This is a genomic window from Plantactinospora sp. BC1, from assembly GCF_003030345.1.
Lineage (GTDB): Bacteria > Actinomycetota > Actinomycetes > Mycobacteriales > Micromonosporaceae > Plantactinospora.
The window spans coordinates 5,571,489-5,627,942 of sequence record NZ_CP028158.1; the positions used below are offsets into that span (position 1 = coordinate 5,571,489).

The 56,454-nt window shown below is 71.6% G+C and carries 47 protein-coding genes, 17 tRNA genes and 3 pseudogenes (2 of these 67 running past the window's edge); 30 read left to right on the plus strand and 37 right to left on the minus strand.

The window, feature by feature from the left end:
• A protein-coding gene (typA, locus tag C6361_RS24300; RefSeq protein WP_107264569.1) for a translational GTPase TypA crosses the window boundary here: on the minus strand, positions 1-1,357 show its 5' portion. It extends 512 nt beyond the left edge of the window; only the first 1,357 of its 1,869 coding nucleotides appear in the window; the start codon lies at positions 1,355-1,357; its stop codon lies off the left edge, out of view.
• Between the two features lie 134 nt (positions 1,358-1,491).
• Between typA and C6361_RS24305 the strand changes: the two are divergent.
• From C6361_RS24305 to C6361_RS24315, 3 genes and pseudogenes are all read left to right on the plus strand, one after another.
• Positions 1,492-2,877, plus strand: a pseudogene (locus tag C6361_RS24305) (DedA family protein); the annotation flags it as partial.
• 285 nt (positions 2,878-3,162) lie between these two features.
• Positions 3,163-4,026 carry a lytic transglycosylase domain-containing protein gene (locus C6361_RS24310; protein ID WP_107269126.1) on the plus strand — a complete coding sequence of 288 codons (864 nt, stop codon included), beginning with the start codon at positions 3,163-3,165 and terminating at the stop codon, positions 4,024-4,026.
• 150 nt (positions 4,027-4,176) lie between these two features.
• Positions 4,177-5,049 carry an N-acetylmuramoyl-L-alanine amidase gene (locus C6361_RS24315; RefSeq protein ID WP_107263464.1) on the plus strand — a complete coding sequence of 291 codons (873 nt, stop codon included), beginning with the start codon at positions 4,177-4,179 and terminating at the stop codon, positions 5,047-5,049.
• Between the two features lie 114 nt (positions 5,050-5,163).
• Here C6361_RS24315 and C6361_RS24320 read toward each other — a convergent pair whose 3' ends face one another.
• Positions 5,164-6,219 carry an NAD(P)-dependent oxidoreductase gene (locus C6361_RS24320; RefSeq protein WP_199853068.1) on the minus strand — a complete coding sequence of 352 codons (1,056 nt, stop codon included), beginning with the start codon at positions 6,217-6,219 and terminating at the stop codon, positions 5,164-5,166.
• A 100-nt stretch (positions 6,220-6,319) separates the two neighbouring features.
• The gene (locus C6361_RS24325; protein ID WP_199853069.1) at positions 6,320-7,096 is read right to left on the minus strand and encodes a GntR family transcriptional regulator; all 777 of its coding nucleotides are present in this window, start codon (positions 7,094-7,096) and stop codon (positions 6,320-6,322) included.
• A 74-nt stretch (positions 7,097-7,170) separates the two neighbouring features.
• Here C6361_RS24325 and C6361_RS24330 point away from each other — a divergent pair, with 74 nt between their 5' ends.
• From C6361_RS24330 to C6361_RS24350, 5 genes are read left to right on the plus strand one after another with little or no spacing between them, the layout of a single operon-like run.
• On the plus strand, positions 7,171-8,055 hold the full coding sequence (locus C6361_RS24330; RefSeq protein WP_107269127.1) for a deoxyribose-phosphate aldolase: 885 nt from the start codon (positions 7,171-7,173) through the stop codon (positions 8,053-8,055).
• On the plus strand, positions 8,055-8,981 hold the full coding sequence (gene iolB / locus C6361_RS24335) for a 5-deoxy-glucuronate isomerase (RefSeq protein WP_107269128.1): 927 nt from the start codon (positions 8,055-8,057) through the stop codon (positions 8,979-8,981). Before C6361_RS24330 ends, iolB begins: the two co-directional genes overlap by 1 nt.
• Before the next feature lie 34 nt (positions 8,982-9,015).
• Complete coding sequence (gene iolD / locus C6361_RS24340) at positions 9,016-10,902, plus strand: 3D-(3,5/4)-trihydroxycyclohexane-1,2-dione acylhydrolase (decyclizing) (RefSeq protein WP_107269129.1); 1,887 nt, start codon at positions 9,016-9,018, stop codon at positions 10,900-10,902.
• A gap of 50 nt (positions 10,903-10,952) precedes the next feature.
• Positions 10,953-11,525, plus strand: coding sequence for a helix-turn-helix transcriptional regulator (locus tag C6361_RS24345; protein WP_107263468.1), 573 nt, complete (start codon positions 10,953-10,955; stop codon positions 11,523-11,525).
• A gap of 38 nt (positions 11,526-11,563) precedes the next feature.
• Positions 11,564-12,874 carry an MFS transporter gene (locus C6361_RS24350; protein ID WP_107269130.1) on the plus strand — a complete coding sequence of 437 codons (1,311 nt, stop codon included), beginning with the start codon at positions 11,564-11,566 and terminating at the stop codon, positions 12,872-12,874.
• On the opposite strand, the gene C6361_RS24355 is transcribed toward C6361_RS24350, so the two are convergent.
• Complete coding sequence (locus tag C6361_RS24355; protein ID WP_101367032.1) at positions 12,855-13,058, minus strand: cold-shock protein; 204 nt, start codon at positions 13,056-13,058, stop codon at positions 12,855-12,857. The genes C6361_RS24350 and C6361_RS24355 overlap by 20 nt on opposite strands.
• A 220-nt stretch (positions 13,059-13,278) precedes the next feature.
• Between C6361_RS24355 and C6361_RS24360 the strand changes: the two genes are divergently transcribed.
• Together C6361_RS24360 and C6361_RS38310 are read left to right on the plus strand one after the other, a co-directional pair.
• Entirely contained in the window at positions 13,279-13,887 is a 609-nt protein-coding gene (locus C6361_RS24360) for a DedA family protein (RefSeq protein WP_107263470.1), read from the plus strand.
• A gap of 273 nt (positions 13,888-14,160) precedes the next feature.
• The gene (locus C6361_RS38310) at positions 14,161-14,328 is read left to right on the plus strand and encodes an SCO4848 family membrane protein (RefSeq protein WP_234358975.1); all 168 of its coding nucleotides are present in this window, start codon (positions 14,161-14,163) and stop codon (positions 14,326-14,328) included.
• A gap of 262 nt (positions 14,329-14,590) precedes the next feature.
• Here C6361_RS38310 and C6361_RS37150 read toward each other — a convergent pair.
• The 20 genes from C6361_RS37150 to C6361_RS24470 form a co-directional block, all read right to left on the minus strand.
• Positions 14,591-14,663 (minus strand) — tRNA-Cys (locus tag C6361_RS37150).
• A gap of 28 nt (positions 14,664-14,691) precedes the next feature.
• Positions 14,692-14,774 (minus strand) — tRNA-Tyr (locus tag C6361_RS24375).
• 3 nt (positions 14,775-14,777) lie between these two features.
• Positions 14,778-14,851 (minus strand) — tRNA-His (locus C6361_RS24380).
• 20 nt (positions 14,852-14,871) lie between these two features.
• Positions 14,872-14,944 (minus strand) — tRNA-Val (locus C6361_RS24385).
• Between the two features lie 25 nt (positions 14,945-14,969).
• Positions 14,970-15,043: transfer RNA gene (locus tag C6361_RS24390), tRNA-Glu, on the minus strand.
• Between the two features lie 7 nt (positions 15,044-15,050).
• Positions 15,051-15,123 (minus strand) — tRNA-Val (locus C6361_RS24395).
• A 76-nt stretch (positions 15,124-15,199) separates the two neighbouring features.
• Positions 15,200-15,273 (minus strand) — tRNA-Lys (locus C6361_RS24400).
• 1,036 nt (positions 15,274-16,309) lie between these two features.
• Positions 16,310-17,056 carry a hypothetical protein gene (locus tag C6361_RS24410; protein ID WP_107263472.1) on the minus strand — a complete coding sequence of 249 codons (747 nt, stop codon included), beginning with the start codon at positions 17,054-17,056 and terminating at the stop codon, positions 16,310-16,312.
• Positions 17,057-17,120: 64 nt separating this feature from the next.
• Positions 17,121-17,194 (minus strand) — tRNA-Pro (locus C6361_RS24415).
• A 6-nt stretch (positions 17,195-17,200) separates the two neighbouring features.
• Positions 17,201-17,273, minus strand: a tRNA-Arg gene (locus tag C6361_RS24420).
• A 6-nt stretch (positions 17,274-17,279) separates the two neighbouring features.
• A tRNA-Ser gene (locus C6361_RS24425) sits at positions 17,280-17,365 on the minus strand.
• Positions 17,366-17,388: 23 nt separating this feature from the next.
• Positions 17,389-17,461: transfer RNA gene (locus tag C6361_RS24430), tRNA-Leu, on the minus strand.
• 78 nt (positions 17,462-17,539) lie between these two features.
• Positions 17,540-17,615, minus strand: a tRNA-Leu gene (locus tag C6361_RS24435).
• A gap of 339 nt (positions 17,616-17,954) precedes the next feature.
• A tRNA-Gln gene (locus tag C6361_RS24440) sits at positions 17,955-18,026 on the minus strand.
• A 36-nt stretch (positions 18,027-18,062) separates the two neighbouring features.
• Positions 18,063-18,503 carry an HNH endonuclease gene (locus C6361_RS24445; protein WP_107263473.1) on the minus strand — a complete coding sequence of 147 codons (441 nt, stop codon included), beginning with the start codon at positions 18,501-18,503 and terminating at the stop codon, positions 18,063-18,065.
• Positions 18,504-18,579: 76 nt separating this feature from the next.
• Positions 18,580-18,652, minus strand: a tRNA-Gly gene (locus C6361_RS24450).
• 9 nt (positions 18,653-18,661) lie between these two features.
• A tRNA-Leu gene (locus C6361_RS24455) sits at positions 18,662-18,735 on the minus strand.
• A 45-nt stretch (positions 18,736-18,780) separates the two neighbouring features.
• Positions 18,781-18,853, minus strand: a tRNA-Glu gene (locus tag C6361_RS24460).
• Between the two features lie 220 nt (positions 18,854-19,073).
• Positions 19,074-19,146: transfer RNA gene (locus tag C6361_RS24465), tRNA-Trp, on the minus strand.
• Positions 19,147-19,545: 399 nt separating this feature from the next.
• The gene (locus tag C6361_RS24470) at positions 19,546-20,349 is read right to left on the minus strand and encodes an alpha/beta fold hydrolase (RefSeq protein WP_107269131.1); all 804 of its coding nucleotides are present in this window, start codon (positions 20,347-20,349) and stop codon (positions 19,546-19,548) included.
• A gap of 422 nt (positions 20,350-20,771) precedes the next feature.
• Here C6361_RS24470 and C6361_RS24475 point away from each other — a divergent pair, with 422 nt between their 5' ends.
• Both C6361_RS24475 and C6361_RS24480 read left to right on the plus strand, forming a co-directional pair.
• Entirely contained in the window at positions 20,772-21,203 is a 432-nt protein-coding gene (locus C6361_RS24475) for a phage holin family protein (RefSeq protein ID WP_107269132.1), read from the plus strand.
• Positions 21,200-21,754 (plus strand): DUF3618 domain-containing protein, encoded by a 555-nt coding sequence (locus tag C6361_RS24480; protein WP_107269133.1) that lies wholly within the window; start codon positions 21,200-21,202, stop codon positions 21,752-21,754. The genes C6361_RS24475 and C6361_RS24480 overlap by 4 nt, the downstream gene beginning before the upstream one ends.
• A gap of 41 nt (positions 21,755-21,795) precedes the next feature.
• Here C6361_RS24480 and C6361_RS24485 read toward each other — a convergent pair whose 3' ends face one another.
• On the minus strand, positions 21,796-22,446 hold the full coding sequence (locus tag C6361_RS24485; RefSeq protein WP_107263477.1) for an MBL fold metallo-hydrolase: 651 nt from the start codon (positions 22,444-22,446) through the stop codon (positions 21,796-21,798).
• A 31-nt stretch (positions 22,447-22,477) separates the two neighbouring features.
• Positions 22,478-23,233 carry a maleylpyruvate isomerase family mycothiol-dependent enzyme gene (locus C6361_RS24490; RefSeq protein WP_107269134.1) on the minus strand — a complete coding sequence of 252 codons (756 nt, stop codon included), beginning with the start codon at positions 23,231-23,233 and terminating at the stop codon, positions 22,478-22,480.
• A gap of 224 nt (positions 23,234-23,457) precedes the next feature.
• On the opposite strand from C6361_RS24490, the gene rsgA reads away from it, so the two are divergent.
• The 4 genes and pseudogenes from rsgA (at position 23,458) to uvrC (ending at position 30,416) form a co-directional block, all read left to right on the plus strand.
• Positions 23,458-24,528, plus strand: coding sequence for a ribosome small subunit-dependent GTPase A (gene rsgA / locus C6361_RS24495; RefSeq protein ID WP_107269135.1), 1,071 nt, complete (start codon positions 23,458-23,460; stop codon positions 24,526-24,528).
• 167 nt (positions 24,529-24,695) lie between these two features.
• Positions 24,696-27,653: pseudogene (uvrA, locus tag C6361_RS24500) on the plus strand (excinuclease ABC subunit UvrA); the annotation flags it as partial.
• A 244-nt stretch (positions 27,654-27,897) separates the two neighbouring features.
• On the plus strand, positions 27,898-28,386 hold the full coding sequence (locus tag C6361_RS24505) for a Rieske (2Fe-2S) protein (RefSeq protein ID WP_107269137.1): 489 nt from the start codon (positions 27,898-27,900) through the stop codon (positions 28,384-28,386).
• Between the two features lie 77 nt (positions 28,387-28,463).
• Positions 28,464-30,416 carry an excinuclease ABC subunit UvrC gene (uvrC, locus tag C6361_RS24510; RefSeq protein ID WP_107263482.1) on the plus strand — a complete coding sequence of 651 codons (1,953 nt, stop codon included), beginning with the start codon at positions 28,464-28,466 and terminating at the stop codon, positions 30,414-30,416.
• Between the two features lie 52 nt (positions 30,417-30,468).
• Here uvrC and C6361_RS24515 read toward each other — a convergent pair whose 3' ends face one another.
• On the minus strand, positions 30,469-30,678 hold the full coding sequence (locus C6361_RS24515) for a hypothetical protein (RefSeq protein WP_107263483.1): 210 nt from the start codon (positions 30,676-30,678) through the stop codon (positions 30,469-30,471).
• 466 nt (positions 30,679-31,144) lie between these two features.
• Between C6361_RS24515 and C6361_RS24520 the strand changes: the two genes are divergently transcribed.
• Complete coding sequence (locus C6361_RS24520) at positions 31,145-31,861, plus strand: hypothetical protein (RefSeq protein ID WP_107269138.1); 717 nt, start codon at positions 31,145-31,147, stop codon at positions 31,859-31,861.
• Positions 31,862-31,896: 35 nt separating this feature from the next.
• Here C6361_RS24520 and C6361_RS24525 read toward each other — a convergent pair whose 3' ends face one another.
• The 3 genes from C6361_RS24525 to C6361_RS24535 are packed head-to-tail and all read right to left on the minus strand — an operon-like array spanning position 31,897 to position 34,670.
• Complete coding sequence (locus C6361_RS24525; RefSeq protein WP_107269139.1) at positions 31,897-32,649, minus strand: hypothetical protein; 753 nt, start codon at positions 32,647-32,649, stop codon at positions 31,897-31,899.
• A 60-nt stretch (positions 32,650-32,709) separates the two neighbouring features.
• Positions 32,710-34,005, minus strand: a complete 1,296-nt coding sequence (locus tag C6361_RS24530; protein WP_107263071.1) for an MFS transporter — start codon at positions 34,003-34,005, stop codon at positions 32,710-32,712.
• Positions 34,002-34,670, minus strand: a complete 669-nt coding sequence (locus tag C6361_RS24535) for a helix-turn-helix domain-containing protein (protein ID WP_234358976.1) — start codon at positions 34,668-34,670, stop codon at positions 34,002-34,004. Before C6361_RS24535 ends, C6361_RS24530 begins: the two co-directional genes overlap by 4 nt.
• Before the next feature lie 292 nt (positions 34,671-34,962).
• Between C6361_RS24535 and rapZ the strand changes: the two genes are divergently transcribed.
• The 8 genes and pseudogenes from rapZ to C6361_RS24575 all read left to right on the plus strand — a co-directional run.
• Positions 34,963-35,862, plus strand: a complete 900-nt coding sequence (rapZ, locus tag C6361_RS24540; protein WP_107264500.1) for an RNase adapter RapZ — start codon at positions 34,963-34,965, stop codon at positions 35,860-35,862.
• Between the two features lie 74 nt (positions 35,863-35,936).
• A complete protein-coding gene (gene yvcK / locus C6361_RS24545) occupies positions 35,937-36,917 on the plus strand; it encodes a uridine diphosphate-N-acetylglucosamine-binding protein YvcK (protein ID WP_107269140.1) in 981 nt (326 codons plus the stop codon).
• A 75-nt stretch (positions 36,918-36,992) separates the two neighbouring features.
• The gene (whiA, locus tag C6361_RS24550; protein ID WP_107263068.1) at positions 36,993-37,973 is read left to right on the plus strand and encodes a DNA-binding protein WhiA; all 981 of its coding nucleotides are present in this window, start codon (positions 36,993-36,995) and stop codon (positions 37,971-37,973) included.
• Positions 37,974-38,219: 246 nt separating this feature from the next.
• Positions 38,220-39,224, plus strand: a complete 1,005-nt coding sequence (gene gap / locus C6361_RS24555) for a type I glyceraldehyde-3-phosphate dehydrogenase (protein ID WP_107263067.1) — start codon at positions 38,220-38,222, stop codon at positions 39,222-39,224.
• A 99-nt stretch (positions 39,225-39,323) separates the two neighbouring features.
• On the plus strand, positions 39,324-40,523 hold the full coding sequence (gene pgk / locus C6361_RS24560) for a phosphoglycerate kinase (protein WP_107269141.1): 1,200 nt from the start codon (positions 39,324-39,326) through the stop codon (positions 40,521-40,523).
• A gap of 32 nt (positions 40,524-40,555) precedes the next feature.
• Positions 40,556-41,320, plus strand: a complete 765-nt coding sequence (tpiA, locus tag C6361_RS24565) for a triose-phosphate isomerase (RefSeq protein ID WP_107264499.1) — start codon at positions 40,556-40,558, stop codon at positions 41,318-41,320.
• 51 nt (positions 41,321-41,371) lie between these two features.
• Entirely contained in the window at positions 41,372-41,626 is a 255-nt protein-coding gene (secG, locus tag C6361_RS24570) for a preprotein translocase subunit SecG (RefSeq protein WP_101367013.1), read from the plus strand.
• Positions 41,627-41,725: 99 nt separating this feature from the next.
• Positions 41,726-42,049: pseudogene (locus tag C6361_RS24575) on the plus strand (RNA polymerase-binding protein RbpA); the annotation flags it as partial.
• Positions 42,050-42,200: 151 nt separating this feature from the next.
• Here the strand turns inward: C6361_RS24575 and pgl are convergent.
• The 6 genes from pgl to tkt are packed head-to-tail and all read right to left on the minus strand — an operon-like array spanning position 42,201 to position 50,566.
• The gene (pgl, locus tag C6361_RS24580; protein WP_107269143.1) at positions 42,201-42,965 is read right to left on the minus strand and encodes a 6-phosphogluconolactonase; all 765 of its coding nucleotides are present in this window, start codon (positions 42,963-42,965) and stop codon (positions 42,201-42,203) included.
• Positions 42,962-43,945 carry a glucose-6-phosphate dehydrogenase assembly protein OpcA gene (locus C6361_RS24585; RefSeq protein WP_101367010.1) on the minus strand — a complete coding sequence of 328 codons (984 nt, stop codon included), beginning with the start codon at positions 43,943-43,945 and terminating at the stop codon, positions 42,962-42,964. The genes pgl and C6361_RS24585 overlap by 4 nt, the downstream gene beginning before the upstream one ends.
• 39 nt (positions 43,946-43,984) lie before the next feature.
• Positions 43,985-45,499 carry a glucose-6-phosphate dehydrogenase gene (gene zwf, locus C6361_RS24590; protein WP_107263063.1) on the minus strand — a complete coding sequence of 505 codons (1,515 nt, stop codon included), beginning with the start codon at positions 45,497-45,499 and terminating at the stop codon, positions 43,985-43,987.
• A gap of 49 nt (positions 45,500-45,548) precedes the next feature.
• Positions 45,549-47,225, minus strand: a complete 1,677-nt coding sequence (locus tag C6361_RS24595) for a glucose-6-phosphate isomerase (protein ID WP_234358977.1) — start codon at positions 47,223-47,225, stop codon at positions 45,549-45,551.
• Positions 47,222-48,412, minus strand: a complete 1,191-nt coding sequence (gene tal, locus C6361_RS24600; protein WP_107263062.1) for a transaldolase — start codon at positions 48,410-48,412, stop codon at positions 47,222-47,224. Before tal ends, C6361_RS24595 begins: the two co-directional genes overlap by 4 nt.
• 15 nt (positions 48,413-48,427) lie before the next feature.
• Positions 48,428-50,566, minus strand: coding sequence for a transketolase (gene tkt, locus C6361_RS24605; RefSeq protein WP_107269144.1), 2,139 nt, complete (start codon positions 50,564-50,566; stop codon positions 48,428-48,430).
• Between the two features lie 263 nt (positions 50,567-50,829).
• Between tkt and C6361_RS24610 the strand changes: the two genes are divergently transcribed.
• The 3 genes from C6361_RS24610 (at position 50,830) to C6361_RS24620 (ending at position 53,227) form a co-directional block, all read left to right on the plus strand.
• Positions 50,830-51,777 carry a heme o synthase gene (locus C6361_RS24610; protein WP_107269145.1) on the plus strand — a complete coding sequence of 316 codons (948 nt, stop codon included), beginning with the start codon at positions 50,830-50,832 and terminating at the stop codon, positions 51,775-51,777.
• Between the two features lie 194 nt (positions 51,778-51,971).
• Positions 51,972-52,307, plus strand: a complete 336-nt coding sequence (locus tag C6361_RS24615) for a hypothetical protein (protein WP_107263058.1) — start codon at positions 51,972-51,974, stop codon at positions 52,305-52,307.
• A 5-nt stretch (positions 52,308-52,312) separates the two neighbouring features.
• Complete coding sequence (locus tag C6361_RS24620; protein ID WP_107269146.1) at positions 52,313-53,227, plus strand: RimK family alpha-L-glutamate ligase; 915 nt, start codon at positions 52,313-52,315, stop codon at positions 53,225-53,227.
• Between the two features lie 99 nt (positions 53,228-53,326).
• Here C6361_RS24620 and C6361_RS24625 read toward each other — a convergent pair whose 3' ends face one another.
• A complete protein-coding gene (locus C6361_RS24625) occupies positions 53,327-54,280 on the minus strand; it encodes a heme A synthase (protein WP_107269147.1) in 954 nt (317 codons plus the stop codon).
• Positions 54,281-54,465: 185 nt separating this feature from the next.
• Here C6361_RS24625 and C6361_RS24630 point away from each other — a divergent pair, with 185 nt between their 5' ends.
• Entirely contained in the window at positions 54,466-55,167 is a 702-nt protein-coding gene (locus C6361_RS24630) for a metalloregulator ArsR/SmtB family transcription factor (protein ID WP_107264497.1), read from the plus strand.
• Positions 55,164-56,454, plus strand: partial view of a Fe-S cluster assembly protein SufB gene (gene sufB / locus C6361_RS24635; RefSeq protein ID WP_107263055.1) — the 5' portion only. It continues 140 nt past the right edge of the window; 1,291 of the gene's 1,431 nt are visible here — the first part of the coding sequence; it begins with the start codon at positions 55,164-55,166; its stop codon lies off the right edge, out of view. The genes C6361_RS24630 and sufB overlap by 4 nt, the downstream gene beginning before the upstream one ends.

The following is a 56,454-nucleotide window of genomic DNA, read 5'->3' on the forward strand; positions in this document are numbered from 1 at the left end:
GGATCCAGCCGGTGCCGTGGTTGACGAGCTGCTCCATCCGGCCCTTCCGGGTGGCCAGCAGCTGGGTGATGGCGCCGAGGTATTCCTCCGGGGCGTCGATGGTGAGCCGCTCGACCGGCTCGCAGATCTTGCCGTCGATCTCCCGGGTCACCACCTGCGGCTTGCCGACGGTCAGCTCGTACGACTCGCGGCGCATCTGCTCGACCAGGATGGCCAGCGCCAGCTCGCCGCGGCCCTGCACCTCCCAGGCGTCCGGCCGGTCGGTGGGGATCACCCGGAGCGAGACGTTGCCGATCAGTTCCCGGTCCAGCCGGTCCTTGACCATCCGGGCGGTGACCTTGGCGCCCTTGACCCGGCCGACCAGCGGCGAGGTGTTGGTGCCGATGGTCATCGAGATCGCCGGCTCGTCGACGGTGATCAGTGGCAGCGGCCGGGGGTCCTCCAGGTCGGCCAGGGTCTCGCCGATCATGATCTCGGGGATGCCGGCGACCGCGATGATGTCGCCCGGCCCGGCCGAGGTGGCCGACTTGCGCTCCAGCCCCTCGGTGATCAGCAGTTCGGAGACCCGGACCCGCTCGACGGTGCCGTTGGTGCGGCACCAGGCCACGGTCTCACCCTTGGTGATGGTGCCCTGGCGGACCCGGCACAGCGCCAGCCGGCCGAGGAACGGCGAGGCGTCCAGGTTGGTGACGTGCGCCTGCAACGGCGCGTTCTCGTCGTAGGCGGGCGGCGGGATGGTCTCCAGCAGGCTGCGGAAGAGCGGCTCCAGCGAGCTGCTGTCGCTCGGCACGGTGCCGTCGGCGGGCTGGGTCAGCGAGGCGATGCCGTCCCGGGCGCAGGCGTAGATGATCGGGAAGTCGATCTGCTCGGCGTCCGCGTCCAGGTCCAGGAAGAGTTCGTACGTGTCATCGACCACCTCCTTGATCCGGGCGTCCGGCCGGTCCACCTTGTTGATCACGAGGATGATCGGCATCCGGGCCTGGAGCGCCTTGCGGAGCACGAACCGGGTCTGCGGCAGCGGGCCCTCGCTGGCGTCCACCAGCAGCAGCACGCCGTCGACCATGGTCAGCCCGCGTTCCACCTCGCCGCCGAAGTCGGCGTGCCCGGGAGTGTCGATGATGTTGATGGTGACCGGGTCCGAACCGTCCGCCGGCAGGTAGCGCACGGCGGTGTTCTTGGCCAGGATGGTGATGCCCTTCTCCCGCTCCAGGTCCATGGAGTCCATCACCCGGTCGGCCGGCTCGGCCCGGGCCGAGAACGCGCCGGACTGCCGCAGCATGGCGTCGACCAGGGTGGTCTTGCCGTGGTCGACGTGGGCGATGATTGCGACATTACGAAGGTCCCCGCGGGTCTGCATGCTCTCCATCCTCCCGCCTGCGCGATCCGGGCCGGCGTCCGGGTTCCCCCTGAGGTAACCCCGCTCTCGGCGGGAATCGCTGTGCCATCACACCACGCGGCTGGCATGCTGGCCGGGGTGTTCGGGGGGTCGCCGTGCAGGATGTGTTGACGGTGGTGCGGGAGTTGCCGCCGGTGCTTGTCTATCTGGCCGCAGCGCTGCTGGTGGCCACCGAGACGGCGGTGATCATCGGGCTGGTGATGCCGGCCGAGGCGACCCTGCTGGCGGTCGGCTTCCTCGCCTACACCGGGATGCTGCGGCTCGGGCCCGCGCTGGTGGTGATGATTGTCGCAGCGGTGCTCGGCGACGCGCTGGCGTTCCGCAGCGGCCGGCGGCACGGACCCCGGATGCGGGCCGGCCGGTGGGGGAGCCGGGTCGGCGAGCAACGCTGGGCGAAGGCCGACGCGATGCTGGTCCGGCTGGGCGGGCGCGGGGTGTTCGCGGCCCGCTGGGTGGCGTTCGCCCGGACCCTGGTGCCCCGGCTGGCCGGCAGCGCCGGGATGCCGTACCGGCGGTTCGCGCCGTGGAACCTCGCCGGGGTGGTGACCTGGGTCGGCGGCTCGGTGCTGGCCGGCTATCTGGCCGGGGAGTCCTACGAGACGGTCTCCCACTATCTCGGCAAGGCGACCGGGGCGGTACTACTGCTGATCGTCTTCATCGTGGCGATCGTCCTGGTCGGCCGCTGGCTCGGCCGGAATCCCGATCCGGTCCGGTCGCTGCTGTCCCGGGCCGTCGCCCGGCCGCCGCTGCGCTGGCTCGCCCGGCGGTACGGGGTGCTCTTCTTCCTGCTGTCGATGCACATCGGGCCGGGCTGGACGCTGCTGGCGAACCTGGTCGCCGGGCTGGCGCTGCTCTTCGTCTCCGGGCTCGCCCTGGCCTGGCTGCTCGACCTGGTGATCACCCAGAGCGGGCTGTCGGTGGTCGACAGCGCGATCGCGGAGTGGTTCGCGTCCCGGCGTACCGACGGGGTGGCCGAGCTGGCGCACGGGGCGATCGGCGCGCTGCGCGGGCCGGTGCTGATCCTGGTGGTGGCGCTGGTCGCCGCGGTGGTCGGCTGGCGTACCCGGCCGTGGCGGGCCGACCTGCTCAGCGTGCTCGGTACGGTCGGTGCCTTCGTACCGCTGCTGGTGCTGGTCCTGGTGACCGACGTCACCGGGCCGACCAGCGGGGCGCCGGTGCGGCTGCTGCCGGCCCAGAACGCGGTGGTCGCGGCCAGCCTCTGCACGCTGGCCTGGTTGCTGGCCCGGCAGAGCCGCTGGCCGATGGCGGTGGCGGCCTGGACGGTGGCGGCGGTCGGGGTGGTGACCATCGGCGCCGCCCGGCTCTACGTCGGCTGGAGTTCGGCGAGCGAGACCGTCACCTCGATGCTGCTCGGGGTGCTCTGGACGGCGGTCTTCATGGTCGCCTGGGCGACCCGGGACCGGCTGGTACGCGCCGGCCGGACCTCGACCGGGCCGTCGACCCCGAACCGGCCCGAGCCCTCGCCGGACGAGCCCCTGCCCTCGCCGGACGAGCCCCTGCCCTCGCCGGACGAGACCCTGCCCTCGCCGGACGAGCCCCTGCCCTCGCCGGACGAGGCCCGGCCCTCGGCCGGCGAGGCTCAGCCCCCGGTGGACGAGGCACTGGCGGCCGGGAGTGCGGCCCGGTCGCCGACGGAACGGGGCGGTACGCCGGCCGCCGGAGCCGCCCAGGCCGGCCGGACGGTCGAGGCCCCCTGAGCCGCCGGTGTGCCTGTTATGGTGCGCCGGGAGATTCGGGGGACTCGCATGACGCAGTGGCTACGCAGCACCGGCCTGGTGTCGGGGGCGCTGGTCCTGGCGCTGGGCACCGTGGTCGGCTGCGCCAACGGCGAGCAGGGCGGCGACGGCGGCACGACCACGGTCGCGGCGCAGGCCGACCCGACCGCCGCCGCGGAGCCGAGCGCGGCCGGCGAGTCGACGACCGACCCGGAGCCGCCCGCCGTGGTGGGGCTCGGCGCCCGGCCGACCCCGTCGGCGACCCCCCGCCGCACCGCCAGCAAGAAGCCGGGGCCGCGCAAGGTCCCGAAGCCGCCGACCGAGACGAAGCTGCCGCCGCCGCCACCGAAGCCGGAGACCGGCTGCACCAAGCCGCGCTACGAGGGCAGCCAGGCCAGCCGGGCCCAGGTCAAGCAGGCGCTGACCGAGGCGGCCGGCCGGACCTACTGGCCGAACTCGGCGCCGGGCATCCGGGTGCCGGTCGACCTGGTCAAGGCGACCGCCTGGCAGGAGAGCGGCTGGCAGTCGAACATCATCGCCTGCGACGGCGGGGTGGGGCTGATGCAGGTCATGCCGGACACCGCCGCCTTCGTCAACCAGCGCTTCGACCAGTCGTACGACATCGACGCCTACCGGGACAACGCCACGCTCGGCGCGAACTACCTCGCCTGGCTGATCAAGTACATCGGTGACGCCTTCTTCGAGAGCGACTACGGGGTCTCCGCCGACGACTGCACCACCGCACTCGACTCCTGCCTGCTGAACGCGGTGATCTCGGCGTACAACTTCGGTCCGGGGGCGGTGGTGACCGACGACGGGTTGAAGATCCCCAATCCGCAGTACGTCCGCAACGTCCGGGCGCTGATGACGGAGTGTGAATGCCTGGCCTTCTGATTTCGCGGGTCGGCTGACCGTCCCCACCCGACCTCGGATGGGTTGACCACTGCTTTTGGTCATATTGGCAGCTTGGACGACTGGACTCCGGTCGATGTCGCGGATACGGTCAGTAGTGAACACCTGCCTCCGAGTCAGGAGGAACGACCGATGCGACTGCTCTGGCTAGCCGACGTGCTCCGGTCCGCCGGTCTCACCGTGCACGAGGTCGGCGGCTGGCGAAGTCGAGGGTCCACGTCCTTCGATCCACACGGGATCATGTGCCACGAGACCCGCGGCTCGCTCCGCTCCACCGACGCCGGTGAGATCCACGTCCTGCTCAACGGCTCCGCGACGGCGCCGCCACCGATCGCCCAGCTCTACCTCTCCCGCACCGGGCACTGGCACGTGATCGCCTCCGGCCGGTGCAACCACGTCCGGGTCGGTTGGGCCGGGCCGTTCAAGGGGGTCGGCAACTCCGGCCTGGTCGGGATCGAGGCGCAGCACGCCCTCGGCGAGCCGTGGACCGAGCGGCAGTACGAGTCCTATGTGCGGGGTGTCCGGGCGCTGCGGGACCGTACCGGTTGGGGGATCGCCGGCCACAAGGAGCACCAGCCGGCCGGCTACGGACACCCGAGCGTCAAGACGGACCCGAGCTTCAACATGAACCAGTTCCGGCGCGACGTCGCGGCGGCATCGTCCGGAGGGGAGAACATCATGCCCGCACTGTCCGATCAGGAGCAGGAACAGCTGCTCAAGTACGCCAAGGACGTCAACTACATCCTCTGGCAGGGTGCGCAGAAGCCGGACGGCAGCGGCCGTACCGACATCCGGCAGCACTTCTACAACATCGAGGGGATGCTGACCGAGGTCAAGGCGAACCAGATGACCATGCTCGGCAAGGACTGGGTCAACGAGCAGGAGATCATCGACGGCGTGCTCAGTGGGCTCGGCTCGAAGGACCTCGACGACGCGGCGACCGCGCTGCGCGCGGCGTTCGGCGACCGGATCGCGGAGCTGGCCGCCAAACTCGCCGCGCCCTGAGCGTCCCGCCGCGCCGTCGCGGCCCCGCCAGCCGGGTCACGCCCTCGGCAGGGTGGTGCCGGTCACGGCCCCGCCAGCCGGGTCACGCCCTCGGCCGGGTGGCCCGGCGTCCGGTCAGCCGGGCGTGCGGCGGCGCAGCCAGGCGTCCTCGGCGAGGTAGTCGAAGTAGTCGGTCCGGTAGTTCTGCGCGAGATCCGGGAAGACGGTCCGCCAGTCCCGGCCGTGCGCCGCGTCCACCAGCCACCGTACGGTCGCCGGCAGCGAGTCGAGGTAGCTGGTCACCGGCCGGTAGCCGAGCTGACGTTCCGCCACACTCATGTCCAGCACCACCGGGTACGGCGTCGACCACGGCGTCTCACCGACCGGTGGTGCCGGCGACGGACCCTCGATCAGCACGTCCTCCGCGTCGTGGTCCAGCACCGCGTGCACGGCGGCGCCGATCTCGCGTACGGTCGGCGGCTCCGGGTCACCGGCGTTGAGCACCCGGGCTCCGGGCTCGGCGGCGGAGAGCCGGATCAGCTCGGCGAGGTTGGCGGTGCAGATCGGGTGGAAGCGGCTCTCCCCGGCGTACGCCAGCACCCGTACCGGCCGGTTGTCCAGGGCGCGCTTGACGAAGTGCCACTCGCGCGGGTGCACGGTGTGCGGCCCGTGGATCGCACCGGCCCGCAGCAGGGTGGTCGGCAGGACCGCTCCGGCGGCGAGCAGTTCACGCTCCATCGCCGCCTTCCCGGCCGCGTAGGTCTGCGCGCTCGCCGTCGCGTCCGGGTCCAGGGGTGCGACGGTCGGCTGGGTCTCGGCGATCGGCACCGGGAACCGGACTCCCTCGGTGCCGAACCCCCGGCCCGCGTCGTCCAGGTAGACCCCGGCGGTGGAGACGACGACGGCCGAGCCGATCCGGTCGGCGAGCCGGAGCAGTTGGCGGGCGTGCCGGGCGTCGTACGCGACGGTGTCGACCAGCACGTCGCAGCCGTCACCGACCGCGGCGGCCAGCCCGGCGTCGTCCTCGCGGTCCAGCGGGACCAGTTCGACGTTCCAGTCCAGGGGCCAGGGCGCACCGGCCCGCAGGCCCCGGGCGGCGGCCCGGACGTGCCAGCCGTCGGCGACCAGGGCCCGGACCGCGGCCCGACCGACCTGCCCGGTGGCACCGACGACCAGGGCGAGCTTCTCCATACCGTCACGCTAGATCCGCGTCGCCGAGGTTGCGAGCGCTTCCGCTGTCAGCCGAACCTGCCGCCCGTCGATCTTGGCCAACCGGCCGGGGCGGGTCGGGTCAGCGGGTGACCAGGGTCATCTCCACCGAATAGCGGGCCGCCAGATAGGCGTGCGCGCCGTACTCGACGGCGCGGCCGGCGGAGTCGTAGGTGGTGCGCCGGATGGTCAGCACGGTGCTGCCCCGGGCAACCCCGAGCAGCCGGGCCTCGCCGGCCAGCGCGGGCCGGGCCGACACCTGCTGGTTGGCCAGTTGCAGTGTCACGCCCTGGCGGCGGAGCAACTGGTAGAGGCCGTGCTCGCCGAGCCCGGCCCGATCCACGCTGACCAGTGCCGGCGGCAGGTAGTTGCGCATCACCGCGAGCGGTTGGCCGTCGGCCGAGCGGAGCCGTTCCACGGCGATCACCTCGGCGCCCTCGGGCACGTCGAGCGCCGCCGCCTCGTCGGGGCCGGCCGGCACCCGGTCGAGCCGGAGCACCTCGGTCGAGGGGCGGCGGCCGGCGCTGGCGAGGTCGTCGAAGAGGCTGGTCAGGGCGAGTGGCCGGCGCACCGGCCGGGCCATCACCACCGTGCCGAGGCCGCGTCGGCGGACCAGCAGCCCCTGCCGGACCAGGGTCTCGATCGCCTTGCGCAGGGTCGGCCGGCTGACCGCGAGCTGGTCGGCGAGTTCGATCTCGTTGTCGAGCCGGCCGCCCGGTGGCAGCGTGCCGGCGGTGATCGCCTGCTCCAGTTGCTGGGCGATCTGGAAATAGAGCGGCATCGGGCTGTCCCGGTCGATGACGACACCGTCCAGGGAGACCTTCGCACCGCGCTCACCGGCGAGGACCACGACCGTCATCGTACGGCATCGTGCTGAGGTGAGGTTGTCACTATGTATTGACAAAGGTCGACTTCGGCGGGGAAGGTGGAGAGATGTCCGACCGGTACGACCAACTCCGGGAGGTCCGTGCCCGCCAGCCGGAGGCGATCCGGGCGGCGGCGGCCCGGCGGCGACGTCGCCCCCTGCTGGGCGAGACCGGCCGGCTGCTGCTGATCGCCGCCGACCACCCGGCCCGGGGCGTGCTCGGGGTCGGGCAGGCGACCGGGGTGATGGCCGACCGCTACCGGCTGCTCGACCGGCTCTGCACCGCCCTCGCCCGGCCCGGCGTCGACGGCGTGCTCGGCACCCCGGACATCCTGGAGGACCTGCTGCTGCTCGACTGCCTGGACGACAGGGTGGTGGTCGGTTCGATGAACCGGGGCGGGCTGCACGGCGCGGTCTTCGAGGCCGACGACCGGTTCACCGCCTACGACGCGCCGACGATCGCCGAGATGGGTTTCGACGGCGGCAAGATGCTCTGCCGGGTGGACCTGGCCGATCCGGCCACCGCCGGAACGCTGGCGGCCTGCGGCCGGGCGGTGGGGGAGTTGGCCCGCTACCGGCTGATGGCGCTGGTCGAGCCCTTCCTGGCCAGCCGGACGGGTGGGCGGCTGCGCAACGACCTCGACGTCGAGGCGGTAGTCCGGTCGGTGGCGATCGCCTCCGGCCTCGCCCCGACCTCGGCGTACACCTGGCTGAAGCTGCCGGTGGTCACCGGGATGGCCCGGGTGATGACCGCGACGACGCTGCCGACGCTGCTGCTCGGCGGGGATCCGGCCGGCGACCCGGCGCGGACCTTCGCGGCCTGGGCCGAGGCGCTGGCCCTGCCCGGCGTACGCGGCCTGGTGGTCGGCCGGAGCCTGCTCTTCCCGCCCGACGACGACGTGGCCGGCGCGGTCGACCGGGCCGCCGCGCTGGTGCACGGGACGGGATCCTGATGTCCGGTCCGGGGTCGGGTCGTCGGCACTGGCCGGCCGGGAGCGCCGCCGCCGGCCCGTGGTCGGTGTCGCTGGACCCGGAGCGGGCCGGCTGGGCCTACACCGGGCTGCGGGTGGTCGCGCTGCCGCCCGGCGGGCGGATCGGCTTCGACACCGGGCCGGACGAGGTGATCGTGCTGCCGCTGGCCGGCTCGGCGGTGCTGCGCTGCGCCGACGCGTCCGATGTGGACCGGACGATGGAGCTGGTCGGCCGCCCCGGCGTCTTCGCCGGGACCACCGACTTCGGCTACCTGCCGCCCGGGACCCGGGCCGAGCTGTCCAGCCCCGGCGGCGGCCGGTACGCGCTGCCGTCGGCCCGGGCCCGGCGCCGGTTCCCGGCCCGCTATGCACCGGCCGGCGGGGTACGGGTCGAACTGCGCGGCGCCGGCACGTGCAGCCGGCAGGTGCACAACTTCGCCACCCCGGAGACCTTCCGGACCGACCGGTTGATCGCCTGCGAGGTGCTGACCCCGGACGGCAACTGGTCGTCGTACCCACCGCACAAGCACGACGAGGAGCGGGCCGGGGCGGAGGCGGTGCTGGAGGAGATCTACTACTTCGAGGTCGGCGCCGGCCCGACCGGTACCCCCGGCCACGGCTACCAGCGGGTCTACGGCACCGCGGCCCGGCCGATCGAGGTACTGGCCGAGGTCCGCTCCGGCGACACGGTCCTGGTCCCGTACGGCTGGCACGGCCCGTCGATCGCCGCACCGGGCCACCCGCTCTACTACCTGAACGCGATGGCCGGGCCGGCCGAGGAACCGGCCTGGTTGATCACCGACGATCCGGCGCACGCCTGGGTGCGCGCCTCCTGGGCCGGCCAGCCGGTCGACCCGAGGCTCCCGTTCGGCCGCGACCTCCGGCCGCCCCCTGCCGACCTGCGCTGACCGCCGGCGGCGCACCCACCGACCGGAGGCTCCGATGACGACGACGACCAGACTCACCGTCGGGCAGGCGCTGCTCCGGTTCCTCGCCGCGCAGTGGACCGAACGCGACGGCGTACGGCACCGGCTCTTCGCCGGCTGTTTCGGCATCTTCGGGCACGGCAACGTCGCCGGGCTCGGTCAGGCACTTGCCGAGCACGAGATCGCCGGTGCCCCCGGGCTGCGCTACCTGCCGGCCCGCAACGAGCAGGCGATGGTGCACGCCGCGGTCGGCTACGCCCGGATGCGCAACCGGCTGAGCACCTGGGCCTGCACCAGTTCGATCGGCCCGGGTGCCACCAACATGGTCACCGGGGCGGCGCTGGCCACCATCAACCGGCTGCCGGTACTGCTGCTGCCCGGCGACGCGTTCGCCACCCGGGTGGCGACGCCGGTGCTCCAGGAGCTGGAGGATCCGCGCGCGCCCGACGTCTCGGTCAACGACTGCTTCCGGCCGGTCTCCCGGTTCTTCGACCGGATCCACCGGCCGGAGCAGTTGCCCGGGGCCCTGCTCGGTGCGGTGCGGGTGCTCACCGATCCGGCCGAGACCGGGGCGGTGACCCTGGCGCTGCCGCAGGACGTGCAGGCCGAGGCGTACGACTGGCCGGTCGAACTCTTCGCCGAGCGGACCTGGCACGTACCCCGGCCGGTGCCGGAGCCGGCGGCGCTGGCCCGGGCGGCGGAGCTGCTGCGGACGGCCCGCCGCCCGCTGCTGGTGGCCGGCGGCGGCGTGCTCTACGCCGAGGCGACCGCCGCGCTGCGCGAGTTCGCCGAGGTGACCGGCGTGCCGGTGGCGGTGACCCAGGCCGGCAAGGGTGCGCTGCCGTCGGACCATCCGCTGGCGGTCGGCGCGCTGGGGGTGACCGGCGGGCACGCCGCCAACGAGTTGGCCGCCGACGCCGACGTGGTGCTCGGGGTCGGCACCCGGTACACCGACTTCACCACCGCCTCCCGGACGCTCTTCGCCGATCCGGGGGTGCGGTTCGTCAACCTGAACGTGGCCGCCTTCGACGCGGCGAAGCTCTCGGCGGTGCCGGTGCGGGCCGACGCCCGGGCCGGGCTGGAGGCGCTGACCGGGGCGCTTGCCGGCTGGTCCGCCCCGGCCGGGCACCGGCGGCGGGCCGAGCGGCTCGCCGCCGGCTGGGCGGCGACGGTCCGGGCGGTCTACGCGCGTCGGCACACGCCGCTGCCGGCCCAGACCGAGGTGCTGGGGGTACTCGACGAGGTGGTCGGCCCCCGGGACGTGCTGGTCTGCGCGGCCGGCTCGCTGCCCGGGGAGCTGCACCGGCTCTGGCGGGTACGCGACCCGCTCGGCTACCACGTGGAGTACGGCTACTCCTGCATGGGCTACGAGATCGCCGGCGGTCTCGGGGTGAAGCTGGCCGCGCCGGACCGGGAGGTCTTCGTCCTGGTGGGGGACGGCTCCTACCTGATGATGGCCCAGGAGCTGGTGACCTCGGTAGCCGAGGGGATCAAGCTGGTCGTGGTCCTGGTGCAGAACCACGGGTACGCCTCGATCGGCGCGCTCTCGGAGTCGGTCGGCGGGCAGCGGTTCGGCACCTCCCACCGCTACCGCGACCCGGAGAGCGGGCGGCTGGCCGGGCCGGTGTTGCCGGTGGATCTGGCCGCGAACGCGGCGAGCCTGGGTGCCGAGGTGTTCCGGGCCCGGGGTGTCGACGAGTTGCGGGTGGCGCTGGGCAGGGCGCGGGAGTCCGGGCGTACCGCGGTGGTGCACGTCGAGACCGATCCGCTGGCGCCGGGGCCGGCCGGCGGTGCCTGGTGGGACGTGCCGGTGGCCGAGGTGTCGGCGCTGGAGAGCGCGGTCGAGGCGCGGGTGGCGTACGAGCGGGGCAGAGCCGCCCGGCGCAACTATTTGCAACCGTAGTTGTGCAATAGCTCTTGCGCAATTGCTCTTGCCTGTGTCAGCGTAGGCACATGAAGAGAGAGGTCCGCCAGGTCACCGACTCCCGGGTGCTGGCCGCGATGTCCCACCCACTGCGCCGCCGGCTGATGGACGTGCTCAAGGTCTACGGCCCGGCCACCGTCAGCGCGCTGGCCGAGCGCACCGGCCAGGCGGTGGCGAACGTCAGCCACCACCTGAAGGTGCTCGCCGCCGCCGACCTGGTCCAGGAGGCCCCCGAACTGGCCCGGGACCGCCGGGAGCGGTGGTGGCGGCTGGTCTCGGCCGGGCTGCGCTGGTCCAGCGCCGACTTCGCCGACGACCCGTCCCGGGAGGCGGTGCAGCAGGCCGCCGTCTCACTCAACCTCGACCGCCAGGTCGGGCTGGTCCGGGACTGGCACGCCACCGGTCCCGACGAGCGGGCCGCCTGGGGTGAGGCGCCCTTCTCCACCGACCGCTGGCTGCGGTTCACCCCGGCCGAACTGGCCGAGTTCGAGGCCGAACTGCTCGCCCTGCTCGCCCGGTGGGGCGACCGCGAGCTGCCCGAGGACGGGCAGCGCCGCGAGCCGGTCTTCTTCTTCGCCTACGGCATCCCGGCCCAGCCCTGAACCGGCCGGCGGGCGAGCGAGCGAGACGAGGAGAAGAGATGAGCCTGCTCCGGCATCGGGACTTCCGGCTGCTCTGGATCGGCCAGGCCGGCAGCACCTTCGGCGCCAGCGTCACCAGCGTGGCGCTGCCGCTGGTCGCGGTCGCCACCCTCGACGCCAGCACCTTCCAGGTGGCGCTGCTGACCGCCGCCGCGTGGCTGCCCTGGCTGCTGGTCGGGCTGCCGGCCGGCGCCCTGGTGGACCGGCTGCGCTGCCGGCCGGTGATGGTGACCTGCGACCTGGTCGCCGCGCTGCTCTTCGCCAGCGTGCCGGTCGCCGGCTGGCTCGGGGCACTCAGCATCGGGCACCTGCTGGCCGTCGCGCTGGCCGGCGGCACGGTGAGCGTCTTCTTCAAGACCGCGTACCAGGTCTACCTGCCCACCCTGCTCGACCGGGCCGACCTGGCCGAGGGGAACGCGAAGCTCCAGGGCACCGAGGCGGTCGCCCAGGTGGCCGGTCCGGGCGCCGCCGGCCTGCTGGCCAGCCTGGTCGGCGCGGCCACCGCGCTGCTGGCGGACGTGCTCGGCTTCCTCTGCTCGGCCGCCTGCCTGCTGTCGATCCGCAGCAGGGAGCCACGCCGGGCCGCCGATCCGGCGGCGGGTCTCGGCCGGCAGATCGCCGAGGGGGTACGCTTCACCGCCCGCGATCCCTACCTGCGGGTACTCACCGTCTGGGGTGGGGTCAGCAACCTCGGCCTGATCGGCTACCAGGCGATCCTGGTCGTCTTCCTGGTCCGCGAGGTCGGGCTCGGCCCGGGTGCCGTCGGCGGCCTGGTCGCCGTGATGAGCCTCGGCGGGGTCATCGGCGCCGCGATCGCCACCACGCTCTCCCGGCGACTCGGCAGTGCCCGCGCGCTGCTGCTCTGCGCCCTCGGCGCCGAACCCTTCGGACTGCTGATCCCGATGACCGCACCCGGTGCCCGGCTCGCCCTGCCGGTGCTCGCCGGAGTGGTGATCGGCGCCGGAGTGGTCGCCGGCAACGTGGTCAAGGCCGGCTTCCGCCAGGCGTACGTGCCACACCGGCTGCTCGGCCGGGTCAGCGTGACCATGCAGGTGGTCAACCTCGGCACCATCCCGCTCGGTGCCGTACTCGGCGGTGCCCTCGGTACGGCACTCGGGCTCCGCCCGGCGATGTGGGTGATCACCACCGGGCTGGCGCTGAGCGGGCTGATCCTGCTGGTCGGCCCGCTGCGCAAGCGCCGCGACCTGCCCGAACCGGAGCACGACGCCGAACCGCCGGAGCCCGACGCGGAACTCCCCGCGCCGGCCCGGTCAGTGCGTCGCGAACTGCTCAGCGCGGCTGAACGTTAGCCGCCTGCGGGCCCTTGTCGCCCTGGGTGACGTCGAACTCGACCTTCTGCCCCTCGTTGAGCTCGCGGTAGCCGGACGTCGCGATCGCGGAGTAGTGGACGAAGACGTCCGGCCCCCCGCCGTCCTGCTCGATGAAGCCGAAGCCCTTTTCCGAGTTGAACCACTTGACGGTTCCGCTTGCCATGGGTGTCTCCTTTGCGGCGCGCCCGGTGCGTGGCGTGCCTCGTACGCCACCGACAGTAGCCTCCCCGGGTCGCCGGTGCGGGCGGAAGTCGGGAGTCGTACAAACCTCCGGCCTACGCCGGACGGCGGAGTCACCCCTAGGCGGAGTCAGGGTTGCCCACGCCGCTTACCAGGGCTCGACCCGGATGTCCAGGTGGCGTTCCGCCCGTAACGTTCCTGACGTGGCGGACTGGCTGGTTCAGGTGGGGGAACTGCCGTCGGGAGTCTTTCTGGCGGTGCTCGGCGGTGTCATGATGCTGGACGCGATTCCGCTGCTCGGCGTACTCGTACCGGGCGACGTCGCGGTACTGGCCGCGGTGGGGGTCGGCCGGCCGGCGAGTCTGGGGGCGTTCCTGGCGGTGATCGGCGGCTGCCTCGGCGGCTGGTCGCTGACCTTCTTCGCCGGTCGACGGTTCGGTGCCCGGCTGCGGCGCAGCCGTACCGGGGCGTGGATCGGGGAGGCGCGCTGGTCGGCCGCCGAGCGGATCCTCGGCAGTGGCGGGGGCCGGATGGTGATGGTCGCGCCGTTCCTGCCGGTGCTGAACGCGCTGCTGCCGCTCGCCGCGGGCGGGCTGCGGATGTCGTACCGGAGGTTCCTGGGTTTCGCGGCCGTCGGCGCGGTGCTCTGGGCCGGGCTCTACATGGTGCTCGGGATCCTGGCCCGGTCGGTCGGCGGGCTGCTGCCCGGCGAGTCGTTCGCGCTGCTCGGCACGGTGGGCTTCGGGATGGTCTTCGGCGGCCTCGTCCTGCTGGGCGTACGCCGCCGGCTCGCCGCGACGGTCCAGGGCTGACGGCGGCTGTCGGTGGTCGGGGGGTGATGGGTGGCGTCGGCCGGCTGGGGCCGCCGGCCGGTGCCACCCGGGGGGACGCGGTACGCGGTCACGGGGTGCCGGGACGGGTCGGGGCAACGGCCGGTCGGGGGACGTGGTCGCGCAGCCGCTGCGGACCGGCGGCCGGTCAGGGGGTGACCGGCCGCCGGTGCCGGGCGATGTCGCCGGGCGGGGCGGGTCGCTGCCCGACCGGCATACTGGGCTGCCATGGTGTGACTGGCATACTGGGCTGCCATGGTGTTGTCGCGGCGCTGGGCCGGTTTCCTGATCCTGGTCGGTGTGTGGACCTGGGTGATCTGGCCCCGGTTCGCCGTCGCGATCTGGAACGACGCCCGAGCCTGGTCGACCGGGGAGATCGGGCAGGGCAGCCCGACCGGTTTCCTCTGGTGCACGCGCTGCTGATCGGGGCGTCCCTGGCGATCGGCAGCACGGTCGGCATCCTCGGCGTACGCGGCTGGCGGGCCGGGCGGCCTCCGCGATCCGCGAGCCCGCCTCGTTCCTGAGCTGCGCGCGGCGTGGTTCGGCGCCGGCCGGCGTACCCCCGTCACCACCACCGCCGGCCGGCGAGTCATGGGCCCCGGTGTCGAACCGGGCACACCGCCATCATGAGTGGCGGCCGAGCAGCCAACGCCCGCGCCCATGGAATCCACAGTGGACGGCATCGAGACCTCGTCGGGAGTCGAACCCGCAGCACCCGCTTTGCAGGCGGGGCGCCCCACCGGGGACGAAACGAGGCCGGGCTGTGCCCGAGGATCGGGCACGACGTGCGGGCGGGAGGACTCGAACCCCCTCAGCGCGAAGCACCTGTTCTACAGACAGGCCCGACTCTCCAGCGTCGGCGCACCCGCATGGGTGACTGGCGGGACTCGAACCCAGCGACCTCCGGATCCACAGTCCGGCGCTCTTCCGGCTGAGCTACAGTCACCATCGCGGCCGGTCGGCCGGTACCCGGACCTGGGATCGAACCAGGGACCTCCTCGGTGTGGACGAGGCGCTGCCACCACTGAGCTATCCGGGCGTCGCTCCCCGGGCGGGGAGACAGGTAGCGCCGACGGGATTCGAACCCGCGAAATCCAGGGTGAAAGCCTGGCGACTCTTGCCACTCGTCCACGGCGCCGTGTGAGTGTTCCGGGCTGGACTCGAACCAGCGACCCTCGCGATGTCGACGCGATGCTCTCCCGACTGAGCTACCGGAACGGGGGCGGGACCGGGAGTCGAACCCGGAGCCTGCGGCTTGTGAGACCGCCGCGCTACCACTGCGCCATCGGAGCAGTACGCCGCCAGGGACTTGAACCCTGAACCCACGCATTAAGAGTGCGTTGCTCTGACCAGTTGAGCTAGCGGCGCAGGCTGTGCTTGACCAGCCAAAGTTAGGGGCCGTTTGGCGCTTCGGTGAGATTGGTGGACCCCTTGATCAGCGAGTGATTTGAGGCTCCCATGGACTATTGGATCTGATAGATTGTATCCATGCTATCCGACGTGGATACTCGCCTGGACTGCCGGCATTTTGGACGGCGACGGAACCATTACATTGAGCGTCAACGGTAGCAATGGTTCACGCTTCAGGAGGCCAGTCATTTGCGTTGACAACACCGACCAAGAGATACTTGAAGAGTTGCGGCGCCTTCACGGGGGTGGTCTCGTCGCCAAGCAAAGGTACCGTGAGCACCATAGACAAGCCTGGTCATGGCGACTATATGGAGCCGGCAATATCGTCGAACTTCTGCGTCAGATCCTTCCCTACATGCGGTGTCAAGTCAAGGTAGAGCGCGCGCGCATGTTGGTTGAGGAGTACAAGGCGATAACGCGGAGAAACGGTCGCTACACCTCGCAGGCGCGCGCAGCTAAGATCGATTTTGAAACTCGTTTCATGGCGATAGGCTCCGGGCGCGGAAAACAATGTCGTCCGGTTGTGTCTTGAATGAGGCCTTATCTACTGTGGCCTCAAGACCGGTCGCCCGCCACCGGGCGGCGCCTTCCGAGAGTTTGGCGGACCCCCGGGGTATGCCCGACCCCGGGGGCCCTGAAGTTCCACCCGTTCGCACGCCAGCGGCGTTTAAGCTCCACGATCAGTCTGCAGTCGACGTGCTTTGCCATTAAGCGACCGCCGCAGGGAGAGCGGCAGACTGGACTCGAACCAGCATCTCGTCGAGATCGTCGTGGTCGGTAGATCTGGCGATCGGTGGGGGTGCTGAGTCTGGAGCGATAGTCTCAGCCTGCTCGGCGCCGGTCTGCCTCTGCCGGTTGGGCCACCTCGGCCCGGAGTGCCGAGGGGAGGACTCGAACCTCCACTGGAACCGTCACCTCTGATGAGTCTGACAAATCAGCCTCAGTCTCGGCGCACTGTTGCGCCACCCCCCGCTCCACGGGGGTGCCTGGGAGACTACCCGAACAGGTAGCCGAACACCTCGTCGCCGACCGTGCGGTCCTCGACCGTGGTGCTGTTCGCCTCCTCGCGGGCCACCTTCACCGCCTCCAGCAGCTTGTCGACCCGGCCGCGCAGCACCTTGACCCGCTCCGCCGGCAGGGCGCCGGAGAGCTTCACCGTGGTCCAGGTGCCAACCGGTACGTCCTCGGTGTAGACCTCGACCTGCGCCGGGTGCTTCTCGGTCGCCTCCGCCTTGACGTGGTTGCGGTGCACCTTGCGCATCTTCTGCGTCTGGCTCGGCGTACTCGCGTAGCAGCCGCGGTCCGGGTCGAACTCCCACCGCTCCGCCGCGTCCAGGGTGGCCAGCCCGTCGACGAAGGTACGCAGGTCGACGAGCTGCTTCTCCAGGAAGAGCAGGTAGGTGACCGGTGCCTGCCGGACCAGGGTCCGCCCGTCGACCACCACGTCGGCCTTGGCGGTGGCGTTGCCGGTGTCCTGGAGGAACTGGAGGTCGAAGAGCCGCCCCATGGTGCCGGCCACCTCGTCGAGGACCTCCTGGACGGTGTACTGCACCCGGGTCGACTCCGGCGGCAACTGCTCCCGGATGTCGTCGGCGAACGGCTGGTAGGTGCGGGAGATGCCGGAGAGCGGCGGCGCCTTCTGGGTACGCCGGTGCGCGTCGGTGAGCTCCCGCTTGGCCTGGGGCTTGAAGCCCTGCACCAGAGCGTTGATCTTGTGCAGTTCGGTGGGATTCGGCACCATGATCCTTCCGGTCTCGTCGGGCAGACGATAGTCGTCGTCGCCACGTACGGCGACCCTGTCGAAGTCGGGACGGCCGGATTCGAACCGACAACCTCCGCACCCCCAGTGCGGCGCGCTGCCAAGCTGCGCCACGTCCCGATGTCGTACCCCTGGAACGGTTCGAACGTTCGACCTCCCGGTTCGTAGCCGGGCGCTCTGTCCACTGAGCTACAGGGGCATGAAGCGGAAGGAGAGGGATTCGAACCCCCGCCGGCGCTGAGCCGGTCCGCCTTAGCGGGGCGGTGCCATCGACCTCTCGGCCATCCTTCCGAACCGCGCCGAAGGCGCGTACGTACCCGGAGCAGGAGTCGAACCTGCAACACACCGGTTCTGAGCCGGCGGCCTCTTCCGTTGGGCTACCCGGGCCTGCGTGGAGTGACGCGGGATCGAACCGCGCACGCGAAGCTTGCAAGGCAACGCTGTGCACCAGCACCCACCCCGAAGTGCCCTCGGCGCGACTCGAACGCGCACGATGACCAGGCTCTCGACCTGGCGCCTCTACCAATTGGGCCACGAGGGCATCGTGCTCCCGGAGGAGTATCTACGGGGAATGCGGTATCGCGATGGAAACATCAGGTGTCGTCTGCCAGTAGCGATATCTTATCGTCCACTTCGCACCGTACCCCATCCCATCCCGCCCGCAGGGCCGTGCGGAAGCGGTGGCAGATAACACGTACCAGATCGCATTTCTTTATCTCCGCAATAGATCATTGCGGTCAAGCTTGATTGAGCGGTAGCTGCCGCCCCCACCGGCTAGGCCTAGGATCTTCGTCACCTGCTCCCCGGAGGCGGCGGCAGCGACTGCGGCCCGTAGATCCTCATCGCTCCACTTGCCGGGCTTGCCAGCCATTTCAACTCGCTCCCAGGTTAGGACTCGAACCTAAACAATGCGCTCCAGAGACGCATGTCCTACCTATTAGACGACCTGGGACTGACAGTCGGCGGGGGGAGAGTCCGCCGGCTGCCGTCAGCGCCGGGTCAGCGCGGCCCAACCGGGGACCGTCGCCGCCGACCGCAGCACCATGCCCGCCTCGGCGGGGGTGCGGTCTGCCTTGCGCTGGTTGCAGCCGTCGCAGCACGCGACGGTGTTGGTCCAGGTGTTCCGGCCACCACGGGAGCGGGGCAGGATGTGGTCGACGGTGCTCGCCGGAGCGCCGCAGTAGCCGCACCGGCGCCCGTCCCGGGCCAGCACACCCGGCCGGGACCAGGCCGGTCCCGAACTGAAGCGCCACCTGGTGACGACGTACCGGACGAGCCGGACCACCGTCGGGACCGGGTAGACCCCGATCAGCCGGTCGGGTACGGCCTCGTGCACCTCGGCGACCCGCCGGACCAGCATTCGTACGGCGTGCCGGAGACTGACCCGGTGGAGCGGGCCGAGGTCGGCATTGATGACCAGGACGTCCACCGGATTCCTCCCTGTCTCTCGTCGATGTCGTGAAAAGTCTCTCGTCGTTGTCGCGGAACTCGCGTCGAACGTTCGGAGCGGCTACCGGGATTTGAACCCGGGACCTCCACCATGGCAAGGTGGCGCGCTGCCAACTGCGCTACAGCCGCGTGCGAAGATGCTCCGGGTGCGATTCGAACGCACACTGTGCGCGGTTTGAGCGCGCTGCCTCCTGCCGTTGGGCTACCGGAGCGGGCGGTCGGGGTCATGAGCATTCCCCGACGGATACTGTCGTGCGTAGACCGTGCCGGAATCGAACCGGCCTTCTCCAGATTGAGAGTCTGGCGAGATAACCACTACTCCAACGGTCCGGGTGGGGCGCGCTCGCCCCGAGGTGCACGCAAACTCGTCCGGGACCCGAGAATCGAACTCGGTTTCTCCTGTACCCAAAACAGGCGGGTCAGCCGTCTCCCTCGCCCCGGATCCGCCCGGCCGGCGCGTTGCTACGGCGCCGGCCGGGCCCTATCTATGCCATCCACTGTGGAGTTTTCAACGTGGTACCGGTCCCGCCGGCCGAGGTCGGGGGAGAAGCAGGGGTGACAGGACTCGAACCTGCAACCTTCGGATTTGGAGGCCGCTGCGCTGCCAGTTGCGCCACACCCCTGTGTGGTGGAACCCGTGGGGTAAAAAGAAACGCCGCCCGGTCCCGGGTCTGGGAGGGCGGCGTGAACGCGAGTGGAGTCGCGTTACGTCCGCCAGCCGCCCAGCTCGGCACATTCGCCGGCGCTCAGGTGGACGGGGCGCCCGAGCATGGCGTGACTCGACGAGGCGTACGGCAGTTGCCGCCACGCTCGCGTTGAGGTCTGCCACAACATCGGATGCTCCCTGTCGTTTCGTTGTCGGTTTGTCGACCGCTGTGTCAACTACGGTAGGGGCCGCTCCCGTGCGGAGCAACATCTTTTTCGGCTTCTTCCGCGTACCGTCGATTCGGCGGGCTGGAATAGCTGCTAGATGGCGTTGCCGGCACCGGTCGACAACGGTGCCGGCACGACCCACTCCGGACTCAACGGACCCGTTCGACCAGCCGGGTCACCGCGGCGGCGACCGCCTCGGGGGCTTGCGCCTGCGGGAAGTGGCCCACGCCGGGGAGCATCACCACCTCGGCCCCGAGCTGTTCGCCGATCCACCGGGCCTCGGCCGCCGGGTCCTTCCAGTCCACGTCGGCGGCGCCCATCAGGACGACGGCCGGGGCGGACACCTCGGGCAGCCGCTGCCGGGCCGGCTCGTGCGAGGTGCGGGTGGTCCGCACGAAGGCCCGCCAGTGTCCGGGGCGGCGCAGGTTGTCCCGGACACGGGCGAGGTGCTCCCGGTACCCCTCGGGCTTGGTGCCGGGCACCCACTTGGGGTAGTAGCCGAGGAAGGCCGCCGGGCCCCAGGGCCGGACGAGCATGATCCGGAAGAGCAGGTTCAGCACGGCGGCGCCGGCGGGCTGCCGGACGAAGGGCCCGAGCAGGGCGAGTCCGCGTACCTTCGCCGGGGCGTCGGCGGCGGCGATCACGGCGGCTCCGGCGCCCATCGAGTTGCCGACCAGGTAGCCGGACCCGCCGAGTTCGTCGAGGAGCGCGAGCAGGTCGCTGGCGAGGGCGACGTCGTCGTACCGGGAGAAGCTGGCGTCGCTGTCGCCGTGCCCCCGGATGTCCAGCACGGCCACCCGGTAGCCCGCCTCGACCAGCCTCGGCGCGAGCAGCCGGTACGACTGGCGCAGCTCGCCCATCCCCGGCGAGCAGATCACCAGTGGGCCGTCGCCGTCCCAGAGTTCGTAGCCGAGGCGCCCCTCGGGGCGGCGGAGGTAGTGGATCTGTGTCATAGCCTAAAAGCTACACCCATTAGCCAATCGCGCCAAGGGTCGACCCGTCCCCGGGTGGACCGATTCGCCGCCCCGGCCGCGCCATCCCGGTGGCGACGGCCCTTCGGCATGCCGCCCCGAACACCGGGCCCCGAGGTGTATCGCCAGGTCAGGCGGGTGGAAGCGCCGTTTCGTCCCGGCCCGGCGATGGCTGGTGGCACCATGAGAGAGCAGTTGGTCTTTGCCGAGTCGCCTGAACCCTCGGGACCAACCCCGGCCGGGGTCGGCCCGTGCGGGCGGCGGTGCGGCACCCCTGAACACGCCTGTGGCGGTCATCTTCGCGACGGAAAGGGTGCCGTTGCCGCGAGGCCCAACCCTGGCGGCTCGCAACGCGCGCGTCGGTCGCGCGGGTCCGGTCCGACAGCCGTACGGGAGGAAAAGCCATGGCAGACACCCGGGCCAGCACGAGTACCAGCGGCGACGGAGCCACCACACCCGAGCTGGTGCAGCGAGCCGCCGAGCAGATCTCCGGACTGCTCCGCGAGGAACTCGCCCTGGCCCAGCTGGAGATGTCGGAGAAGGGCAAGCGAGCGGGACTCGGCGCCGGACTGTTCGGTGGCGGCGGCGCTCTGGCCCTCTACGCCGGTGCCGCGCTGGTCGCCGCCGCCGTGGTGGCGTTGAGCTACGTCATCCCGGCAGCGCTGGCCGCACTCGTCGTCGGCGTCGTCCTGGCCGCTATCGCGGGACTGCTCGCGCGGTCCGGCCGCAAACAGGTCCGCCGTGCGACGCCGGCGATGCCGAGATCGACGGTGGGAAGCCTGCGCGCCGATGCCGAAACGGTACGGAACGCGGCGAAGGATCGGGGACGGTCATGACGATGGGTGACGGCGCCGGGGACGTGGACCGGACCCGTGCGGAGATCGACAGACGGCGTGCCGAACTCGGCGAAACGGTCCAGGCGTTGGCGGCCAAGACGGACGTACGGGCCCGGGGCAGCCAGAAGGCCGAAGAGACCACGAACCGGCTCCGGGAACGCTCGGCACAGGCCACCGGGACGGTACGCGAGAAGGTCGCGCATCTGCCGGACGTGGTCGGCCAGAAGGTGGAACAGGCGCAGCGGAGGGTGGGTCAGATGGCCGCGGATGTCGGCGAGCAGGGCGCCCGAGGCGCCGAAGTGATGGGCGCCTCGGTCAACCGGGCGGGTGGGATCGTCCGGCACAATCCGGTGCCGTTCGCCCTCGGTGGTGTCGCGGTGCTCGTCGGCGTGCTGACGGCGGGCCGGCGCATGGCGGCCGCCCGGGCCAGGCGCCGGCGCGGCTGGAACGCCGAACGGCTGCTGCGGATGGCCCGGCCGATGGCTCCGTGGTGGTCGGCGGCGACCAGATCCGTGAAGCGGGTCTCCGGGTCCCGGCTCGTCCGTCGCTGAGCGGGTGCGCCGGGCAGCACGAGGTCCGGTAGCCGGTCCGGCTACCAGCCCCGGGCCCGCCACTCCGGGATCGACGGGCGCTCCGCGCCGAGGGTCGAGTCCCGGCCGTGGCCGGGGTAGAACCAGGTGTCGTCCGGCAGGACGTCGAAGACCTTGGCCTCCAGGTCGTCCATGATCTGCGCGAACTCGTTCGGGTTGGTCGTCCTCCCCGGGCCGCCGGGAAAGAGCGAGTCCCCGGTGAACAGGTGCGTCCCGTCGGCGTCGTCCCGATAGAGCAGCGCGACGGAGCCCGGGGTGTGCCCGACGATGTGGATCACCTCGATTTCGCGGTCACCGACCCGGATCCGGTCGCCGTCGGTGAGCGGCTCGGAGGGGATCGGCAGCCCGTCCGCGTCGGCGGCGTGCACCAGCGAACGGGCGCCGGTGCTGGCCACCACCTCCTCCAGCGCCACCCAGTGGTCCATGTGCTGGTGCGTGGTCACCACGGCGGCCAGCCCGGCGTCGCCGACCAGTTCCAGCAGCCGGGGCGCCTCGTTGGCCGCGTCGATCAACACCTGCTCGCCGGTCGAGTTGCAGCGCAGCAGGTACGCGTTGTTGTCCATCGGGCCGACCGACAGCTTGCTGACGGTGAGCCCGGCCAGCTCGCGTACGTCGGGCGGACCGTCGGTGACGACGTCTCCGGTGTAGCTCATGTGACAGGGCCTCCGAGTCGGGGTCGGCGGATCAGATCCAGGGCGGGGGTGCCGGCAGTGGCCCGGCCGGCGTGACGACGAGGCTGGTACCGGCGCTGCGGCCGGTCAGCCAGCCGGCCAGTTCGTGTGCCGGGCCGGCGACGGTACGCAGCTCCGGGCCGCTCTCCGGCGCCGGGATGCCCACTGGCCGACCCCGGCCGGTGCCGACGGTCAGCGGCTGCCCGGTCTCCGCCGGCACCAGCACCAGGGCGAGTGGATCGTCCCGCTCGGCCAGGTCGTGCACCACCTCGTGCAGCAGCCGCTGGCCGAACGCGTCCGGCCAGTCGGCGGTCCGGTAGCCGGCGGCGAGGTCGACGTGGTGCACCTCCACCTCGCGCAGCCGTCCCCAGGCCAGGGTGGCGGCCGGACGCAGCCCGCGGGCGGAGCGGACCTGCGCGGCCCAGGCCTCCGTCGGCAGTTCCGCGGCCGCGTCGACGAAGCGTTGCGCGCTGGCCCGCAGATCGGCGAGCTGGGCGGCGGCCGGCCGGGCCGCGCCGGCCGCGATCTCCGCGTTCCGGGCCGCCGGGCTCGGGTACTGCGGGATGTCCGCACCGGTACGCGCCGAGGTCAGCAGGTTGACGAAGCTGTCGGCGTTCCGGGCGAGGTGGGTGAGGACGTGTCCCCGGGTCCAGCCGGGAAGCAGGGACGGCTCGCCGATCGCCGCGTCGTCGAGCCCGTCGACGGTCCGCAACAGCCGGGCCGTCGCCCGGTCCACCTCGGGCAGCAGCGCGAGCGGGTCGAGTGTCACGACTCACGACGATAGCGGTCGACGGCCGGCGGGGCGCGGCGCCTGCGCCGGGAGTGGCGGAGAAGGAATTGGCTTTCGGTGTGGTCGGGCCAGCACCTACCGTTCGGGTACACACACCCGCAAGGCGTGAGGAGGTGGGATGCATGCCGGTCGCAGTGCGCGGGGCCACCGTTTCCACTTCTGGATTCCACTGCTGAATCTCACTCCTGACGACAAGGGTTGACATGACCTTCGATCTCGCGTCCCTCGGTTGGGACGCGTCCGCGGCCGCTCCGTACCCGGAACGCGGCGACGAACTACGGCCCGGCCGGGTGGTCCGGGCCGACCGGGGGATCTGCACGGTGCTCGGTGCCGGGGGACCGGTCCGGGCCAGCCTCGGCGGCGGGGTACTGATCGCCGCCGCCCGGGACGCGGTCAACCTGCCCTGTGCGGGTGACTGGGTGCTGGTCCGCGACTGGCCGGACCGGCGACTGACCGTGGAGGCGGTGCTGCCCCGGCGTACCGCGATCGTGCGGCGGACCGCCGACAAGGACTCGTCCGGGCAGGTACTGGCGGCGAACGCCGACGCGGTGGCGGTGATCGAGCCGCTGCACCCGTCCCCGGACGTGGCCCGGATCGAGCGGCTGATCGCGCTGGCCTGGGAGTCCGGCGCCACCCCACTGCTGGTGCTCACCAAGTGCGACCTGGTGGCCGATCCGTCGGCGGTGGCCGAGCAGCTCGGCCAGGTGGCGCCCGGTGTCGAGGTGCTGCCGGTGAGCGCCCAGCGCGGGACCGGGCTGGCCCGGTTGCGTCCGTGGATCGCGACCGGCCGGACCCTGGCGCTGCTCGGGCCGTCCGGCGCCGGCAAGTCGACGCTGGTGAACGCGCTGGCCGGCGCGACGGTGATGACCACACAGGGGGTACGCGGGGTGGACGGCAAGGGCCGGCACACCACCACGCACCGGCAGCTGATCCCGATCCCGGGCGGGGGAGCGGTGCTGGACACCCCGGGCGTGCGGGCGGTCGGCCTGCTCGACGCGGCGGCCGGGCTGGACCAGGCCTTCGCCGATGTGACGGCGCTCGTCTCGGCCTGCCGGTTCGCCGACTGCGGGCACCGGGGCGAGCCGGGCTGCGCGATCCAGGTCGCGCTGGAGACCGGTGAACTGAGCCCCCGGCGCTGGGCGAGCTGGCAGAAACTCCAGCGCGAGGTGGCGTACGAGACACGCCGTCGGGACGCGCGGTTGGCGGCCGAGGAGCGGTACAAATGGAAGCGGATTCGCAAGGAGCAGCGGAGCCGGGGCGGCCCGGGGCGCTGATCGGCCCGGAACCCGGGGCCGGTGCGGTCGTCGGGGACGCGGCGTCGAGCTGCGGGAATCTGCCGGTGCGGAAAACTGTCATACGCCGGGGCTAGAGTTGCCGAGGCGCTTCTCTGCGCCACCAAATCGGACAGAACATATCTTTTCTCCCCGGGAGTGCGCGGACAGTGGCCGACCGACTGATCATCCGTGGCGCGCGTGAACACAACCTGCGCGACGTCAACCTCGACCTGCCGCGCGACGCCATGATCGTCTTCACCGGGCTCTCCGGCTCCGGCAAATCCAGCCTGGCCTTCGACACGATCTTCGCCGAGGGGCAACGGCGTTACGTGGAGTCGCTGTCGTCGTACGCCCGGCAGTTCCTCGGCCAGATGGACAAGCCGGACGTCGACTTCATCGAAGGGCTCAGCCCGGCCGTCTCGATCGACCAGAAGTCCACCTCCCGCAACCCGCGCTCCACCGTCGGCACCATCACCGAGGTCTACGACTACCTCCGGCTGCTCTTCGCCCGGGTCGGCGAGCCGCACTGCCCGATCTGCGGCCAGAAGATCTCCAAGCAGAGCCCGCAGCAGATCGTCGACCGGGTGCTGGCGATGGAGGAGGGCACCCGGTTCATGGTGCTCGCCCCGGTGGTGCGCGGCCGCAAGGGCGAATACGTCGACCTCTTCGCCGAGCTACAGGCCAAGGGCTACGCCCGGGCCCGGGTCGACGGGGTGGTCTATCCGCTGACCGAGCCGCCGAAGCTGAAGAAGCAGGAGAAGCACACCATCGAGGTGGTGGTCGACCGGCTCACCGTCAAGGCGAGCGCCAAGCAGCGGCTCACCGACTCGGTCGAGGCCACGCTCGGGCTCTCCGGCGGGCTGGTGCTGCTCGACTTCGTCGACCTGCCGGAGGACGACCCGGCCCGGGAGCGGCGCTACTCGGAGCACCTGGCCTGCCCCAACGACCACCCGCTGGCGATCGAGGACCTCGAACCCCGGGTCTTCTCCTTCAACGCCCCGTACGGCGCCTGCCCCGAGTGCACCGGGCTCGGCACCAAGAAGGAGGTCGACGCCGACCTGATCATCCCGGATCCGGAGCGGACCCTGCGGGAGGGCGCCGTCCAGCCGTGGTCCGGTGGGCAGACCCAGGAATACTTCCTCCGGCTGTTGCAGGCGCTGGGCGAGGCGGAGCACTTCGACCTCGACACCCCGTGGCGGGCGCTCCCGTCCCGGGCGCAGAAGACCATCCTGCACGGCTCCGGCGACCAGGTGCACGTCCGCTACCGCAACAAGTACGGCCGCGAGCGCTCCTACTACACCGGCTTCGAGGGCGTGGTGCAGTGGATCGAGCGGCGGCACAACGACACCGAGTCGGAGTGGTCCCGGGACAAGTACGAGGGCTACATGCGGGACGTCCCCTGCCCGGTCTGCCGGGGCAGCCGACTCAAGCCCGAGGTGCTGGCGGTCACCCTCGGCGGACGGAACATCGCCGAGGTCTGCGCGCTCTCGGTCGGCGAGTGCGCCGAGCTGCTCGGCGGGATGACCCTGACCGACCGGCAGAAGATGATCGCCGAGCGGGTGCTCAAGGAGATCAACGCCCGGCTGCGCTTCCTGGTCGACGTCGGCCTGGACTACCTGTCGCTGGACCGGCCGGCCGGCACCCTCTCCGGCGGCGAGGCGCAGCGGATCCGGCTCGCCACCCAGATCGGCTCCGGCCTGGTCGGGGTGCTCTACGTGCTGGACGAGCCGTCGATCGGGCTGCACCAGCGGGACAACCACCGGCTGATCGAGACGCTGGTCCGGCTCAAGGGGCTGGGCAACACGCTGATCGTGGTGGAGCACGACGAGGACACCATCCGGACGGCGGACTGGATCGTCGACATCGGCCCGGGGGCCGGCGAGCACGGCGGCAAGATCGTGCACAGCGGGTCCGTGCCGGAGCTGTTGTCGAACGAGGAGTCGGTGACCGGGGCGTACCTCTCCGGGCGCAGGTCGATCCCGACCCCGAAGGGGCGGCGGCCGCAGATGCCGGGCCGGGAGCTGGTGGTGCAGGGGGCGCGCGAGCACAACCTGCGCAACCTCACCGTCTCCTTCCCGCTCGGCCAGTTCATCGCGGTCACCGGGGTCAGCGGCTCCGGCAAGTCGACCCTGGTCAACGACATCCTCTACGCGGTGCTGGCCAACCAGATCAACGGGGCCCGGCTGGTGCCCGGCCGGCACACCCGGATCACCGGCCTGGAGCACGTCGACAAGGTGGTCGGGGTCGACCAGTCGCCGATCGGGCGCACCCCGAGGTCGAACCCGGCGACGTACACCGGGGTCTGGGACCACGTCCGCAAGCTCTTCGCCGAGACCACCGAGGCGAAGGTCCGGGGGTACGGGCCGGGCCGGTTCTCCTTCAACGTCAAGGGCGGCCGGTGCGAGGCGTGCAGCGGCGACGGCACGATCAAGATCGAGATGAACTTCCTGCCGGACGTCTACGTGCCGTGCGAGGTCTGCAAGGGCGCCCGCTACAACCGGGAGACCCTGGAGGTGCACTACAAGGGGCGGACGGTCTCGGACATCCTGGAGATGCCGATCGAGGAGGCGGCCGAGTTCTTCTCGGCGATCCCGGCCATCCACCGGCACCTGAAGACCCTGGTCGACGTCGGCCTCGGGTACGTCCGGCTCGGCCAGCCGGCGCCGACCCTCTCCGGCGGCGAGGCGCAGCGGGTCAAGCTCGCCTCCGAGTTGCAGAAGCGCTCCACCGGCCGGACGGTGTACGTGCTCGACGAGCCGACCACCGGGCTGCACTTCGAGGACATCCGCAAGCTGCTCGGGGTGCTGGAGAGCCTGGTCGACAAGGGCAACACCGTGATCGTCATCGAGCACAACCTCGATGTGATCAAGACCGCCGACTGGCTGGTCGACATGGGCCCGGAGGGCGGGCACCGGGGCGGCCTGGTGCTGGCCACCGGTACCCCGGAAGAGCTGGCGGAGGTGCCGGAGAGCCACACCGGCCAGTTCCTCCGGCCGGTGCTCGGGCTGACCGGCCCGCCCCGGGGAGCGAGTGCCGCCACCACCCGGGCGGCCCGGGCCAACGGCACCGTGAAGGCGAACGGCACCGCCAGGGCCGCGTCCGCCAACGGCGGCGTGACCAGGGCGAACGGCGCCGGTGACGGTGCCGTGAAGGCCGGTAACGGCCGGGCCGTCGAGGGTACGGTGAAGGGCGGCGCCGCCCGGGCCGGTACGACGGCGAAGGCCACGACCGCGAAGACCGGTACGGCGAAGAGCCGGCGCACCGGAAAGTCCTGACGCCGGTCCGGTTGAACCGGTTGGTGGATATATCCGTGTCTTCGGGCGTGGCCGCGGACGACCAGGAGCGCGGCGCCGAAGAGGAAGGCTAGGTATGAGTGACGAACTGACCGGGCCGGGCACGCAGACCCGACGGGCGCTGTTGGCGGGCGCGGGTGCGGTGGGCGTTTCCGTGGTGTTGGCCGCGTGCGGCACCGGTGACGACGACGCGCTCGACGGCACCGGAAGCAGCCCGTCGGCCGGCGGCGCTCCGGCTCCCAGCGGTTCGGCGAGCGCTCCGGCCGACGGTGGCGGTGCCGCCGCGCTGGCCAAGAAGAGCGAGATCCCGGTCGGCGGCGGCAAGATCTTCGCTGACCAGCAGGTCGTGGTCACCCAGCCGACCGAGGGCGAGTTCAAGGCCTTCAGCTCGATCTGCACCCACCAGCAGTGCCCGGTGACCGGGGTCGACGGGGGCACGATCAACTGTAGTTGCCACTTCAGCAAGTTCTCCGTGGCCGACGGTTCGGTCAAGGGCGGCCCGGCCACCAAGCCGCTGGCCGAGAAGAAGGTCACCGTCGACGGGGACAACATCGTCCTGGCCTGAGCGCCGGGTCGCCTGGCGCGGTCGACCCTCCGTCGCCGCGCCGGGCGGTGTCCCAGCCGGGGTCTAGGCTTGTCGGCGTGCCCGACCCCGCTACCTATCGCCCGGCACCGGGCACCATTCCCGACCTGCCCGGGGTTTACCGATTCCGTGATCCCAGCGGCCGGGTGATCTATGTCGGCAAGGCGAAGAGCCTGCGCAGCCGGCTCAACTCCTACTTCGGCGACCTGTGGAATCTGCACCAGCGCACCCAGCAGATGGTCACCACCGCCGGCAGCGTGGACTGGGTCACCGTCGGCACCGAGGTCGAGGCGCTCCAGCTCGAATACAACTGGATCAAGCAGTACGACCCCCGGTTCAACGTGCGCTACCGGGACGACAAGTCGTACCCCTATCTCGCCGTCACCCTCGACGAGGAGTTCCCCCGGCTCCAGGTGATGCGCGGCGCCAAGCGCAAGGGGGTGCGCTACTTCGGGCCGTACTCGCACGCCTGGGCGATCCGCGAGACGCTCGACCTGCTGCTCCGGGTCTTCCCGGCCCGGACCTGCTCGGCCGGGGTGTTCCGGCGGCAGGCCCAGATCGGCCGGCCCTGCCTGCTCGGCGACATCGGCAAGTGCTCGGCGCCGTGCGTCGGGCGGGCCTCGCCCGAGGAGCACCGCCAGATCGTCGAGGAGTTCTGCGACTTCATGGCCGGCCGCACCGACCAGATGGTCCGCCGGTTCGAACGCGAGATGGCCGAGGCCAGCGAGGCGCTGGAGTTCGAGCGGGCGGCCCGGCTGCGGGACGACATCGTGGCGCTGCGCCGGGCGATGGAGAAGCAGACCGTGGTCTTCGGCGACGGCACCGACGCCGACGTGGTGGCGTTCGCCGAGGATCCGCTGGAGGCGGCCGTCCAGGTCTTCCACGTCCGGGACGGCCGGGTACGCGGCCAGCGCGGCTGGGTGGTGGAGAAGGTCGAGGACCTCACCACCGGCGACCTGGTGCACCACTTCTGCTCCCAGGTCTACGGCGGGGCCGAGGGCGAGGGGGACGTGCCCCGCGAGCTGCTGGTGCCCGCGCTGCCGGCCGACGTCGACGCGCTGGCCGAGTGGCTGTCGGCGCGTCGGGGCGGTGGCAAGGTCGCCCTGCGGGTGCCGCAGCGCGGCGACAAGAAGGCGTTGCTGGAGACCGTGGCCCGCAACGCCGCCGAGGCGTTGACCCGGCACAAGCTGCGCCGGGCCGGTGACCTGACCACCCGCAGCGAGGCGCTCGACGAGATCACCGAGGCGCTCGGGATGCGTACCGCGCCGCTGCGTATCGAGTGCTACGACGTGTCACAGATCCAGGGCACCGACGTGGTGGCCAGCATGGTGGTCTTCGAGGACGGCCTGCCGCGCAAGAGCGAATACCGGCGCTTCGTGGTGCGCGGGGCCACCGACGACCTGTCGGCGCTCTCCGAGGTGCTGCGCCGCCGGTTCGCCCGCTATCTCCAGGCGCGCGGCGAGACCGGGGAGATCGGCGACGAGATGGCCTCCGACCCGGACCGGCCGGGCATCGACCCGACGACCGGGCGGCCGCGCAAGTTCGCGTACCCGCCGCAGCTCGTGGTGGTGGACGGCGGGCAGCCGCAGGTCGCCGCTGCGGCGGAGGTCTTCGCCGAACTCGGCATCGACGACATCGCACTCTGCGGGTTGGCCAAGCGGCTGGAGGAGGTCTGGCTGCCCGGTGACGAGTTCCCGGTGATCCTGCCCCGCACCTCGGAGGGGCTCTATCTGCTGCAACGGGTCCGGGACGAGGCGCACCGGTTCGCCATCACGTTCCACCGGCAGCGCCGCTCCAAGCGGATGACCGTCTCCGGCCTCGACCAGGTCCCCGGCCTCGGCGAGGTACGCCGCAAGGCGCTGCTGCGGCACTTCGGCTCGGTGAAACGGCTGACGGCGGCCACCGTCGACGAGATAGCCGAGGTGCCCGGGGTGGGCCGACGTACCGCCGAGGCGATCGTCGCTGCGCTGAACCCGGCGGAACCGCCGGAGAACGCCGACAACCCGGTGTAACGGGGCGTCCCTCGGTCGCGACGACCAGCCGGAGCCGAGCCGGCCCGGTCGGTCAGCGGCTGCACTCCAGCAGTACCCACGCCTCGTACCCACCCGGCCAGGTGTAGCTGTCGATCACTTCGCAATCGGTGAATCCGGCGTCCCGGGCCCGGCCCAGGGCTTGACCGTACGCCCAGTCGTACGCCAGCCCCATGCTGCTGTAGCCCTCACCACGGAACTGTCTGGTCTCGTCGGCGTTCGCCGCCGCACTGGTGCCGAACACGACAAATGTCGCGCCAAGTAATCCGGACGTCACTCTTCGGATAAACATCGCACCAGGATAAGGCGGCATCGATACGACCGCATGTGGAAGCGGGTCGCCGTCGATCCCGGTGTGGGTCGGTGCGGGATCGGCGAGGCTGGCCCGAATGTCCGAATCTCACCGATGATCAACTCGGCGCAGGCTGCGCCCGGCGGAATGCCGTCGGGGCTTCGGTCGTTACACCATGCGTACGGCCGAGTACCACCGCCTGTGACCTGGGCTGGTGGCCGGGCCTCGGGGAATGATCCGGGGTCGCCGGTCGTTACATATGGTGTTCGCCTGAGTACCAGCACCCCCCGTGCATGTAGTGCCAGGCGAACCTTCTTCTGTCCCTGGAGGCTTCGACAGTCTCGGGACGTGTGATTTCCAATGACACCCCGGTTTTCCCCTGTGGGGTGTTGTTCCCCCGATTGGAAGGTAGACCATCATGAACACGACTCTGTTCAGCCGATGGCTCCCGGCCATCGAGCAGACTTCCCTGGTTCGTAGGACCGCTCTGGGTGTTGCTGGTCTGGCGTTCGTCGGTGGCGCTGTCGCCGGTCCCGCCGTGGCCGCTCACGCCGCCCCCGAGCACGTCGCTTCGCCGGTGTCGCAGTCGGTCATGGCCGACAAGGGCAACGACCACAAGAGCGACAAGAACGAGAAGGACCGTAAGAGCGACAAGCGTGACAAGCGCGAGGGCAAGGATCGTAAGCCGTCGCGGGACAAGCTGGTCCCGCACGGTGTGCAGGGTGGTCAGTCGCGGATTGCGCTGTCGGGTGAGCAGTCCGACAACGTCAAGGCGATCGTGAAGGCGACGAAGAAGGCGGGTCTGGACGAGCGTGCCGCGGTGATCGCCGTGGGTACCTCGTTGCAGGAGTCGAAGTTGGAGAACCTGGGTCACCTGGGTGACCGCAACGACCACGACTCGCTGGGCCTGTTCCAGCAGCGACCGTCGTCGGGTTGGGGTTCGCCGGAGCAGATCACCGATCCGGAGTACTCGACCATCGCGTTCCTCAAGGGGCTGAAGCAGGTTGACGGTTGGCAGGACCTGCCGCTGACCGTGGCCGCGCAGAAGGTACAGGTCTCGGCCTACCCCGACGCGTACGCGCAGTGGGAGGACCTGGCCGCCGACCTGGTCGCCAACACCTGGAACAACAGCTAACAACAACAGGTAACAGCAACAGGTAACGAGAACGGTTAGACGACAGCACCACCCGCTGGCCGGGTCCCCACCACAGGGGACCCGGCCAGCGGCGTCTCCGGATCGGGCGGCACCGAGCCGGGCGGCGTTACCGGCTCGGGCGCTGCCGGCTCGGGCGTTACCGGCTCGGTGCACGGCTGGCCGCCTGGCGCGGGCGGAGGCGGCATCGGCAGCCGGCGCCGGTATTCGGTCGCCAGCAGCTCAAGCGCCTGGTAGATCTCCCGGCCGGCCAGGGTCCGGCGGTCCGCCACGTAGCCACGGCAGAGCTCGAAGCACCTGGTCATGGTGCCGCCGCGCAGGTTGAGCAGCAGAGGTACGTCGACCATGCCGCGTACGGCGAGTACCGCGAGGAACTCGTAGTAGTCGAGCAGCGGAAGGACGCGCTGTTCGTCGTCGCCGGTCAGGTCGGCGCCGACCGGCTGGTGCGCGCTGATCCGCCGGGCCATCCAGACGTCCGCCTGGCTGAGCGTCTCCGCACTCTGGAAGGCGGTGATCAGACCCACGGTGTACTGCCGGCGCTGCGACTGCCGCTGCTGCAACACGGTCATCGCGCCGAAGACCACGGCGACCAGGATCGACGCCGCCGTCTCGTTGATCTCGCCACTGGTACGCAGGAAGCTGAAGCCGGCCATCACCAGGGTGGCGAGTCCGACGGCCTGCACCCCCAGCCGGATCGGTCGGCGGGCCAACCGCCACCGCATCCGTATCCGCCGCAGTACGGCGGTCAGCCGCTCGCCAGCATCGCCCATTCCCGCCCCCATCGCGCGGCCGCTCGCCAGGTCGCGTCCAGGGCAGGATATCGACTCCTGTCATCCCGCGGCGGCGTGATCCGGCTCCGGCAGCTCGCGCAGTTTCGGTATCGCGGTCGGCAGCACCCAGAGCAGCCCGGTGACCGCCCCGACGGTGGCGATCCAGAGCGTCGGGCGTACCCCGAGGGTGGCGCCCAGGGTGCCGCCCAGCACCGCGCCGATCGGCCGGATGCCGTAGTTGACGGTCCGCTTCGCACCCGCTACCCGGGCCAGCAGCCGCTCCGGGATGACCGCGGTCTGGAGCGAGCCGACGGTGATGTCCATCATCATCAGGCCGAGCCCGGAGAGGAACTCCGAGGCGAAGAGCACGCCGAGCACCACCGGGGTCGACCCGCCGGCCAGCGGCACCAGCACCAGCGGCGCCGGGAAGAGCACGAAGCTGATGACCACGGTCCGGCCGATGCCGAGCCGGCGGACGAGCCGACCGGTGACCGCCGCGCCGAGCAGCGCGCCGATCGCGCCGATCCCGATCACCAGCCCGAGCAGGCCGGGGGAGAGGCCCAGTTCGGTGCTGACGTAGAGCACGTACAGCGCGGTGAACATGTAGTTGAAGAGGTTCAGCGTGGTGGTGCCGAGCAGCAGCGAGCGGAGGATCGGGGCGCGGACCACGAACCGGAGTCCCTGGCCGAGGCCGAGGCCGGCGCCGTCGGTGGACGCCGGCTCCGTCGGCCGGGTCAGCCTGATCCGGGCCAGGAAGAGCGCGGAGACCAGGTACGACACCGCGTCGACGAGCAGTGTGACCGGTGCGGTGAGGGTCTGCACCAGCAGGCCGCCGACGCTCGGCCCGGCGACGAAGGACATCGCCCGGCTGCCGTAGGTCAGCGCGTTCGCGTCGACGTAGTCCTTGCGGGGTACCAGGGAGACGAAGAGGGTGCTGTGCGCGACCTCGAACAGCACGGCCAGGGTGCCGGTCAGGAAGGCCACCACGTAGAGCTGGCCGAGCGAGAGGACCCCGAACAGGTACGCCACCGGCACGGTGGCGAGCAGCACCGCCCGGCCCAGGTCGGCGAGGACCATCACCCGGCGCTTGTGCGGGTACCGGTCGATCCAGGCGCCGAGGAGGAGCGAGAAGAGCAGGCTCGGGGTGAGCGCGGCGGCGGTGAGGTAGCCCATCTCGGCCGGACCGGCGCCGGTGCTGAGTACCGCGAGCAGGGGCAGGGCGAGCACCGAGATCTCGTCGCCGAAGAGCGAGACGGTCTGGGCCGACCAGTACCGCCGGAACTGCGCCTGGCGGAGCAGCTCCGGCAGCCAGCGCCGACGGCGCCGGACCACCGGCGGGGTCAGGGTGCCGGTCACCGCCCCGACTCCCCGTCCACGGCCGGCGTCGACGGCGGCCGCGACGCCGACGCCGACGCCGACGCCGACGCCGACGCCGATGGCGATGGCGATGGCGATGGCGAGTCGATCGGCACCATCAGTTGGACGAGGTTGATCGGCCGGGAACCCTCGGGCCGGGTCGACGGGTCGGTGATCCGTTCGTCGTACTCGGCGACCAGGGCTTCGATCCGCCGGGTCAGCTCGGCGAGTTCGGCGGCCGTCACGTGCACCAGCGAGTCGCCGAAGCCGAGTACTGCACGCCAGTGGGCCGGTTCGTACGCCCGCTGCGCCAGGTGGGCCCGGGCCCGGGCGACGTAGTGGTCAAGGATCACCGCGTTGAGGTGGTTGGCCGCGGCCCGGGTCTCCGGATCGTCGGAGAGGTCGTCCCAGGAGGTGCTGAGGGCGGTCGCCTGCCAGGGTCGTTCCCGGGAGTCGGCGCCCTCGGCCCGCTCGGCCAGCCCGTACCTGGCGAGTTGGCGCAGGTGGTAGGAGCAGTTCGGCACGCTCTCGTCGAGTCGCTCGGCGGCCTGGGTGGCGGTGAGTGGGCCCTCCCGGCGGAGCAGCCCGAGCAGGGCCATCCGGAGCGGGTGCGCGTAGCCCCGTAGGGCCCGGGGGTCGGTGAGGCGGATCTCGGGTATCGGCACATCCTAAAGATATCTCTAGAAAGACTCCTTTAGCAAAGCCTCGGCGCCGATCCGCCCGGCCCACCGCCCCGGGAGATTGCGACGGCCGGGTAGATTACGTCTCCAACCTCGCCGGATGGTCGACCGTCGGGAAACCGCCTCCGGGCGCGTACCGTCGATCCGGCGGGCGGGTACGGCTGGGGGGTGGAACGTGAGTGAGACTCGGTTGGCGGCCGACGAGTCGCCGACGGGCGCGAACGACCAGAGCAGGGGGTACGACACGGATCCGGCATCGGACGCGGCACAGCCGACGCTGACCCGGTCCGAGACGGGACCGACGGAACCGACCCGCTCGGACACCACCCTGGTGGTGGTCACCGGGGTCTCCGGCGGCGGGCGCAGCACCGTCGCCCGGGCCCTGGAGAACGTCGGCTTCTACGTGGTGGACAACCTGCCGCAGGCGCTCATGCTCGACATGGCCGAGTTGGCGTTCCGGGCCGGCGGGGCGGCCCGGAAGACCGCGATGGTGCTCGACGTGCGCAGCCGGGCGTTCTCCACCGACCTGGCCGGGGCGATCCGGGCTCTCAAGGAGCGCGGCTTCCAGCCCCGGGTGGTCTTCGTGGACGCCGACGACGAGGTGCTGATCCGGCGCTTCGAGAGCGTCCGGCGCTCGCACCCGTTGCAGGCCGACGGCCGGCTCGCCGACGGCATCGCGATCGAGCGCGGCCTGCTGGAGGAGGCCCGCGACCAGGCCGACGTGATCATCGACACCTCGCACCTGAACGTGAACCAGCTCCGCCGCCGGGTCGAGGAGCTGTTCGCCGGCGAGGACGCCCGCCGGCTGCGGGTGACGGTGCTCTCCTTCGGCTTCAAGTACGGCCTTCCGCCGGACGCCGACTTCGTGCTGGACGCCCGCTTCCTGCCCAACCCGTACTGGGTGCCGGAGCTGCGCGAGCACACCGGCCGCGAGGAGGACGTCAGCCGGTACGTGCTGGGCCAGCGCGGCGCGGTGACCTTCGTCGAGACGTACGCCCGGTTGATCAACGCGACCGCGCCCGGCTTCGAGCGGGAGGGGAAGCGCTACCTGACGGTGGCGGTCGGCTGCACCGGCGGCAAGCACCGCAGCGTGGCGATCGCCGAGGAACTGTCCGCCCGGCTGCGCCAGGCCCGGCTGGCCGCCACGGCGCACCATCGTGACCTGGGGCGCGAGTGAATTCTTCCCAACCTGAGTCGCCCGGCGGGCGCCCCCCGACCTCCACCGGCGGTTCCGACGGACCGCGCGGAGAGGTGGAGAAAGCCTCCCGGAAACAGCGGGTCGTCGCCTTCGGCGGCGGGCACGGTCTGGCGGCGTCGCTGCGGGCGCTGCGCCGCTGCGCGCCGGAGCTGGACCTCGACATCACCGCGGTGGTGACCGTCGGCGACGACGGCGGCTCCAGCGGGCGGCTGCGGCTGGAACGCGGCGCGCTGCCCCCCGGCGACCTGCGGCAGGCGCTCGCCGCGCTCGCCGCCGACGAGCCCGGCACCCGACGCAGCGCCGAGCTGTTCCAGCACCGCTTCGCCGGCGGCGGCCCGCGTCCCGACCCGCTGGCCGGGCACGCGGTCGGCAACCTCGTGCTCTGCGGGCTGATGGAGCTGCTCGGCGACCCGGTGGCCGCCCTCGACCACGCCGCCGCGATGCTCGGCGCGGTCGGCCGGGTGCTGCCGATGGCCTGCCAGCCGGTCGGGATCGAGGCCCGCGTCCGCGGCGCCGACCCGCGCCGCCCCAGCGCGGTGCAGACGGTACGCGGCCAGCACGCGGTGGCGGTCACCGACGGCCGGGTCGAGTCCGTCCGGCTCACCCCGGAGGGGCCGAGCGCCTGCCCGCAGGCGGTGGCGGCGGTCCGCGAGGCCGACTGGCTGATCTTCGGCCCCGGAAGCTGGTACACCAGCGTCATCCCGCACCTGCTGGTGCCGGAGCTGGCCGCGGCGATGGTGGCCAGCCCGGCCCGCCGGCTGGTCACGCTCAACCTCGCCAACGAGGCGGAGACACTCGGCCTCTCCCTCGCCGACCACCTGGCGGCGCTCGGCTGGTACCTGCCCGGGCTCACCGTCGACGTGGTGCTGGCGGACGGAAAGGCGGTCGGTGACCCCGAACCGGTGCATCGTGCGGCAGAATCCCTGGGTGCGCGGCTCGTCCTCGCCCCGGTGGCCGTACCGGACGGTGGCCCCCAGCACGATCCGGCAGCGTTGGGCGCCGCGCTGGTGCCTCTCCTGGGCGCCGATCGTTAAGCACCTACGAATCAACAACGAAGCACCTACGAATCACCGGCACCCGCCGGGACCGGCCCACGAGGTGACGACAAGATGGCGATGACGGCTGCGGTCAAGGACGAGCTGAGCCGGGTGGACGTACCCAAGCCCTGCTGCCGGCGGGCGGAGATGGCCGCCCTGCTGCGCTTCGCGGGCGGACTGCACATCGTCTCCGGACGGGTGGTGGTCGAGGCGGAACTCGACACCGGCGCGGTGGCCCGCCGGCTGCGCCGGGAGATCGCCGAGGTCTACGGATATCCGAGCGAGATCCACGTACTCGCCTCCGGCGGGCTGCGCAAGGGCAGCCACTACATCGTCCGGGTGGTCAAGGACGGCGAGGCACTGGCCCGGCAGACCGGGCTGCTCGACGTACGCGGCCGGCCGGTACGCGGGCTGCCCCCGCACGTGGTGGCGGCGAACGTCTGCTGCGCGGTCTCGGCCTGGCGGGGCGCCTTCATGGCGCACGGCTCGCTGACCGAGCCCGGCCGCTCCTGCGCGCTGGAGATCACCTGCCCGGGTCCGGAGACCGCGCTCGCCCTGGTCGGCGCGGCCCGCCGGATCGGCATCACCGCCAAATACCGGGAGGTGCGCGGGGTGGACCGGGTGGTGGTCAAGGACGGCGACGCGATCGCCGCGCTGCTGACCCGGATCGGCGCCCACTCCAGCGTGCTCTCCTGGGAGGAGCGCCGGGTACGCCGCGAGGTGCGGGCCACCGCCAACCGGCTGGCCAACTTCGACGACGCCAATCTGCGCCGCTCGGCCCGGGCCGCGGTCGCCGCCGCCGCCCGGGTGACCCGGGCCCTGGAGATCCTCGCCGAGGACGCCCCGAACCACCTCACCTCGGCCGGCCGGCTGCGGCTGGAGCACCGGCAGGCGTCCCTTGAGGAGTTGGGGGCGCTGGCCGATCCGCCGCTGACCAAGGACGCGATCGCCGGGCGGATCCGCCGGCTGCTGGCGCTGGCCGACAAGCGGGCCCGTGACCTGGGAATCCCGGACACCGAGGCGGCGGTCACCCCGGACATGCTGGCGGTCTGACCTCGGCCGGGGGAGTCGATTGGCCGGATTGTGCCCCGACGCAACGCGGAGCGGCGCGCTCGGATAAGGTCGCAGCGTACGGCGACGGGGCCGGTACCGGCCTTCTCCGCCGTGCTGACCGCCCAGAGGTCGCGGTGTGAGACGGCCGGGGTGACATCCAGCGGCCGGCTCCAACGGTCGGCGCACCCACCTTCGCCGCTGTGCGCTCTCACCGGCGGCGAACCGAAACACGAGGAGATGGACCCAGTGACCATCCGGGTTGGCATCAACGGATTCGGCCGGATCGGCCGCAACTTCTTCCGCGCGGTGCTCGCGTCGGGCGCCGACGTCGAGGTGGTCGGCGCCAACGACCTGACCGACAACGCCACGCTGGCGCACCTGGTCAAGTACGACAGCATCCTCGGCCGGCTGCCGCAGGAGGTCAAGGCGAGCGCCGACGAGATCAGCGTCGGCGGGCACACCATGAAGGTCTTCGCCGAGAAGGACCCGAGCAAGCTGCCCTGGGGTGACCTCGGTGCCGACGTGGTGATCGAGTCGACCGGCTTCTTCACCGACGCCACCAAGGCGAAGGCGCACATCGACGGCGGCGCCAAGAAGGTGATCATCTCGGCGCCGGCCAAGAACGAGGACGTCACGGTCGTGATGGGGGTCAACCACCAGAACTACGACCCGGCGAAGCACAACATCATCTCCAACGCCTCGTGCACCACCAACTGCCTCGCGCCGATGGCGAAGGTGCTCCAGGACACGGTGGGCATCGAGAAGGGGCTGATGACCACCATCCACGCGTACACCCAGGACCAGAACCTCCAGGACGGCCCGCACAAGGACCTCCGCCGGGCCCGGGCCGCCGCGCTGAACATCGTGCCGACCTCGACCGGTGCCGCCAAGGCGATCGGCCTGGTGCTGCCCGACCTGAAGGGCAAGCTGGACGGCTTCGCGCTGCGGGTGCCGATCCCGACCGGCTCGGCCACCGACCTGACCATCGAGGCCGGCCGGGACACCTCGGTCGAGGAGATCAACGCCGCGATGAAGGCCGCCGCCGACGGCCCGCTGAAGGGCATCCTCACCTACACCGAGGACGAGATCGTCTCCGCCGACATCGTCACCGACCCGTCGTCGTGCATCTTCGACTCCGGGCTGACCAAGGTGATCGGCAACCAGGTCAAGGTCGTCGGCTGGTACGACAACGAGTGGGGCTACTCGAACCGCCTGGTCGACCTCGTGAAGCTGGTCGGCACCGGGCTGTGAGCGAGCTTGCGAGCCCCGCGGTCGTGAACGGAAAGGCAGCCGGGTGAGCGCGAGGAGTGAGCTTGCGAGCCCCGCAGTCGTGAACGGAAAGGCAGCTCTGTGAGCATCCGCAACCTCGACGATCTGCTCGCCGAGGGGGTCTCGGGTCGGCGCGTGCTGGTGCGCGCCGACCTGAACGTCCCGCTCGACAAGCAGACCGGCGCCATCACGGACGACGGTCGGATCCGGGCGGTGCTACCGACGCTGACCGCGCTGCGGGACGCCGGGGCCGCCGTCGTGGTCTGTTCGCACCTGGGCCGTCCCAAGGGCGCGCCCGACCCGAAGTACAGCCTCGCCCCGGTCGCGGCCCGGCTCGGTGAGCTGCTCGACGCCGAGGTCGCGTTCGCCACCGACACGGTCGGCGAGTCGGCCCGCGGCGTGGTCGAGGCGCTCGCCGCCGGCCAGGTCGCCCTGCTGGAGAACCTGCGGTTCAACCCGGGCGAGACCAGCAAGGACGACGCGGAGCGGGGCGCCTTCGCCGACCAGCTCGCGGCGTTCGCCGAGGCGTACGTCGACGACGCGTTCGGCGCCGTGCACCGCAAGCACGCCAGCGTCTACGACGTACCGGCCCGGCTGCCGCACTTCGCCGGCCAGCTCGTGCTTCGCGAGGTCGAGGTGCTGGCCCGGCTGCGGCAGGAGCCGGACCGCCCCTTCGTGGTGGTGCTCGGCGGCTCCAAGGTCTCCGACAAGCTCGCCGTGATCGAGGCGCTGCTGCCGACCGTCGACCGGCTGCTGATCGGCGGCGGCATGTGCTTCACCTTCCTGCGGGCGCAGGGACACGAGGTGGGCAAGTCGCTGCTCGAGGAGGATCTGGTCGACACCTGCCGGGAGCTGCTGGAGCGGGGCGCCGACCGGATCGTGCTCCCGATCGACGTGGTGGCGGCGACCGAGTTCAGCGCCGACGCGGATCACGAAGCGGTGCCGGCGAACCAGATCCCGGCCGACCGGCTCGGCCTGGACATCGGTCCCCGGACGATCGCCGAGTTCGCCGACATGGCCGGTACGGCCCGGATGGTCTTCTGGAACGGCCCGATGGGCGTCTTCGAGCTGGCCCCGTTCGCCGCCGGTACCCGGGGCGTCGCCGAGGCGATCAGCCACGTGAAGGGCTTCACGGTGGTCGGTGGCGGTGACTCGGCCGCGGCCGTCCGCGCGCTCGGTCTGGACGAGTCGTCGTTCGGGCACATCTCGACCGGCGGGGGAGCCTCGCTGGAATACCTGGAGGGCAAGGCCCTCCCCGGCATCGTCGCTCTGGAGCAGTAGTGGCCACCCCCGCACCCGCCCGCCGGCCGCTGATGGCCGGCAACTGGAAGATGAACCTCAACCACCGGGAAGCGAACCTGCTGATCCAGAAGCTCGCCGCGAGCCTCAACGAGAAGCAGTTGACCGACGTGGAGACGGTGGTGCTGCCGCCGTACACGGACCTGCGGACGGTGCAGACCCTGGTCGACGGCGACAAGCTGCTGATCGGGTACGGCGCGCAGGACATCTCGCCGCACAAGGGCGGGGCGTACACCGGGGAGATCTCGGGTGCGCTGCTGACCGCGCTCGGCTGCACCTACGTGGTCGTCGGGCACTCCGAGCGGCGGACGTACCACCACGAGGACGACGCGCTGGTCAACGCCAAGGCGAAGGCGGCGCTGGAGAACGGGTTGACCCCGATCGTCTGCGTCGGCGAGGGCCTGGACATCCGCGAGCAGGACGGGCAGGTGGCGTACGTGCGCGACCAGCTCGACGGCTCGCTGGCCGGGTTGACCGCCGAGCAGGTGGCCAAGGTGGTCGTGGCGTACGAGCCGGTCTGGGCGATCGGCACCGGCAAGACGGCGACCCCGGAGAATGCCCAGGAGGTCTGCGGCGCGATCCGGCAGCGGATCGCCGAGCTGCACGGTCAGGAGACCGCCGACCAGGTCCGGGTGCTCTACGGCGGGTCGGTGAAGGCGGCCAACATCGCCGCGATCATGGCGCAGCCCGACGTGGACGGCGCACTGGTCGGCGGGGCGAGCCTGGACGCCGAGGAGTTCGCGCAGATCTGTCGGTTCCCGGAGCACATCGCCCGCTGACGGTCGCTATCCTTGACGAGCCCCGCGTAGCTGAGAGGACTGACCCCTACCATGCCGATCTGGTTCGCATACACGTTGATCGTGTTGCTGGTGATCACGAGCGTGCTGCTCACCTTGCTGATCCTGCTGCACCGGGGCAAGGGCGGCGGGATGTCGAGCATGTTCGGCGGAGGGGTCAGCTCCAGCCTGGCCGGCTCCTCGGTGGCCGAGAAGAACCTCGACCGATACACCGTTCTGGTGGGTCTTGTCTGGTTCGCCTGCATCGTCGGCCTCGGCCTCTGGCTGCGTCTCGCCGAGACCACCTGACAACAGGGCGTACAAACTGCGCGCGGTCCGCTAACGTGGGCCGCGCGCAGTTTGTCATATCCCCTCGGGACCCCCCTCTGACGAACGGAGCGAGCAGCCGTGCCCCCTGGCAGTGCCATTCGTGGCAGCCGAGTCGGTGCCGGCCCGGCCCGGCCGACCGAGCGATGCGAACCCGCCCCCCGCCGTCCGGTCACCTACTGGTGCGGCAACGGGCACATGCTGGAGATCCTGTTGGCGGCCGAGGCCGAGATCCCGGAGATCTGGGACTGTCCGCACTGCGGGCAGCCGGCCGGGCAGGACGTGCACAATCCGCCGGGGCGGCAGCGGACGGAGCCGTACAAGTCGCACCTGGCGTACGTGAAGGAGCGGCGCAGCGAGGCGGACGCCGAGGCGATCCTCGCCGAGGCGCTGGCCGCGTTGCGGGCCCGCCGGGGCGAGACCCGACCCAATCCGGGCCGTGACGACACCGGCCCGGCTCATCGGTCGGGTGTGACCGGGCCAGCCTCCTGACGTTGGCGGGCGACCCGCCGGGTCAGCGGAGGCTACGGAACGGTCTGCGGAGGCTGCGGAACGATCAGCGGAGGCTGCGGAACCTCGGCTTCACCTCGGCCGCCGCCGCCCGGTCCAACAGCCACCGGGTCCGCTGCACCCCGGTCACCCCGGCCGCCGGCACCTGGACCGGCCCGGCACCGCCCAGCGCCATGCCGACCGCCCGGGCCTTGCCGCTGCCGCTGGCGATCAGCCAGACGTCCTCGGCGGTGTTGATGGCCCCCCGGGTCAGCGTGATCCGCACCGGTGGCGGCTTCGGGCTGCCCCGGACCGCGCTCACCGGCCGGCTCTCGTAGCCGACCGGATGCTCGGGGAAGAGCGAGGCGACGTGCCCGTCCTCGCCGACCCCGAGCATCAGTACGTCGAAGTAGGGCAGCGCGGCCGTACCCGGGCCGGCGGCCGCGGCGAGTTCGGCCGCGTACCGGGCCGCCGCCGCCTCCGGGTCGGCACCGTCCGGACCGTCCGAGGCGGGCATCGGATGCACCCGGACCTGCGGCAGCGCGTCGAGCAGCGCCTCCCGGGCCTGGGTCTCGTTCCGCTCCGGGTCCCCGGCCGGCAGGAACCGTTCGTCACCCCACCAGACGTCGACCCGGGACCAGTCGACCGCGTCCCGGGCCGGCAGGTCGCGTACCGCCCGGTGCACCGCCGCCGCGATCCGGCCCCCGGTCAGTACCACGCTCGCCTCGCCCCGCTCCGCCTGGGCGTCGATGATCCTGACCAGCAGCCGGGCCGCGACCGCCTGGGCGAGCAGGTCCGGGTCGGCGTGCACCACCACCGTTGTCTCGGTCACGCGACACCCTGCGGCTGCTTCGTCGGGTCCTTCCAGACGTGCACCCGCTGGGCCGGCCGCCGGTCCAGCCGGGCCACCCCGGCGACGGCACCCAGCGCCTCGGCGTAGATCTGGTCCGGGTCGAGCCGGCGCAGCTCCTCGGCGAGTTCGTCGCCGAGCGGGCGGCGTACCAGCGGCAGTTGCCGGTCGGCCTGCCCGGTACGCCGGAACGTCGCCTGGTTGTCGTCCCGGGTCAGCACCAGCTCGTCGCCGTTGGCGCAGCGCAGTTCCACCGAGCGCATCCGGGGGAACTCGCTGGTGTGCTCCCAGTGCGGGTGCAGACCCAGCCGGGCCTTCAACCAGCCGATCATCAGCGCCGCGGTCGGATCGGTGTGCGGCGCGACGACGGTGGCCGAGGTGACCCGGTTCCCCTCGGTGGTGTCGAACGCCCCGGCGACCAGGGTGCGCCACGGGGTGATCCGGGTCCACGCCAGGTCGGTGTCGCCGGGGGCGTAGTCCCGGGCCCGCTGCCGCAGCGCCTCCACCGGATCGGCCGCCTGCGCGCAGTCGGTGATCCGGCGGTCCGCCACCACGCCGAGGAAGTCGTTGGCGATCTCGGCCGGCGGCTCGCCGTGCCACCAGGTCACCACCGGCACGTCCGGCACCAGCAGCGGCATCACCACCGACTCGGCGTGCAGGGCGAGCCGGCCGTACATCCGGGTCACCACGGCCTCGCCCGGGCCCAGCCGGCCGCCGACCACGATCTCGGCGTCCAGCCGGTTGCGGTCGCGTTCGATGTCGGAGCGGACCACCACCACCATCCGGCACGGGTGGGCGGCCGAGGCGATCGTCACCGCCGCCTCGGCCTCCCGGACCCGCGGCTCGTCGACGACGACGATCAGGGTCAGCGCCATGCCGCTGGCCACTCCGCCCGCGCTGCGCCGTTCGGCGGCCAGGGCCTTCACCACCTCGTTGCCGGTGGTGTCCCACAAGCCGATCAACGCTGCCTCCTGGTTGTTGTCGTTACGATCGTCGGCGGGTCACGCCCGCCGCCACGCCCTGCCCTCCCGGGCCAGCAACTCGTCCGCCGCCCGGGGACCCCACTCGCCGGCCCGGTACGGCTCGGGCTTGACGCCCGCCCAGGCCTCCTCCAGCGGGTCGATCACCTGCCAGCTCTGCTCGACCTCGGCGGCGTCCGGGAAGAGGGTCCGGTCCCCGATCAGCACGTCCAGCACCAGCCGCTCGTACGCCTCGGGGCTGGCCTCGGTGAACGCCTCGCCGTACTGGAAGTCCATCGCGATGTCCCGGACCTCCATGGTGGTGCCGGGAACCTTCGAACCGAACTTCAGCACCACGCCCTCGTCCGGCTGGACCCGGATCACGAGCTGGTTGTTGCCGAGCATCTCCATGTCGGCCGGGTTGAAGGGCAGGTGCGGCGCCTTCTTGAAGATGATGGCGACCTCGGTCACCCGGCGCGGCAAACGCTTGCCGGCCCGGATGTAGAAGGGCACCTCGGCCCAGCGCCGGTTCTGGATGCCGAGCCGGACCGCCACGTACGTCTCGGTGGTCGACTCCGGCGGCACACCCTCCTCGTCGAGGTAGCCGACGGCCCGCTTGCCGGCCACCCAGCCGGGCAGGTACTGCCCGCGCACGGTGCCGGCGTGCACGTCCTGTGGCAGGGTGATCGCCCGCAGCACCTTCAGCTTCTCGGCCCGGATCTCGCTGGCGTCGAAGCTGGTCGGCTCCTCCATCGCCACCAGGGCGAGCAGTTGCAGGAGGTGGTTCTGCAACACGTCCCGGGCGGTGCCGGTCGCGTCGTAGAAGCCGGCCCGGGTGCCGATCCCGACGTCCTCGGCCATGGTGATCTGCACCGAGTCGACGTACTTCGAGTTCCAGAGCGGCTCGAAGAGGTTGTTGGCGAAGCGCAGGGCGAGGATGTTCTGGACGGTCTCCTTGCCCAGGTAGTGGTCGATCCGGAAGACGTCCTCCCGGGTGAAGACGTCGTCGACCAGGTCGTTGAGCGCCTTCGCCGAGGGCAGGTCGTGGCCGAACGGCTTCTCCACCACCACCCGCCGCCAGCCGCCGCACTTGTCGTTGTCGGCCATCCCGGTCCGGGCGAGTTGCTTGAGCACGGTCGGGAACGCCGCCGGGGGGATGGAGAAGTAGAAGGCGGCGTTGCCGGCGATGCCGTGGCTGTCCCGCAGCTCGTCCAGGCAGGTCGCCAGCTTGTCGAAGGCGGCGTCGTCGTCGAACGCGCCACCGACGAACTTGATGTTGCCGGCCAACCGGGCCCAGACCTCGTCCCGCCACGGTGTCCGGGCGTGCGCCTGCGCGGCGTCCCGGGCCATCGACTCGAAGTCGCCGTCGCCCCAGTCACGCCGGGCGAACCCGAGCACCACGAAGCCCGGCGGCAGCAGCCCCCGGTTGGCCAGGTCGTAGACCGCCGGCAGCAGCTTCTTGCGGGCCAGGTCCCCGGTGACACCGAAGATCACCAGTGCGCACGGCTCCGGGATCCGCGGCAACCGCCGGTCCTGCGGGTCGCGCAGCGGATTCACGGCACCCCCTCCTCGCTCAGTCCGTCAGTGTCAGCATGCCGGGTTGCCGTCAACTCCGCAGACCCCGTACCGCATCGAGCAGGTGCGGAATCGCGGCGCCCCGGTCCGTCAGGTGCAGCCGGAGCACCGGCCGGCCCCGCTGGGCGAGGGCCTCGCGGTCGCCCGCGGCCTGCGCGGCCTGCAACTGCCCGAAGGAGTACGGCTTGCCGGGCACCGGCAGGTCCTCGGCCACGTCACCGGTGATCTGGAGGTACGACCCGAGCTGCGGACCGCCCTTGTGGTATTGCCCGGTCGAGTGCAGGAACCGGGGCCCCCAGCCGAAGGTGACCGGTCGCCCGGAGGCGGCGGCGAGCCCGGGGCGCACCTGCGCGGTCTTGGCGTCGGCGAACCGGTCGAGGTAGGCCATCACGGCCAGGTAGCCGTCGTCGCCGAGCCCGTCCAGCAGCAGCCGCAGCGCCCCGGCCAGGTCACCGGGGAGCGGGTCGGTCCGCTGCGGCTCGCCCGGGAACCAGTACCCCTCGATCCCGCCGTCGACGAAGGTCGGCGTCTCGACCGGCAGCCCGGTGCCGAGCAGCCGGTTGGTGTTCTCCTTGGACTCGGTCACGTTCGGCTGGTTGAACGGGTCGATTCCGAGCACCACCCCGGCGACGGCGGTGGCGTACTCCCAGGCCAGGAACTGCGCGCCCAGCGGGCCGTTCACCGCCAGGTCGGCCCGGATCCCGCCGCCCGGCACCGCACCGGCGGCGAGCCCGCCGCCGTAGGTGACGGTGAGCACGTCCGGCCCGGTCGCACCCGGGCTGCCCGGGTCCTCGACCACCACCGGCAGGATGCCGACGCCGTTCTTGCCGGTGGACTCGGCGATCAACTGCTCGGCCCAGTCACCGAGGCCGTCGATGCCGGTGCCGTCCGAGATCAGCGCGACCTTGTCCCGGCCGGTGGTGGCGGCGGCGCCGAGCGCGGCGCCGATCGCCAGCCCGGGGTTGTCCTGCGGCCCGCCGAGCGCCCCGGCCAGCTCCTCGGCCTGGTCGAGCAGCTCGGAGACCTCGACCCCGGCCAGCGCCGAGGGGACCAGCCCGAACGCGGTCAGCGCCGAGTAGCGCCCCCCGACGTCCGGGTCGGCGAGCACCACGAAGGCGCCCATCTCCTCGGCGGTCTTGGCCAGCGGCGAGTCGGGGTCGGTGACCACCACGAAGCGCCGGCCGGCCTCCGCCTCGGTCAGCCCGGAGTCGAGGAACGCCTGCCAGTACGCCCGGCGGTGGCTGTCGGTCTCCACCGTCGAGCCGGACTTGCTGGCCACCACCACGACGGTCCGGTCCAGCCGGTCGGCGATCGCGGCGCGTACCTGCCCGGGGTCGGTGGTGTCGAGCACGGTCAGCGACTTGCCGAGGGTACGGGTGATCACCTCGGGGGCCAGCGACGAGCCGCCCATCCCGGCCAGCACCACGTGGTCGAGGTCGGCCAGTTCGGCCCTCAGCTCGGCGAGCTGGGGCAGCAGTTCCCGGCTGCGCCGGAAGGTGTCCACCCAGCCGAGCCGGACCGCCGCCTCGGCCTGGGCGTCCGGCCCCCACAGCGTAGGGTCCTTCGCGACCAGCCGGGCCGGTACGTCCTCGGCGAGCAGCGCGGCGCGGGCCGAGGCCGGCGCGGCGGCGTCGACCGCCTCCGCGCCGTAGACGGCGAGTCCGGCCGCCCCCTCGCAGCCGCCGTCCAGCAGGTCCTGGCTGGTCACGCGTTGCCTCCCGCCCGGGCGGCGGCCTCGGCGTTCTCCCCGGCGGCCTGGTTCGGCTCCCCGGCGCCCTGCGCGGCGGCCTCCAGCGACTTGCGTACCCCGTCGAGCAGCTCCAGCCAGCTCGTCTCGAACTTCTCCACGCCCTCCCGCTCCAGGGTGGCGATCACGTCGTCGAAGTCGACCCCGGCCGCGGCCAGCCCGGTGAGCACCTCCCGGGCCTGGGCGTAGGAGCCGGTGACGGTGTCCGGGCGGGTCTCGCCGTGCTCGGCGAAGGCGTCGATCACCGGCTCCGGCATGGTGTTCACGGTGCCGGGGGCGATCAGCTCCTCGACGTAGATCACGTCCCGGTACTCCGGGTTCTTCGTCGAGGTGGAGGCCCAGAGCGGGCGCTGCGGGTGGGCACCGGCGTCGGCCAGCGCCTGCCAGCGGTCCGAGGAGAAGACCTCGGCGTACCGCTCGTACGCGAGCTGCGCGTTGGCGACCGCCGCCTTGCCCTTCAGGGCGGCCAGGTCCGGCCGGCCGGCGCCGCCACCGAGCTTGTCCAGCCGCTTGTCGACCTCGGTGTCGACCCGGGAGACGAAGAACGACGCCACCGAGGCGATCCTGCTGAGGTCGTGCCCGTTCGCCTTGGCCTGCTCCAGCCCGGCCAGGAACGCCTCCATCACCTGCGAGTAGCGCTCCAACCCGAAGATCAGCGTGACGTTCACGCTGATCCCGGCGGCCAGGGTCGCGGTGATCGCCGGCAGCCCGGCCTCGGTCGCCGGGATCTTGATGAAGAGGTTCGGCCGATCGATCAGCCACCACAGGGCCTTCGCCTCGGCCACCGTCGGCTCGGTCCGGTACGCCAGCCGAGGGTCCACCTCGATCGAGACCCGACCGTCCACCCCGGCACTGCTGTCGTACGCCGGGCGCATCACGTCGCAGGCCCACCGCACGTCGTACGTGGTCAGCGCGCGGACCGCCTCCTCGACGCTGACCCCGCGCATCGCCAGGTCCCGCAGTTGCCAGTTGTACTCGTCCGCGTCGCTGAGCGCCTTGGCGAAGATGGTCGGGTTGGTGGTCACCCCGACCAGGTGCTTCTCCCGGCGCAGCTGGTCCAGGTTGCCCGAACTCAGCCGTACCCTCGAAAGATCGTCGAGCCAGACCGCCACTCCCGCGGCGGTGAGCTCACCCAACCGGTCAGTCATGTCTGCAACGCTCCCTCAGTTGCCGGTGGTGTCACCGGTGATCTGGCCCACCCGGGTCAGCGACGCGTGCGCGGCCGCGACGATCCGGTCGGGGGTGAATCCGAACTGTTCGAAGAGCACGCTGTGCGGTGCGCTGGCGCCGTAGTGCTCCAGGCTGACCGCCTCACCGCTGTCGCCGATCAGGTCCCGCCACGACATCGCGATGCCGGCCTCGACGCTGACCCGGGCCCGGACGGAGCGGGGCAGCACCGCGTCCTGGTACGCCGAGTCCTGCTCCCGGAACCACTCCTGACAGGGCATCGAGACCACCCGGGTGGGGGTGCCCTCGGCCTCCAGCCGCTCCCGGGCGGTCAGGCAGAGCTGCACCTCGGAGCCGGTGCCGATCAGGATCACCTGCGGCTGCGCGTTCGACGCCTCGGCCAGCACGTAGCCGCCCTTGACGGTCTGGTCGGCGCCGGCCAGTTCGCTGCGGTCCAGCGTCGGCAGCGCCTGCCGGCTCAGCGCCAGCGCGGACGGCCGGTCGGTGTGCTCCAGCGCGTGCCGCCAGGCCCAGGCGGTCTCGTTGGCGTCGGCCGGCCGGATCACGTCCAGGCCGGGGATGGCCCGCAGCGCGGTCAGGTGCTCGACCGGCTGGTGGGTGGGGCCGTCCTCGCCGAGACCGATCGAGTCGTGCGTCCAGACGTAGACGACGGGCAGCTTCATCAGCGCGGCGAGCCGGACCGCCGGGCGCATGTAGTCGCTGAAGACCAGGAAGGTGCCGCCGTAGGGGCGGGTGCCGCCGTGCAGCGCGATGCCGTTCAGGATGGCGCCCATGGCGTGCTCACGGATGCCGAAGTGCAGGGTGCGGCCGTACTCGTTGCCCGGGAACGCCTTGGTGGCGTAGTCGCTGGGGATGAAGGACGGCTCGCCCTCCATGGTGGTGTTGTTGCTCTCGGCCAGGTCGGCCGAGCCGCCCCACAGCTCCGGCAGGACCGGGGCCAGGGCGTTCAGGACCTTGCCGGAGGCGGCCCGGGTGGCGATCCCCTTGGCGTCCGCCGGGAACTCCGGCAGCGCGTCGGCCCAGCCGACCGGCAGCGTACGGGTGGCCAGCCGGTCGTGCAGCGCCTTGCCCTCCGGGTTGGCGTCCGCCCACGCCTGGTAGGCGGTCTCCCACTCGGCGTGCGCGGAGCGGCCCCGCTCCAGCACCTGGCGGGCGTGCGTCAGCACCTCCTCGTCGACCGCGAAGTGCTGGGCCGGGTCGAAGCCGAGCAGCTTCTTGGTCTCGGCCACCTCGTCGGCGCCGAGCGCCGAACCGTGGATCTTGCCCGTGTTCTGCTTGGTCGGCGCCGGCCAGCCGATGATGGTGCGCAGCGCGACGAACGACGGCCGGCCGGTCTCCGCCTTGGCGGCCAGCAGCGCGGCGTACAGCGCCTCGACGTCCTCGTGGTAGTGGCCCTGGTCCGCGTCCCCGCTGCGCCAGTCGACCGTCTGCACGTGCCAGCCGTACGCCTCGTAGCGGGCGGCCACGTCCTCGCTCTTGGCGATCCGGGTGTCGTCCTCGATCGAGATCTCGTTGTCGTCGTAGATCAGGATCAGGTTGCCCAGTCGCTGGTGCCCGGCGAGCGCACTCGCCTCGTGGCTGATCCCCTCCTCGATGTCGCCGTCCGAGGCGATGCACCAGATGTGGTGGTCGAAGGGGGAGGTGCCGGGAGCCGCGTCCGGGTCCAGCAGGCCACGCTCCCGGCGGGCGGCCATCGCCATCCCGACCGCGTTGCCGAGCCCCTGGCCGAGCGGGCCGGTGGTGGTCTCGACGCCCCGGGTGTGCCCGTGCTCGGGGTGGCCCGGGGTGAGCGAGCCCCACTGCCGCAGCGCCTTGAGGTCGGTCAGGCCGAGGCCGTAGCCGCTCAGGTAGAGCTGGATGTAGAGGGTGAGACTGCTGTGCCCCGCCGACAGCACGAACCGGTCCCGCCCGGTCCAGTCGGGGTGGGACGGGTCGTGCCGCATGACCCGGTTGAACAACAGGTAGGCGGCCGGTGCCAGGCTCATCGCCGTACCCGGATGCCCGTTGCCGGACTTCTCCACGGCGTCCATGGCCAGCACGCGGACGGTGTCGACGGCACGCTGGTCGAGATCGGACCAGCTCAGCGAGGTTTGCTCGGGTCGATTGTCAGCCACGATCGTGTGTGCTCCTCGGCGTGATGGGCGGAACCCTCACTGATGACCCTAGCGACCGGTTCCGAAACCCATCCCCCGGATCTCGACCACCGGTCGAGCGGTTCGCCGGAAGTGTGATCGTTCGCACCGAAGAAGGGTCGCCCGGGCAGCGGAAACGACGACGCGTAGGCTGTCGGTCGGCGTGCTGACCATCGGTCGCCCGCCACCCGCGCTGCCCGCGCAGCCAATCACTCGTCGTGCCCGACGCCGGAAGGTGGCAATCCGTGAGCATGATCACCGAGCGCCCCGTGACCGGCGGTGCCCCGGCAGCGGGGACGCCGGACGAGGTGACCCGGCGACGCGACGTCGCCGCCCTGATCCGGGCGTACGTCGCGCTGACCAAGCCACGGATCGTCGAGCTGCTGCTGATTTCCACGGTGCCGACGATGATGCTGGCCGACGGCGGGATCCCGTCGCTCTGGCTGGTCGCGGTGGTGCTGGTCGGCGGGTCGCTGGCGGCGGGTGCGGCCAATGCCTTGAACTGCTACATCGACCGCGACATCGACCAGGTGATGAAGCGGACCAAGCGCCGGCCACTGCCGACGCACACCGTGGCGCCCCGCAACGCGCTGGTCTTCGGGCTGGTGCTGGCGGTGGTCTCGGTGACCCTGATGGCGGTCTTCACCAACTGGTTGGCCACCGCATTGACGCTGGCCGCCATCGCCTACTACGACCTCGTCTACACCCTGTGGTTGAAGCGGACGACCTGGCAGAACACCTTCTGGGGCGGCATCTGCGGCTCCGCTCCGGTGCTGATCGGCTGGGCGGCGGTGACCGGCTCGCTGGCGCCGCAGGCCTGGGGCCTCTTCGCGGTGGTGTTCTTCTGGCAGCTGCCGCACTTCTACGCCCTGGCCATCAAGTTCAAGGACGACTACGCCCGGGCCGGCATCCCGATGCTGCCGGTGGTCGCTTCGATCCGCCGGGTCACCACCGAGATCGTGGTCTACACCTGGTTGACCGTGGCGGCGTCGGTGCTGGTCTGGCCGCTGGGCATGGGCCCGGTCTACGGGGTCACGGTGCTGGCGGCCGGCGGGATGTTCATCGTCGAGGCGCACCGGCTGAGCCAGCGGGCCGCCCGGGGTGGTCCGGTCAAGCCGATGCGGCTCTTCCACTGGTCGATCACGTACCTGACGATCGTCTTCGCGGCGGTCGCGGTCGACGCGCTGCTCTGAGTTTTCGGGGGCTTCGTGCCCGTTCGTCCTGTTTGCCGGGCTTGAACGTGAATGATGGTTTTGAATTAGTCGCGTATAGCCCGAAAAATCGCCCCAAGTTGGTGCGCCGTTACCGTAAACGTCACCGTAATCGGGATCACAAATTATCGGTAGCTGCCCCTCGTGGCGGTCGAAGTCTGCTTAGGCTTCGCGTTATGGCAGATGGTTCCGATACGACGCCGACGGGCGAGCAGACCGTCGCGGGGCAGACCCACAACGGTCTGGTCGCCGGCATCCAGTCGTTTGCCGCCGGCCACGGCGGCGCGAAGGCGGTCATCGAGTACGTCGGCAAGCGGGGCGCGCGCATTGTCCTGGTGGGGGAGGACGGCGTGTGGGCTGACCAGTTCGCGGACAGCACCGACGTCGCGCGACTGGCCTGCGCCAAGGCGGGGGTCGCCGTGGAGAACGAATGGGAGCGGGAACTGATGGACCAGATGCGTCCGAGCAACGATCTTTGGCGGTCGATGGCTCGACGTACCATGGCTCGTTGATAATTTTGTCCGATAACAACCGTGCGACCCGGGGCGAGCCCCGGGTCGCTCTTATTACCTGTGCGGAACTTCCCGGCCTCGACCCCGACGACCGGCTGCTGCTGGACCCGCTCGCCGAACGCGGGATCCGGGTCGAGGCGGCGGTCTGGGACGACCCGGAGGTGGACTGGGCCGGCTACGCGCTGGCGGTGCTCCGTTCGCCCTGGGACTATCCGCCCCGGCGCGCCGAGTTCGTCGCCTGGGCCGAGACCGTGCCCCGGCTGGCCAACCCGGCCGACCTGGTGCGGTGGAACACCGACAAGCGCTACCTGCGGGAGTTCGCCGAGGCGGGGCTGCCGACCGTGCCGACCAGCTGGCTGGCCCCGGACACCGCCTGGGCACTGCCGGCGGTGCCCGGCGAGTACGTCCTCAAGCCCGTCGTCGGCGCCGGCAGCCTGGACACCGGCCGCTACGACCTCGCCGACGCGGAACACCGGGAGCTGGCCGTTGCACACGTCAAGCGGCTACAGGCGGCCGGCCGGTGGGTGATGGTGCAGCCGTACCTGGCCGCCGTGGACACCGCCGGGGAGACGGCGCTGCTCTTCGTCGCCGGCCCGGACGGGCTCCGGTTCAGCCACGCGATCCGCAAGGGGCCGATGCTGGTCGGCCCGGACTACGGCGTCGAGGGGCTGTTCCGGCCGGAGGAGATCACCCCGCGTACCCCGGCCGAGGCGGAACTCGCCCTCGCCGAGCGGGTACTGGCGGCGCTGCCCGGCGGTCCGGGCCGGCCGCTCTACGCCCGGGTGGACCTGATTCCGGGCCCGGACGGCGCGCCGGTGCTGGTCGAGGTGGAACTCACCGAGCCGTCGCTCTTCCTGGCCCACGCTCCGGGCGCGGCCGACCGGATCGCCGACGCGATCGCCGCCCGGCTGGCGGCCTGAACTGCCCGGCTGGGCTGAAACCGGCCGGCTGGGCTGAACTGTCCGGCTGGGCTGAAACTGCCCGGCTGGGCTGAGCCGCCCGGCACGGCCCGGTCGGGGTCAGCGGGCCGCCGCGTCGGCGAGTTCGGGCCGGGTCCGGTCCGCCGGGGCGGCCGGGGCGGTGCGTTCCCGGGTCGACCAGAGCACCGCGAGGGCGGCGAGCCAGACCAGGCAGGAGCCGAGCATGTGCGCGCCGACCAGCGCCACCGGCAGCCCGGTGAAATATTGCACGAAGCCGATCAGGCCCTGGCCGAGTTCGGCGAGCACCAGCAGGCCGGCCGCCCGGACCGCCTGGGCCGGTGCGCCGACCGCGCGGAAGGCGAACCAGATCGCGATCGAGAGCCCCAGCAGCAGGAAGACCGTGTCGGCGTGCACCTGGGAGATGGTCTCCGGGTCCAGGTTGTTACGGGCCGCCCCCGAGTCGCCGGAGTGCGGGCCGCTGCCGGTCACCCAGGTGCCGACCACGAGTACGGCGGCGGCCACCCCGGCGGTGAGCCAGGCGAGCGCGCGCAGCGGTGCCGGTACGGTCGGCCGGGGCGGTCCGTCCGGTTCGAGGGTCCGGCGCCAGAACGCGTACGCGGCCGCGATCACCGCCATCGAGGCGAGGAAGTGCAGCCCGACCACCCACGGGTTCAGGTTGGTGAGCACGGTGATCCCGCCGATGACCGCCTGGGCCGGGATGCCGAACGCGGCACCGACGCTGAGCCAGCGGAGCCCCCGGCGGGCCGGGCGCTGCCGCCAGGCGGCGACCACTCCGGCGATGACCACGGCGGCGAGCGCGAAGGTGAGCAGCCGATTGCCGAACTCGATCACCCCGTGCACGCCCATCTCGGCGGTCGCCACGTACGAGTCGTCGGTGCAGCGGGGCCAGGTGGGGCAGCCGAGCCCGGATTTGGTCAGCCGGACCGCGCCCCCGGTCCCGACGATCAGCACGTTCCCCACCACGGAGGCGAGGGCCAGTCGCGATAGGGTGGGTTTGCCAGAAAATTCGCCGAATCGGCTCACGCCGGCCATGGTACGTGCAAATGTGATCATGCTGGACGGCGCGTCCGCCGTCCGGTGGTCTGGATCACCGGACCCCGGGTTTGCGGACCTAGGACGAAATACGTAACGTTGGCGTAGTGAAAAACCTGGCGGCGTACTCGGAGCAGGAACGGGTGACCGATCCGGTCGCCGGTTCCGCCGTGTCCGCCGTCGAGATGGCCGGACCCGACGGCGTGGCCGGACCCGACGGGCGTCCCACCCGGGACCGGGTGACCCAGTTGCTGCTGGAGCACGGCGCGGCCACCGCCGCGCAGCTCGGCGCGGAGCTGGGGCTCAGCCCGGCGGCGATCCGCCGGCACCTGGACGCGATGCTCGCCGACGGTGACGTGGTCGCCCGTGACCAGGTCGTCCGCGGCCAGCGCGGTCGTGGTCGACCCGCCCGGATCTTCCGGCTCACCGACTCCGGCCGGCGCCGCTGCGGCACCCACACCTACGACGGGATGGCCACCGCCGCGCTGCGGTGGATCTCCCGGCACGGTGGACCGGACGCGGTCGACGCCTTCGCCGCCGAGCAGGTCGCGGCGCTGGAGGCCCGCTGCCGGGCCGCCATGGAGGGCGCCGGGGACGACCCGCTGGCCAGGGCCGAGGCACTCGCCGGGGCGCTGACCGCCGAGGGATACGCTGCCAACGCGTCCACGATCGCGTCCGGCGGACAGCTGTGCCAGCACCACTGTCCGGTGGCCCACGTGGCCGCGGAGTTTCCCCAGCTGTGCGAGGCCGAGACGGCGGTCATCTCCCGCCTGGTCGGCACCCACGTGCAGCGGCTCGCCACCATCGCCCACGGCGACGGGGTCTGCACCACGCACATCCCGACCCAGCCCAAACCTTCCGTCAGCAGTGTGAGGACAGATAGATGACCGAGCAGATCGTCCAGCCCATGACGCAGGAGGAGCAGCTCGCCGCCCTGGGGCGTTACGAGTACGGCTGGGCCGACTCCGACGTCGCCGGTGCCGCTGCCCAGCGTGGCCTGAACGAGGCGGTGGTGCGGGACATCTCCGCCAAGAAGAACGAGCCCGCCTGGATGCTCGACCTGCGGCTGAAGGGGTTGCGGCTGTTCGGCCGCAAGCCGATGCCGAACTGGGGTGCCGACCTCGGCGGGATCGACTTCGACAACATCAAGTACTTCGTCCGGTCCACCGAGAAGCAGGCCGCGAGCTGGGAGGACCTGCCCGAGGACATCAAGAACACCTACGACAAGCTGGGCATCCCGGAGGCCGAGAAGCAGCGGCTGGTCGCCGGTGTCGCCGCGCAGTACGAGTCCGAGGTGGTCTACCACAAGATCCGCGAGGACCTTGAGGAGCAGGGCGTCGTCTTCCTGGACACCGACACCGCGCTCAAGGAGCACGAGGACATCTTCAAGGAGTACTTCGGCACGGTGATCCCGGTCGGCGACAACAAGTTCGCCGCGCTGAACACCTCGGTCTGGTCCGGCGGCTCCTTCATCTACGTGCCGAAGGGCGTGCACGTGGAGATCCCGCTCCAGGCGTACTTCCGGATCAACACCGAGAACATGGGCCAGTTCGAGCGGACCCTGATCATCGTCGACGAGGGCGCGTACGTGCACTACGTCGAGGGCTGCACCGCGCCGATTTACTCCTCCGACTCGCTGCACAGCGCGGTCGTGGAGATCGTCGTCAAGAAGAACGCGCGCTGCCGCTACACCACGATCCAGAACTGGTCGAACAACGTCTACAACCTGGTCACCAAGCGGGCGGTCTGCCACGAGGGCGCGACCATGGAGTGGATCGACGGCAACATCGGCTCCAAGGTGACGATGAAGTACCCGGCGGTCTTCATGACCGGCGAGCACGCCAAGGGCGAGGTGCTCTCGGTGGCGATGGCCGGCGAGGGCCAGCACCAGGACGCCGGCGCCAAGATGGTGCACGCCGCCCCGCACACCTCCAGCACGATCGTCTCCAAGTCGATCGCCCGGGCCGGTGGGCGGACCTCCTACCGTGGCCTGGTCCAGGTGCTGGAGGGCTCGCACCACAGCAAGAGCACCGTCAAGTGCGACGCGCTGCTGGTCGACACCATCTCCCGGTCGGACACCTACCCGTACGTCGACATCCGCGAGGACGACGTGGCGATGGGGCACGAGGCGACCGTCTCCAAGGTCAGCGAGGACCAGCTCTTCTACCTGATGA

Bases quoted from the DNA above. Each gene is read 5' to 3' on its own strand.
- C6361_RS24310 (WP_107269126.1), top strand. From the start codon at position 3,163: ATGACGCAGTGGCTACGCAGCACCGGCCTGGTGTCGGGGGCGCTGGTC.
- C6361_RS24315 (WP_107263464.1), top strand. From the start codon at position 4,177: ATGCGACTGCTCTGGCTAGCCGACGTGCTCCGGTCCGCCGGTCTCACC.
- C6361_RS24320 (WP_199853068.1), bottom strand. From the start codon at position 6,219: ATGGAGAAGCTCGCCCTGGTCGTCGGTGCCACCGGGCAGGTCGGTCGG.
- C6361_RS24325 (WP_199853069.1), bottom strand. From the start codon at position 7,096: ATGACGGTCGTGGTCCTCGCCGGTGAGCGCGGTGCGAAGGTCTCCCTG.
- C6361_RS24330 (WP_107269127.1), top strand. From the start codon at position 7,171: ATGTCCGACCGGTACGACCAACTCCGGGAGGTCCGTGCCCGCCAGCCG.
- iolB (WP_107269128.1), top strand. From the start codon at position 8,055: ATGTCCGGTCCGGGGTCGGGTCGTCGGCACTGGCCGGCCGGGAGCGCC.
- iolD (WP_107269129.1), top strand. From the start codon at position 9,016: ATGACGACGACGACCAGACTCACCGTCGGGCAGGCGCTGCTCCGGTTC.
- C6361_RS24345 (WP_107263468.1), top strand. From the start codon at position 10,953: ATGAAGAGAGAGGTCCGCCAGGTCACCGACTCCCGGGTGCTGGCCGCG.
- C6361_RS24350 (WP_107269130.1), top strand. From the start codon at position 11,564: ATGAGCCTGCTCCGGCATCGGGACTTCCGGCTGCTCTGGATCGGCCAG.
- C6361_RS24355 (WP_101367032.1), bottom strand. From the start codon at position 13,058: ATGGCAAGCGGAACCGTCAAGTGGTTCAACTCGGAAAAGGGCTTCGGC.
- C6361_RS38310 (WP_234358975.1), top strand. From the start codon at position 14,161: ATGGTGTTGTCGCGGCGCTGGGCCGGTTTCCTGATCCTGGTCGGTGTG.
- C6361_RS24410 (WP_107263472.1), bottom strand. From the start codon at position 17,056: ATGGTGCCGAATCCCACCGAACTGCACAAGATCAACGCTCTGGTGCAG.
- C6361_RS24470 (WP_107269131.1), bottom strand. From the start codon at position 20,349: ATGACACAGATCCACTACCTCCGCCGCCCCGAGGGGCGCCTCGGCTAC.
- C6361_RS24475 (WP_107269132.1), top strand. From the start codon at position 20,772: ATGGCAGACACCCGGGCCAGCACGAGTACCAGCGGCGACGGAGCCACC.
- C6361_RS24480 (WP_107269133.1), top strand. From the start codon at position 21,200: ATGACGATGGGTGACGGCGCCGGGGACGTGGACCGGACCCGTGCGGAG.
- C6361_RS24485 (WP_107263477.1), bottom strand. From the start codon at position 22,446: ATGAGCTACACCGGAGACGTCGTCACCGACGGTCCGCCCGACGTACGC.
- rsgA (WP_107269135.1), top strand. From the start codon at position 23,458: ATGACCTTCGATCTCGCGTCCCTCGGTTGGGACGCGTCCGCGGCCGCT.
- C6361_RS24505 (WP_107269137.1), top strand. From the start codon at position 27,898: ATGAGTGACGAACTGACCGGGCCGGGCACGCAGACCCGACGGGCGCTG.
- C6361_RS24520 (WP_107269138.1), top strand. From the start codon at position 31,145: ATGAACACGACTCTGTTCAGCCGATGGCTCCCGGCCATCGAGCAGACT.
- C6361_RS24525 (WP_107269139.1), bottom strand. From the start codon at position 32,649: ATGGGCGATGCTGGCGAGCGGCTGACCGCCGTACTGCGGCGGATACGG.
- whiA (WP_107263068.1), top strand. From the start codon at position 36,993: ATGGCGATGACGGCTGCGGTCAAGGACGAGCTGAGCCGGGTGGACGTA.
- tpiA (WP_107264499.1), top strand. From the start codon at position 40,556: ATGGCCGGCAACTGGAAGATGAACCTCAACCACCGGGAAGCGAACCTG.
- secG (WP_101367013.1), top strand. From the start codon at position 41,372: ATGCCGATCTGGTTCGCATACACGTTGATCGTGTTGCTGGTGATCACG.
- tal (WP_107263062.1), bottom strand. From the start codon at position 48,412: ATGACTGACCGGTTGGGTGAGCTCACCGCCGCGGGAGTGGCGGTCTGG.
- C6361_RS24615 (WP_107263058.1), top strand. From the start codon at position 51,972: ATGGCAGATGGTTCCGATACGACGCCGACGGGCGAGCAGACCGTCGCG.
- C6361_RS24625 (WP_107269147.1), bottom strand. From the start codon at position 54,280: ATGGCCGGCGTGAGCCGATTCGGCGAATTTTCTGGCAAACCCACCCTA.
- C6361_RS24630 (WP_107264497.1), top strand. From the start codon at position 54,466: ATGGCCGGACCCGACGGCGTGGCCGGACCCGACGGGCGTCCCACCCGG.